73 protein-coding genes, 4 tRNA genes and 2 other annotated features (1 of these 79 only partly in view) are annotated in these 55,719 nt (G+C 39.7%); of the genes, 75 read left to right on the top strand and 2 right to left on the bottom strand.

The window, feature by feature from the left end; all coding sequences use genetic code 11:
- The 69 genes from radA to KS419_RS03320 all read left to right on the top strand — a co-directional run.
- Positions 1–127: the end of a DNA repair protein RadA gene (gene radA / locus KS419_RS03660; RefSeq protein ID WP_217064727.1), read on the top strand. 1,283 nt of this gene lie to the left of the window's left edge; only the last 127 of its 1,410 coding nucleotides appear in the window; the start codon falls outside the window, past its left edge; its stop codon occupies positions 125–127.
- Complete coding sequence (gene disA / locus KS419_RS03655; protein ID WP_217064726.1) at positions 99–1,184, top strand: DNA integrity scanning diadenylate cyclase DisA; 1,086 nt, start codon at positions 99–101, stop codon at positions 1,182–1,184. The genes radA and disA overlap by 29 nt, the downstream gene beginning before the upstream one ends.
- Before the next feature lie 196 nt (positions 1,185–1,380).
- A complete protein-coding gene (locus tag KS419_RS03650; RefSeq protein ID WP_217064725.1) occupies positions 1,381–2,487 on the top strand; it encodes a PIN/TRAM domain-containing protein in 1,107 nt (368 codons plus the stop codon).
- A gap of 94 nt (positions 2,488–2,581) precedes the next feature.
- Positions 2,582–3,298 (top strand): 2-C-methyl-D-erythritol 4-phosphate cytidylyltransferase, encoded by a 717-nt coding sequence (gene ispD, locus KS419_RS03645; protein WP_217064724.1) that lies wholly within the window; start codon positions 2,582–2,584, stop codon positions 3,296–3,298.
- Positions 3,273–3,746, top strand: a complete 474-nt coding sequence (gene ispF / locus KS419_RS03640) for a 2-C-methyl-D-erythritol 2,4-cyclodiphosphate synthase (RefSeq protein WP_217064723.1) — start codon at positions 3,273–3,275, stop codon at positions 3,744–3,746. Before ispD ends, ispF begins: the two co-directional genes overlap by 26 nt.
- A gap of 93 nt (positions 3,747–3,839) precedes the next feature.
- Positions 3,840–5,294 (top strand): glutamate--tRNA ligase, encoded by a 1,455-nt coding sequence (gene gltX / locus KS419_RS03635; RefSeq protein WP_217064722.1) that lies wholly within the window; start codon positions 3,840–3,842, stop codon positions 5,292–5,294.
- A gap of 21 nt (positions 5,295–5,315) precedes the next feature.
- Positions 5,316–5,567, top strand: a binding site (T-box leader).
- Between the two features lie 116 nt (positions 5,568–5,683).
- Positions 5,684–6,334: a serine O-acetyltransferase gene (gene cysE, locus KS419_RS03630; RefSeq protein ID WP_217064721.1), complete on the top strand. Its 651-nt coding sequence runs from the start codon at positions 5,684–5,686 to the stop codon at positions 6,332–6,334.
- A gap of 25 nt (positions 6,335–6,359) precedes the next feature.
- A complete protein-coding gene (gene cysS, locus KS419_RS03625; RefSeq protein WP_217064720.1) occupies positions 6,360–7,760 on the top strand; it encodes a cysteine--tRNA ligase in 1,401 nt (466 codons plus the stop codon).
- 62 nt (positions 7,761–7,822) lie between these two features.
- On the top strand, positions 7,823–8,182 hold the full coding sequence (locus tag KS419_RS03620) for a Mini-ribonuclease 3 (RefSeq protein WP_217064734.1): 360 nt from the start codon (positions 7,823–7,825) through the stop codon (positions 8,180–8,182).
- On the top strand, positions 8,179–8,934 hold the full coding sequence (gene rlmB, locus KS419_RS03615; protein ID WP_217064719.1) for a 23S rRNA (guanosine(2251)-2'-O)-methyltransferase RlmB: 756 nt from the start codon (positions 8,179–8,181) through the stop codon (positions 8,932–8,934). Before KS419_RS03620 ends, rlmB begins: the two co-directional genes overlap by 4 nt.
- Entirely contained in the window at positions 8,935–9,447 is a 513-nt protein-coding gene (locus tag KS419_RS03610) for an NYN domain-containing protein (RefSeq protein WP_217064718.1), read from the top strand.
- Positions 9,448–9,619: 172 nt separating this feature from the next.
- Positions 9,620–10,273, top strand: coding sequence for an RNA polymerase sporulation sigma factor SigH (sigH, locus tag KS419_RS03605; protein ID WP_217064717.1), 654 nt, complete (start codon positions 9,620–9,622; stop codon positions 10,271–10,273).
- A 457-nt stretch (positions 10,274–10,730) separates the two neighbouring features.
- Positions 10,731–10,913 carry a 50S ribosomal protein L33 gene (rpmG, locus tag KS419_RS03600; RefSeq protein WP_343215022.1) on the top strand — a complete coding sequence of 61 codons (183 nt, stop codon included), beginning with the start codon at positions 10,731–10,733 and terminating at the stop codon, positions 10,911–10,913.
- 42 nt (positions 10,914–10,955) lie between these two features.
- Positions 10,956–11,150, top strand: a complete 195-nt coding sequence (gene secE / locus KS419_RS03595; protein ID WP_217064715.1) for a preprotein translocase subunit SecE — start codon at positions 10,956–10,958, stop codon at positions 11,148–11,150.
- Between the two features lie 67 nt (positions 11,151–11,217).
- Positions 11,218–11,751 (top strand): transcription termination/antitermination protein NusG, encoded by a 534-nt coding sequence (gene nusG / locus KS419_RS03590; protein ID WP_217064714.1) that lies wholly within the window; start codon positions 11,218–11,220, stop codon positions 11,749–11,751.
- 165 nt (positions 11,752–11,916) lie between these two features.
- Positions 11,917–12,342 carry a 50S ribosomal protein L11 gene (gene rplK, locus KS419_RS03585; protein WP_013486737.1) on the top strand — a complete coding sequence of 142 codons (426 nt, stop codon included), beginning with the start codon at positions 11,917–11,919 and terminating at the stop codon, positions 12,340–12,342.
- A 122-nt stretch (positions 12,343–12,464) separates the two neighbouring features.
- A complete protein-coding gene (gene rplA, locus KS419_RS03580; RefSeq protein ID WP_217064713.1) occupies positions 12,465–13,160 on the top strand; it encodes a 50S ribosomal protein L1 in 696 nt (231 codons plus the stop codon).
- Between the two features lie 51 nt (positions 13,161–13,211).
- Positions 13,212–13,360 (top strand) — a sequence feature (ribosomal protein L10 leader region).
- A gap of 27 nt (positions 13,361–13,387) precedes the next feature.
- Complete coding sequence (rplJ, locus tag KS419_RS03575) at positions 13,388–13,888, top strand: 50S ribosomal protein L10 (protein ID WP_217064712.1); 501 nt, start codon at positions 13,388–13,390, stop codon at positions 13,886–13,888.
- 58 nt (positions 13,889–13,946) lie between these two features.
- Complete coding sequence (gene rplL, locus KS419_RS03570) at positions 13,947–14,309, top strand: 50S ribosomal protein L7/L12 (RefSeq protein WP_246593634.1); 363 nt, start codon at positions 13,947–13,949, stop codon at positions 14,307–14,309.
- A 187-nt stretch (positions 14,310–14,496) separates the two neighbouring features.
- Entirely contained in the window at positions 14,497–15,096 is a 600-nt protein-coding gene (locus KS419_RS03565; RefSeq protein ID WP_217064711.1) for a class I SAM-dependent methyltransferase, read from the top strand.
- Positions 15,097–15,419: 323 nt separating this feature from the next.
- Positions 15,420–18,959 (top strand): DNA-directed RNA polymerase subunit beta, encoded by a 3,540-nt coding sequence (gene rpoB, locus KS419_RS03560; protein WP_217064710.1) that lies wholly within the window; start codon positions 15,420–15,422, stop codon positions 18,957–18,959.
- A 36-nt stretch (positions 18,960–18,995) separates the two neighbouring features.
- Entirely contained in the window at positions 18,996–22,610 is a 3,615-nt protein-coding gene (gene rpoC / locus KS419_RS03555) for a DNA-directed RNA polymerase subunit beta' (protein WP_217064709.1), read from the top strand.
- Positions 22,611–22,702: 92 nt separating this feature from the next.
- Positions 22,703–22,951, top strand: coding sequence for a 50S ribosomal protein L7ae-like protein (locus KS419_RS03550; protein WP_217064708.1), 249 nt, complete (start codon positions 22,703–22,705; stop codon positions 22,949–22,951).
- Positions 22,952–23,064: 113 nt separating this feature from the next.
- Positions 23,065–23,484 carry a 30S ribosomal protein S12 gene (rpsL, locus tag KS419_RS03545; RefSeq protein ID WP_217064707.1) on the top strand — a complete coding sequence of 140 codons (420 nt, stop codon included), beginning with the start codon at positions 23,065–23,067 and terminating at the stop codon, positions 23,482–23,484.
- Positions 23,485–23,539: 55 nt separating this feature from the next.
- On the top strand, positions 23,540–24,010 hold the full coding sequence (gene rpsG / locus KS419_RS03540) for a 30S ribosomal protein S7 (protein WP_217064706.1): 471 nt from the start codon (positions 23,540–23,542) through the stop codon (positions 24,008–24,010).
- Positions 24,011–24,129: 119 nt separating this feature from the next.
- Positions 24,130–26,208 carry an elongation factor G gene (gene fusA, locus KS419_RS03535; protein WP_217064705.1) on the top strand — a complete coding sequence of 693 codons (2,079 nt, stop codon included), beginning with the start codon at positions 24,130–24,132 and terminating at the stop codon, positions 26,206–26,208.
- 120 nt (positions 26,209–26,328) lie between these two features.
- A complete protein-coding gene (gene tuf, locus KS419_RS03530; RefSeq protein ID WP_217064704.1) occupies positions 26,329–27,519 on the top strand; it encodes an elongation factor Tu in 1,191 nt (396 codons plus the stop codon).
- A gap of 127 nt (positions 27,520–27,646) precedes the next feature.
- Positions 27,647–27,784, top strand: coding sequence for a hypothetical protein (locus KS419_RS03525; RefSeq protein WP_217064703.1), 138 nt, complete (start codon positions 27,647–27,649; stop codon positions 27,782–27,784).
- Positions 27,785–28,147: 363 nt separating this feature from the next.
- Complete coding sequence (locus tag KS419_RS03520) at positions 28,148–29,116, top strand: NERD domain-containing protein (protein ID WP_217064702.1); 969 nt, start codon at positions 28,148–28,150, stop codon at positions 29,114–29,116.
- A gap of 670 nt (positions 29,117–29,786) precedes the next feature.
- Entirely contained in the window at positions 29,787–30,095 is a 309-nt protein-coding gene (gene rpsJ / locus KS419_RS03515) for a 30S ribosomal protein S10 (protein WP_217064701.1), read from the top strand.
- A gap of 38 nt (positions 30,096–30,133) precedes the next feature.
- Complete coding sequence (rplC, locus tag KS419_RS03510) at positions 30,134–30,766, top strand: 50S ribosomal protein L3 (RefSeq protein WP_217064700.1); 633 nt, start codon at positions 30,134–30,136, stop codon at positions 30,764–30,766.
- 26 nt (positions 30,767–30,792) lie between these two features.
- On the top strand, positions 30,793–31,416 hold the full coding sequence (rplD, locus tag KS419_RS03505; protein ID WP_217064699.1) for a 50S ribosomal protein L4: 624 nt from the start codon (positions 30,793–30,795) through the stop codon (positions 31,414–31,416).
- Positions 31,416–31,706 carry a 50S ribosomal protein L23 gene (gene rplW / locus KS419_RS03500; protein ID WP_217064698.1) on the top strand — a complete coding sequence of 97 codons (291 nt, stop codon included), beginning with the start codon at positions 31,416–31,418 and terminating at the stop codon, positions 31,704–31,706. Before rplD ends, rplW begins: the two co-directional genes overlap by 1 nt.
- Positions 31,707–31,736: 30 nt before the next feature.
- A complete protein-coding gene (gene rplB / locus KS419_RS03495; RefSeq protein ID WP_217064697.1) occupies positions 31,737–32,567 on the top strand; it encodes a 50S ribosomal protein L2 in 831 nt (276 codons plus the stop codon).
- A gap of 63 nt (positions 32,568–32,630) precedes the next feature.
- A complete protein-coding gene (gene rpsS, locus KS419_RS03490) occupies positions 32,631–32,909 on the top strand; it encodes a 30S ribosomal protein S19 (protein WP_217064696.1) in 279 nt (92 codons plus the stop codon).
- Between the two features lie 21 nt (positions 32,910–32,930).
- The gene (gene rplV, locus KS419_RS03485; protein ID WP_217064695.1) at positions 32,931–33,272 is read left to right on the top strand and encodes a 50S ribosomal protein L22; all 342 of its coding nucleotides are present in this window, start codon (positions 32,931–32,933) and stop codon (positions 33,270–33,272) included.
- 2 nt (positions 33,273–33,274) lie between these two features.
- A complete protein-coding gene (gene rpsC / locus KS419_RS03480; protein WP_217064694.1) occupies positions 33,275–33,934 on the top strand; it encodes a 30S ribosomal protein S3 in 660 nt (219 codons plus the stop codon).
- Between the two features lie 2 nt (positions 33,935–33,936).
- On the top strand, positions 33,937–34,371 hold the full coding sequence (rplP, locus tag KS419_RS03475; RefSeq protein WP_217064693.1) for a 50S ribosomal protein L16: 435 nt from the start codon (positions 33,937–33,939) through the stop codon (positions 34,369–34,371).
- Positions 34,361–34,564: a 50S ribosomal protein L29 gene (rpmC, locus tag KS419_RS03470; protein ID WP_217064692.1), complete on the top strand. Its 204-nt coding sequence runs from the start codon at positions 34,361–34,363 to the stop codon at positions 34,562–34,564. Before rplP ends, rpmC begins: the two co-directional genes overlap by 11 nt.
- 21 nt (positions 34,565–34,585) lie before the next feature.
- Positions 34,586–34,849, top strand: coding sequence for a 30S ribosomal protein S17 (gene rpsQ, locus KS419_RS03465; protein WP_217064691.1), 264 nt, complete (start codon positions 34,586–34,588; stop codon positions 34,847–34,849).
- A 42-nt stretch (positions 34,850–34,891) separates the two neighbouring features.
- Positions 34,892–35,260: a 50S ribosomal protein L14 gene (gene rplN, locus KS419_RS03460; RefSeq protein ID WP_217064690.1), complete on the top strand. Its 369-nt coding sequence runs from the start codon at positions 34,892–34,894 to the stop codon at positions 35,258–35,260.
- Between the two features lie 43 nt (positions 35,261–35,303).
- On the top strand, positions 35,304–35,630 hold the full coding sequence (gene rplX, locus KS419_RS03455; protein WP_217064689.1) for a 50S ribosomal protein L24: 327 nt from the start codon (positions 35,304–35,306) through the stop codon (positions 35,628–35,630).
- Between the two features lie 29 nt (positions 35,631–35,659).
- Positions 35,660–36,199, top strand: a complete 540-nt coding sequence (rplE, locus tag KS419_RS03450; RefSeq protein WP_217064688.1) for a 50S ribosomal protein L5 — start codon at positions 35,660–35,662, stop codon at positions 36,197–36,199.
- Between the two features lie 29 nt (positions 36,200–36,228).
- Complete coding sequence (locus tag KS419_RS03445; RefSeq protein WP_217064687.1) at positions 36,229–36,414, top strand: type Z 30S ribosomal protein S14; 186 nt, start codon at positions 36,229–36,231, stop codon at positions 36,412–36,414.
- 27 nt (positions 36,415–36,441) lie between these two features.
- Positions 36,442–36,840: a 30S ribosomal protein S8 gene (rpsH, locus tag KS419_RS03440; RefSeq protein WP_217064686.1), complete on the top strand. Its 399-nt coding sequence runs from the start codon at positions 36,442–36,444 to the stop codon at positions 36,838–36,840.
- Between the two features lie 31 nt (positions 36,841–36,871).
- Positions 36,872–37,408 (top strand): 50S ribosomal protein L6, encoded by a 537-nt coding sequence (gene rplF / locus KS419_RS03435; protein ID WP_217064685.1) that lies wholly within the window; start codon positions 36,872–36,874, stop codon positions 37,406–37,408.
- Between the two features lie 30 nt (positions 37,409–37,438).
- Entirely contained in the window at positions 37,439–37,801 is a 363-nt protein-coding gene (rplR, locus tag KS419_RS03430) for a 50S ribosomal protein L18 (protein ID WP_217064684.1), read from the top strand.
- Positions 37,802–37,825: 24 nt separating this feature from the next.
- Complete coding sequence (gene rpsE / locus KS419_RS03425; protein WP_217064683.1) at positions 37,826–38,323, top strand: 30S ribosomal protein S5; 498 nt, start codon at positions 37,826–37,828, stop codon at positions 38,321–38,323.
- A gap of 13 nt (positions 38,324–38,336) precedes the next feature.
- Entirely contained in the window at positions 38,337–38,525 is a 189-nt protein-coding gene (rpmD, locus tag KS419_RS03420) for a 50S ribosomal protein L30 (RefSeq protein ID WP_088073134.1), read from the top strand.
- A gap of 27 nt (positions 38,526–38,552) precedes the next feature.
- Complete coding sequence (gene rplO / locus KS419_RS03415) at positions 38,553–38,993, top strand: 50S ribosomal protein L15 (RefSeq protein ID WP_217064682.1); 441 nt, start codon at positions 38,553–38,555, stop codon at positions 38,991–38,993.
- Positions 38,993–40,285 (top strand): preprotein translocase subunit SecY, encoded by a 1,293-nt coding sequence (gene secY, locus KS419_RS03410; RefSeq protein ID WP_217064681.1) that lies wholly within the window; start codon positions 38,993–38,995, stop codon positions 40,283–40,285. Before rplO ends, secY begins: the two co-directional genes overlap by 1 nt.
- 62 nt (positions 40,286–40,347) lie before the next feature.
- Positions 40,348–41,001: an adenylate kinase gene (locus tag KS419_RS03405; protein ID WP_217064680.1), complete on the top strand. Its 654-nt coding sequence runs from the start codon at positions 40,348–40,350 to the stop codon at positions 40,999–41,001.
- Positions 40,998–41,747, top strand: coding sequence for a type I methionyl aminopeptidase (map, locus tag KS419_RS03400; protein ID WP_217064679.1), 750 nt, complete (start codon positions 40,998–41,000; stop codon positions 41,745–41,747). The genes KS419_RS03405 and map overlap by 4 nt, the downstream gene beginning before the upstream one ends.
- A gap of 16 nt (positions 41,748–41,763) precedes the next feature.
- Positions 41,764–42,066, top strand: a complete 303-nt coding sequence (locus tag KS419_RS03395; protein WP_217064678.1) for a KOW domain-containing RNA-binding protein — start codon at positions 41,764–41,766, stop codon at positions 42,064–42,066.
- Positions 42,067–42,070: 4 nt separating this feature from the next.
- Positions 42,071–42,289: a translation initiation factor IF-1 gene (gene infA, locus KS419_RS03390; RefSeq protein WP_010896341.1), complete on the top strand. Its 219-nt coding sequence runs from the start codon at positions 42,071–42,073 to the stop codon at positions 42,287–42,289.
- A 44-nt stretch (positions 42,290–42,333) separates the two neighbouring features.
- The gene (rpmJ, locus tag KS419_RS03385; RefSeq protein ID WP_003322638.1) at positions 42,334–42,447 is read left to right on the top strand and encodes a 50S ribosomal protein L36; all 114 of its coding nucleotides are present in this window, start codon (positions 42,334–42,336) and stop codon (positions 42,445–42,447) included.
- Positions 42,448–42,466: 19 nt separating this feature from the next.
- Positions 42,467–42,832, top strand: a complete 366-nt coding sequence (gene rpsM, locus KS419_RS03380) for a 30S ribosomal protein S13 (protein WP_217064677.1) — start codon at positions 42,467–42,469, stop codon at positions 42,830–42,832.
- 18 nt (positions 42,833–42,850) lie between these two features.
- Positions 42,851–43,243: a 30S ribosomal protein S11 gene (rpsK, locus tag KS419_RS03375; RefSeq protein WP_217064676.1), complete on the top strand. Its 393-nt coding sequence runs from the start codon at positions 42,851–42,853 to the stop codon at positions 43,241–43,243.
- A gap of 182 nt (positions 43,244–43,425) precedes the next feature.
- Entirely contained in the window at positions 43,426–44,370 is a 945-nt protein-coding gene (locus tag KS419_RS03370; RefSeq protein WP_217064675.1) for a DNA-directed RNA polymerase subunit alpha, read from the top strand.
- A 63-nt stretch (positions 44,371–44,433) separates the two neighbouring features.
- Positions 44,434–44,796, top strand: a complete 363-nt coding sequence (gene rplQ / locus KS419_RS03365) for a 50S ribosomal protein L17 (protein WP_217064674.1) — start codon at positions 44,434–44,436, stop codon at positions 44,794–44,796.
- Between the two features lie 122 nt (positions 44,797–44,918).
- Entirely contained in the window at positions 44,919–45,773 is an 855-nt protein-coding gene (locus tag KS419_RS03360) for an energy-coupling factor transporter ATPase (RefSeq protein WP_217064673.1), read from the top strand.
- On the top strand, positions 45,749–46,615 hold the full coding sequence (locus KS419_RS03355; protein WP_217064672.1) for an energy-coupling factor transporter ATPase: 867 nt from the start codon (positions 45,749–45,751) through the stop codon (positions 46,613–46,615). Before KS419_RS03360 ends, KS419_RS03355 begins: the two co-directional genes overlap by 25 nt.
- Positions 46,616–46,619: 4 nt before the next feature.
- Positions 46,620–47,423, top strand: a complete 804-nt coding sequence (locus tag KS419_RS03350) for an energy-coupling factor transporter transmembrane component T family protein (RefSeq protein WP_217064671.1) — start codon at positions 46,620–46,622, stop codon at positions 47,421–47,423.
- Positions 47,424–47,438: 15 nt separating this feature from the next.
- On the top strand, positions 47,439–48,206 hold the full coding sequence (gene truA / locus KS419_RS03345) for a tRNA pseudouridine(38-40) synthase TruA (protein ID WP_217064670.1): 768 nt from the start codon (positions 47,439–47,441) through the stop codon (positions 48,204–48,206).
- Between the two features lie 211 nt (positions 48,207–48,417).
- Positions 48,418–48,855, top strand: a complete 438-nt coding sequence (rplM, locus tag KS419_RS03340; RefSeq protein WP_217064669.1) for a 50S ribosomal protein L13 — start codon at positions 48,418–48,420, stop codon at positions 48,853–48,855.
- A 21-nt stretch (positions 48,856–48,876) separates the two neighbouring features.
- Positions 48,877–49,269 (top strand): 30S ribosomal protein S9, encoded by a 393-nt coding sequence (rpsI, locus tag KS419_RS03335; RefSeq protein WP_217064668.1) that lies wholly within the window; start codon positions 48,877–48,879, stop codon positions 49,267–49,269.
- Between the two features lie 537 nt (positions 49,270–49,806).
- Entirely contained in the window at positions 49,807–50,247 is a 441-nt protein-coding gene (locus KS419_RS03330) for a DUF2521 family protein (RefSeq protein ID WP_217064667.1), read from the top strand.
- 90 nt (positions 50,248–50,337) lie between these two features.
- The gene (gene cwlD / locus KS419_RS03325) at positions 50,338–51,048 is read left to right on the top strand and encodes an N-acetylmuramoyl-L-alanine amidase CwlD (protein ID WP_217064666.1); all 711 of its coding nucleotides are present in this window, start codon (positions 50,338–50,340) and stop codon (positions 51,046–51,048) included.
- 106 nt (positions 51,049–51,154) lie between these two features.
- Positions 51,155–52,204: an Mrp/NBP35 family ATP-binding protein gene (locus KS419_RS03320; RefSeq protein WP_217064665.1), complete on the top strand. Its 1,050-nt coding sequence runs from the start codon at positions 51,155–51,157 to the stop codon at positions 52,202–52,204.
- A 44-nt stretch (positions 52,205–52,248) separates the two neighbouring features.
- Here the strand turns inward: KS419_RS03320 and gerD are convergent, their stop codons facing one another.
- Positions 52,249–52,857: a spore germination lipoprotein GerD gene (gene gerD / locus KS419_RS03315; RefSeq protein ID WP_343215021.1), complete on the bottom strand. Its 609-nt coding sequence runs from the start codon at positions 52,855–52,857 to the stop codon at positions 52,249–52,251.
- 206 nt (positions 52,858–53,063) lie between these two features.
- Between gerD and KS419_RS03310 the strand changes: the two genes are divergently transcribed.
- Positions 53,064–53,705, top strand: a complete 642-nt coding sequence (locus KS419_RS03310) for a KinB-signaling pathway activation protein (RefSeq protein ID WP_217064663.1) — start codon at positions 53,064–53,066, stop codon at positions 53,703–53,705.
- A 36-nt stretch (positions 53,706–53,741) separates the two neighbouring features.
- On the opposite strand, the gene pdaB is transcribed toward KS419_RS03310, so the two are convergent.
- The gene (gene pdaB / locus KS419_RS03305; RefSeq protein ID WP_217064662.1) at positions 53,742–54,503 is read right to left on the bottom strand and encodes a polysaccharide deacetylase family sporulation protein PdaB; all 762 of its coding nucleotides are present in this window, start codon (positions 54,501–54,503) and stop codon (positions 53,742–53,744) included.
- 117 nt (positions 54,504–54,620) lie between these two features.
- Here pdaB and KS419_RS03300 point away from each other — a divergent pair, with 117 nt between their 5' ends.
- The 5 genes from KS419_RS03300 to KS419_RS03280 all read left to right on the top strand — a co-directional run bounded on the left by KS419_RS03300 (position 54,621) and on the right by KS419_RS03280 (position 55,415).
- Positions 54,621–54,866, top strand: coding sequence for a hypothetical protein (locus KS419_RS03300; protein ID WP_217064661.1), 246 nt, complete (start codon positions 54,621–54,623; stop codon positions 54,864–54,866).
- A gap of 179 nt (positions 54,867–55,045) precedes the next feature.
- Positions 55,046–55,121 (top strand) — tRNA-Asn (locus KS419_RS03295).
- A gap of 60 nt (positions 55,122–55,181) precedes the next feature.
- Positions 55,182–55,257, top strand: a tRNA-Asn gene (locus KS419_RS03290).
- A gap of 1 nt (position 55,258) precedes the next feature.
- Positions 55,259–55,334, top strand: a tRNA-Thr gene (locus KS419_RS03285).
- A 6-nt stretch (positions 55,335–55,340) separates the two neighbouring features.
- Positions 55,341–55,415: transfer RNA gene (locus KS419_RS03280), tRNA-Glu, on the top strand.
- Positions 55,416–55,719: the final 304 nt, after the last annotated feature.

Genomic DNA, 55,719 nt, shown 5'->3' with positions numbered 1-55,719 from the left:
AAACAGTATTGGTGGGTGGACGGCTCCAAAAGGGATAGAAGTTGTTGGTGTTAATTCTGTTAATGATGCTTTGGAAGTTACGTTAGGAGGAATGATGAGTGGATCAGCACCAAGATTCGAACTATGATACAACCTTTATTGATGGGGTTTTACAGTTAGTTTCTCCCGGCACTCCTCTACGTGAGGGAATAGATAATGTCCTTCGTGCTAAAACTGGGGGATTAATTGTCTTGGGACATTCAAACGAGATGATGGACCTTGTGGATGGGGGATTCTTTATCAATTGTGAATTCTCACCTGCCTATCTATATGAATTGGCGAAAATGGATGGTGCAATTATATTAAGTGAGAAAGCAGATAGAATTTTATATGCCAATACACAACTGGTACCGAATAATGCAATTGAATCAACAGAGACCGGTATAAGGCATCGAACGGCACAACGAGTAGCCCGACAGACAGGCAGTCTTGTTATATCCATATCTCAGAGGAGAAATGTCATTACCCTTTACCAAGGGGAGTACCGTTACGCATTAAAGGATATAGGTGTTATTTTAACAAAAGCAAATCAAGCCATTCAAACTCTTGAAAAATATAAATCTGTCTTGGATCAAGGGATTACCAACTTAGGTGCTTTAGAGTTTGAGGAATTAGTTACCTTTCAAGAAGTATCTCAAGTCATGCACCGTGTGGAAATGGTTCTTCGAATTAAAAGTGAAATTTTAAATTATGTTAATGAGTTAGGGAACGAAGGGCGATTAATTTCTATGCAATTGGAAGAATTAGTTTCCAATGTGGAAAGGGAAGCAGTATTATTGATCAAAGATTATATGAAGGATCTGGAAAGTAATCCGATGCAACTTTTGAAGAAATTAATACGTCTTTCTAATGAAGAATTGTTAGATGACCAGGTGATTGTAAAACTGCTTGGATATAACAAGAGTACAAACTTATCAGAATTTGCCGTTTGTCCTAGGGGTTATCGTATATTACACAGAATCCCAAGAATTCCTCCGCATGTGGTAGAGAATCTCATTAATAAGTTCGAAGACTTACCTCAAATTATGAGGGCATCTACAGAGGAGTTAGATGAAGTCGATGGAATTGGAGAAGCTAGGGCGAGAAAGATTAAAGAGGGGCTAACAAGAATTCAAGAACAACTATTTATCGATCGACATATTTAGTTGTCAAATTGACTCAACCCTTGACGAACGGAGTAAGGAAGTATATAATTAAGATTTTACTTTAATTGACAACATTTAGTTGGTTTGGTAAGGTGTTATTATTCGTTACCAAAAAGTGTGTAAATTTTTGTGATTTGTCTGGATTAATGTTTGATTTTTCTTAATTTGTCTATAATGATTAAAGGAGGTGAAGTAGATGGTTCGAAGAATTGTACAGATATTTATTTTAATTATTGGCGGTACAGTAGGCTTTATCTTTTTACCAGATTTAATTGAGTTGTTGAATATTGGGAATATCCCTTCTTGGCTTACGAATTCATATGCAGGAGCGTTTTTAGGTGCACTTATATTATTTTTATCTACCTTCTGGTTAGTGGACGATATTGTCGGCTTGATCCGATTAGTGGAAGAAACATTGGTGAAAGCACCAGTCACCGATTTATTGTTCGGGACTATGGGTTTAGGGATTGGGTTACTCCTAGCTTATTTATTAAGCCTTCCAATTGTTGAAATGCAGCTTCAAGTAATCAGTACAATATTACCACTGTTTATAACACTATTATTAGGTTATTTAGGTTTTCAAGTTGGATTTAAGAAAAGAGATGAATTAACAAACCTTTTCCCAATTGGAAATAAAGCGAATCTAAAAGATAAGAAAAAAAATTATGTATCAAATGACGGTCATGAAATTACAGGTTCTTTAAAAATTTTAGATACAAGTGTAATTATAGATGGACGAATTGCAGATATTTGTCAAACTGGATTTTTAGAGGGGACTTTAATGATTCCTGAATTTGTACTTGAAGAATTACAACATATTGCAGATTCTTCAGATGTATTAAAAAGAAATCGAGGACGACGGGGACTAGATATTTTAAATAAAATCCAAAAAGAATTACCTGTAAATGTTGAAATTTATGAAGGTGATTTTGAAGAAATACAAGAAGTCGATAGTAAACTCGTAAAATTGGCAAAGCTGTTAGAAGGTTATGTCGTAACAAACGATTTTAATTTAAATAAAGTGTGCGATTTGCAGGGAGTTTCTGTACTTAATATAAACGATCTAGCAAATGCAGTTAAACCAGTTGTTTTACCAGGTGAAGAGATGAATGTTCAGGTTATCAAAGATGGGAAAGAGCAAAATCAAGGAATTGCCTATCTAGATGATGGAACAATGATTGTAGTGGAAGAAGGACGTAATTATATTGGAAAACAAATAGACGTTATCGTCACTAGCGTTTTACAAACATCTGCAGGAAGAATGATTTTTGCAAAACCGAAATTATTAGAAAAAGCACTTTAAATTCTCATTACCTGATAGTAGAATATGCATTAATAAATTTCATTTTCATCAATTAGTGGTTTCTTTTCACGCTAAGATAAAAGGATCGATGAGTATGGAAAACTATAAAGTAGTCATTCCTGCTGCAGGACAAGGAAAACGAATGAAGGCAGGTCAAAATAAACAATTTTTATTGTTGGATCAAACTCCCCTTCTCATTCACACTCTCCGTGTGTTTGAGGGGGATGTTCTTTGTGAATCGATCATTCTTGTGGTAAATGAAGGGGAATTAGAAGAAATGAGAACCCTTTTACTTACTTATGGAATAAAAAAAGTGGAACAGATTGTTCTAGGCGGTCAAGAAAGACAGCACAGTGTCTATGAGGGGTTAAAAGCGCTGGATGGTAATCCCATTGTATTAATCCATGATGGTGCAAGACCATTTATACAACAATCGGAAATACATAAATTAGTAGAAACAGTAGTCAAATCCGGTTCAGCAACGATAGGAACTCCAGCAAAAGATACAATGAAACTGGTAGTGAACGGAAAAGCGGTTAAAACTGTTGAACGCTCGAGCTTGTGGGCAGTACAAACACCACAAGCTTTTCGTCTTGCTGATATTCTTTATGCTCACAAGAAAGCGGAATTAGATTCCTTTATGGGTACAGATGATGCTTCCCTTTTGGAGTTTATAGGGGAAAAAGTTACTATTGTAGAAGGGAATTATGAGAATATAAAATTGACAACACCAGAGGATATTATTTTCGGTGAGGCCATCATCAAAAGGCGAAAGGGAGAGAGAAATGGTTCGGATAGGACAAGGGTTTGATGTTCACCAATTAGTTGAGGGGCGTCCTCTTATCATTGGAGGGATTGTCATCCCACATGAAAAGGGATTATTAGGACATTCAGATGCGGATGTATTATTACATACCATTGCAGATGCATGTTTAGGTGCAATTGGGGAGGGGGATATTGGGAAACATTTCCCTGATACAGATCCTTCGTTTAAGGATGCAGATTCTGCAAAGTTACTCAGTTTTGTATGGGGAATGGTCAAAGAGAGAGGTCTAAGTCTCGGGAATTTAGATTGTACAATTATGGCGCAAAAGCCTAAGATGGCACCGTACATTACAGAGATGAGGGAAAGAATAGCTGAATTATTGGATGCTGAAGTCAGTCAAATTAATGTCAAAGCTACAACAACTGAAGAATTAGGGTTTACTGGCAGGGAAGAAGGAATAGCTTCTATGGCAGTAGTGTTATTAAACAGTTAGCTGAAAATGGTAAAGGTTTGTGAAAAAAATAAATCAATGGGATTATAAATTCTTGCAGAAGAATAAGAACAAAAGAATGGAAGGTGTCATAAAATGACTCAACAAGTACGTGTGAGATTCGCTCCAAGTCCGACAGGTCACCTGCATATTGGTGGTGCTCGCTCTGCATTATTTAACTATTTGTTTGCAAGGAATCAGAATGGGAAATTCATTCTTAGAATAGAAGATACAGATCAAGCAAGAAATGTAGACACTGCAACGGAAAAACTAATGGACAGTTTACGGTGGTTAGGGATTGAGTGGGATGAAAGTGTGGATATTGGCGGTCCCCACGCACCTTACAAAAGTATGGATCGATTGGATATCTATAAAGAGCATATTGATCAATTGCTGGCAAACGGTAAAGCATATCACTGCTACATGACAGAAGAAGAATTGGAAAAGGAGCGGGAAGAGCAACGTTCTAAAGGGGAAACGCCTAAGTATAGTGGAAGGGATAGAAACCTTACCCAAGAACAAAAGGAGTCCTATGAACGGGAAGGGAGAACACCTGTAATCCGCTTTCGAGTTCCTGAGACTCAAACTATCGTTGTAGATGATATCGTAAGGGGTTCTGTACAATTTGATTCAGAGGGTATTGGGGACTTTGTAATAGCTCGTCAAGATGGTGTTCCAACGTATAACTTTGCGGTGGTCATTGATGATCACTTAATGGAGATATCACATATTATTCGTGGAGAAGAGCATTTATCAAACGCCCCAAGGCAAGTACTCATTTATGAGGCATTTGGATGGGAAACCCCAAGGTTCGCACATGCATCTTTAATCTTAAATGAAGATCGTCAGAAAATGAGTAAGCGGGATGAAACAATTATTCAGTTTGTTGAGCAATACCGTGAATTAGGGTATATGCCCGAAGCAATAGTAAATTTCATCGCTTTATTAGGGTGGTCTCCCGGTGGAGAAGAGGAAATTTTGTCACTTGAACAATTAGTGGAACAATTTTCTTTGGAGCGTGTCATTAAAGCACCTGCCGTTTTCGACACGAAAAAATTGGCCTGGATGAATAACCAATATATGAAAGAAGCGGATGTGGATCGAGTGGTAGATTTAGCACTCCCGCACCTTATTAATGCAGGTAAACTTCCTGAAGATATGGATGGGGAAGAAAGGCAGTGGGCACATCAACTTATTGCACTTCATCAAGAAAAACTCAGTTTTGGAGCAGAAATTGTTAAGCTTACAGAGTTGTTCTTTAATGCAGATATAGACTATAATGAAGAAGCAAAAGAAGTGCTTTTAGAAGAACAGGTGCCTGAAGTCATGCGTGTCTTCAAAGAGAAAGTCGATGCACTTGAAGTATTCTCTGCAGAGGAAATTAAAAAAACAATAAAAGAAGTACAAAAGGAAACAGGACATAAGGGAAAAAAATTATTTATGCCAATCCGTGTAGCGACTACCGGTCAAACACATGGACCAGATTTGCCTCAGGCTATTTCCCTTTTAGGAAAAGAAGTTGTATCCAGTCGCTTAGAAAAGTTAATATAAGGGAAAACTTAAGTATATATTTTGAAAGCGAAGATGAGGAGAAGTAGGGAAAGAAAATCTTTTACAGAGAGAACTGCATTTAGCTGAAAGCAGTTTATTGAAAATCTTTTCTGAAATGCACCTCAGAGTCCTTTACTGAACAAGATGAATAAATGGTTTTATTTATCCAAGTAAGTAAGGGCGGTGAGAACCGTTATGAACTTATTAAAGTGGAGTAATTGGGATTTAATTACTCAAACAGAGTGGAACCACGTTTATGGAAGCGTCTCTGTGTCAAATTAGACACAAGGCGCTTTTTATTTATGTTTTCCTGTTGGTACAATAAACAGAATGATTGAGCTTTAATTGCATGTATGATTTGTTTCAATGGGGAAAGGAGGCCGGAGCATATGTTTCGAACGTTAAAAAATGATATTGATGTGGTGTTGGAGCAAGACCCAGCAGCCAGGAACCGTTTTGAAGTATTAATTAACTATTCTGGAGTTCATGCCATATGGTGCCATCGGTTCTGTCATTGGTTATGGAAAAAACGGATATATTTTATCGCACGTTTTTTTTCCCAAGTAAGTCGTTTCTTGACAGGAATAGAGATACATCCTGGCGCAAAAATTGGGCAGCGCCTCTTTATAGATCATGGCATGGGGGTTGTGATTGGAGAAACGTGTGAAATAGGGGATAACGTAACAATATATCAAGGGGTAACCCTTGGTGGTACAGGAAAAGAAAAGGGAAAGAGGCATCCGACGGTGGAGGATAACGTCCTCATTGCAACTGGTGCAAAGGTGCTTGGATCTATGAGGATCGGAAAGAATTCACGAATTGGTGCAGGTTCTGTTGTTTTAAAGGAGGTACCGCCCAATTCAACAGTAGTTGGAATTCCAGGACGTGTTGTAGTTCAAGATGGAATTAAAGTGGGCCATGATTTAGATCACATTAATCTTCCAGATCCAATATCTGATAAATTTCGTGAGCTTGAAGAAGAGATACTCCGTTTAAAGGATGAACTTAAAGAGTTCAAAAAGGAAAAGGTAAATAAGTAAAACGAATGGAAAAGGAGTAAGGGACATGGGTATTAAACTTTATAATACGTTGAATCGTAAGGTGGAGGAATTTAAACCGTTAGAAAAAGGAAAGGTTAAGATGTATGTTTGTGGCCCAACCGTTTATAACTATATTCACATTGGAAATGCGCGTCCGGCTGTAGTATTCGATATGGTTCGAAGATATTTGCAATACCGAGGGTATGAAGTTAACTATATATCAAACTTTACTGATGTGGATGACAAGATCATAAAGGCTGCAGAGGAGATGGGAGAGGATGTGCAAACAATCTCCGAGCGCTTTATTAAAGCGTATCATGAAGATACGTCCGCTTTAGGGGTTAAAGAAGCGGATGCACATCCAAGGGTAACGGAAACAATGCCAGAGATCATTTCCTTCATCAACCGTTTAGTGGAAAAAGGCTATGCTTATGAAGCCGGTGGAGATGTTTATTTCCGTACGAGAAAATTTAAAGAGTACGGAAAACTATCTCACCAATCCGTGGATGATCTACAATTGGGCACCAGGGTGGAAGTGGGAGAGAAAAAGGAAGATCCACTGGATTTTGTGCTATGGAAAACAGCAAAACCAGGGGAGATCTTTTGGGAAAGCCCTTGGGGGAATGGACGTCCAGGATGGCATATTGAATGCTCTGCAATGGTAAAGAAATACTTAGGGGATACCATTGATATTCATGCAGGAGGTCAAGATCTTTCCTTTCCCCATCACGAAAATGAGATTGCTCAATCGGAAGCGCTAAATGAAAAACCAATGGCTAACTACTGGATCCATAATGGGTATATTAATATAGATAATGAAAAAATGTCCAAATCTCTGGGGAACTTTATTTTAGTTCATGATATTATTAAAAAATTCAATCCAGAAGTTGTCCGCTTTTTCATTGTAAACGCACATTACAGAAGCCCGATTAATTTTAGTGATGACCAATTAGTCAGTGCGGCAAATGGGTTGGAAAGAATCAAAACGACCTATTCCAATTTAGTGCACCGATTTAAGAAAACAGCCGATTTGGGGGATGGGGAAGAGAAGTGGCTCAAAGAAATCAATTTTTACCATTCTAATTTCATCAAAGAGATGGATAACGATTTTAATAGTGCGAACGCAGTAGCTGCAATGTTTGACTTAGCAAAAACAGCTAATCATTATTTGAGGGAAAACCACACTAATAAAGACGTTCTCGAAAATTTCTTAAAACGGTTTGACGAGATGTCCTTTGTGTTAGGAATTGAGTTAAAGGAAACAGAAGAACTTTTAGATGAGGATATAGAAGCACTTATTCAAGAGAGAATGGATGCAAGGAAAAACCGAGATTTTGCAAGGGCAGATGAGATCCGTGATGAGTTAAAAGAAAAAAATATCATTCTTGAAGACACACCTCAAGGTACCCGTTGGAAGAGGGTGTAGTTGTGAAATTAAATCAAGTAGTAAGGGAACCGGAACAATTAAATGCCTTGGCATTAGCATATATGGGAGACGCGGTATTGGAAACGTATGTCCGATACCGCCTCATTTCAAAGGGACAAGTTCGCCCGAATAAGTTGCATCGAACGGCAACCAATTACGTCTCTGCAAAAGCACAAGCAAATGTTTTACAAGAACTTTTTCAGCGGAATTGGTTAACAGAACAAGAGCGGTCTGTTGCCTTAAGAGGTAGGAATGCAAAATCAGGTACAATCCCAAAAAATACAGATCATGCTACTTATCGATATAGTACTGCATTTGAATCTCTCATAGGATATCTATACTTAGTAGAAAATAAAGAGCGACTAGATGAATTAATGGAAGTAACGTTTTCAATTATAGAAGGAAAGGGGGGAGAAAAATGACGGAAAAACTTGATTTTATAATTGGGAAAAATCCGGTTATTGAAGCCATAAAGGGAAAACGGCCAATAAATAAAATCTGGATTGGGGAAGGATCACAAAAAGGTCAAATGGCTACTGTTATTCAATTAGCTAAAAATAGCCAGTTAAATGTTCAAATTGTCCCAAGGAAAAAGCTGGACCAACTTGTGGATACAGACCAGCATCAGGGCGTGGTAGCACAAATTGCCGCCTATGAGTATCAGGATATCTCAGTCCTTTTTCAACGGGCGGAAGCGAGAAATGAAGCACCCTTTTTTCTGCTCCTTGATGAACTGGAAGATCCCCATAACTTAGGGTCGATTATTCGGACAGCAGATGCGGTTGGTGCCCATGGTGTAATTATTCCTAAGCGACGTTCTGTGGGACTTACTTCAACGGTTGCAAAAGCGTCAGCAGGAGCAATTGAACATATTCCAGTGACTAGAGTGACGAATCTTGCAAGAACAATGGAAGATTTAAAGAAAAAAGGAATGTGGTTCGTTGGGACGGATGCTTCGGGAACGGAAGACTATCGCAATGTTGATTTGGACATGCCAGTGGTATTAGTTATTGGGAGTGAAGGAAAAGGTATAAGTCGGTTAGTCAAGGAAAAATGCGATTTCCTTGTGCGAATTCCATTATCCGGAAATGTGACATCCCTCAATGCATCAGTGGCTGCGAGTCTCCTTATGTATGAAGTATATCGGCGTCGTAACCCTCAAGGTTTGAAATAAATGAGAAGGGTTTTATTGGTGGATGGTTATAATATAATTGGTGATTGGCCTGAATTAAAACAACTACAATTAAAGGACTTAGAAGGCGCTAGAGACATTCTCATTGAAAAGATGGCAGAATACCAGGCATATACTGGTATGGAAGTTTTAGTTATTTTTGATGCCCATATGGTACCAGGTTTAGGGAAAAAGTACAGGAATCATCGGTTGAACATTATTTATACACGGGAAAAAGAAACGGCAGATGAGCGTATTGAAAAACTGGTTCGGGAAATGAAACGTGTAGATACTCAAATCTATGTGGCAACATCTGATTTTGTGGAGCAACGAGTTATTTTCGCAAGCGGTGCTTACCGGAAATCTGCTAGGGAATTACGGAACGAAGTGGAAGAGATGGAAAAGAACATTAAAAAAGATGTTATCCAAACAAAACAATCGAGAGTAAAAACAAAATTACCAATTACTGATGAAATGGCAGAAATATTTGAAAAGTGGCGTCGAGGAGAGCGGTGAGCACCTTGACGCCTTAGTTTTTTTTCCTGTATACTATTTCTATATTTAGACAATTCTATTTGTTTAAAAAGACTTAGTCAAATTATACGCTTTCATTAGGAGTCTAGTTATACAAGATTCAATCTACTCCTCTTTTTAAACAGAGAAAAAAGCTAGGGTCGGAGGGATCGCGGTGGCTTTAAACATCATCGAGAACGGACTGCAAGCCAAATATGATGGAATGGAAGATGAAAGCCTCGTTGAGTATGTACGAGAAGGGGATAGTTTTGCCCTGGAATACTTAATCAATAAATACAAGAACTTCGTTCGGGCAAAGGCTAGATCCTATTTTTTAATTGGAGCAGACCACGAAGATATTGTTCAAGAGGGAATGATAGGACTCTATAAGGCTATCCGTGATTATAAAGGAGACAAGCTATCTTCTTTTAAGGCGTTTGCGGAACTCTGTATCACTCGACAAATTATTACAGCGATTAAAACAGCCACTAGGCAAAAACATATACCACTCAACTCATATGTTTCATTGGACAAGCCAATCTATGACGAAGAGTCGGATCGTACTTTATTAGATGTTATCGTAGGTTCAAAGGTTAGTAACCCAGAAGAACTTCTAATTAATCAAGAGGAGTTTGATGATATAGAAATAAAAATGGGTGAAATACTAAGTGAATTAGAAAGAAAAGTTTTAATGCTTTATTTGGATGGGAGAAGTTATCAGGAAATATCTGCCGATTTAAAAAGGCATGTGAAATCCATTGATAATGCCCTACAGCGTGTTAAACGGAAATTGGAAAGATATGTGGAGTTAAAAGGTGTAAAATTATAAAAAACAGGGGTTTTCCCTGTTTTCTTTTTAAAGAGATAAGAAAGAATAAGATTTCTTATCGTTGTCTAGCTCCAGTGACGAAGTAGACATGGATGTGGCACTTGTACCCGTGGTGAAAGTGAGCGTCCTTCGTTCCAATCAACAACGAAATATAACAGAACCTAAAAAATAAAAGAGTATAAGATTTCTTTTTTTCTATCTGCTCCAACGGCGAGCGATGCTGCCCTTTGAATATGCTTTCAGTTGTCTCAACGGACAGGACTCTAATAACTAAGTATTGAAAAAAACGGAACAATCTTCTTTCCTTTTTATTTACCAGAGCCCCTTTTTTTAACCCAAAACTAGATTTCAACATCTTTTCCAGGCAACTACTTATGAAAAACAAGAAATTAGTCTACAATGAAGATGGCAAGGAGTCATTGACATGTAAGGAATCCGTGTGATAAGTTTTAAAAGTATGTATGAACATCGTGAGGTGAAAAAGGATACGATGTCGCAGAAAGTAGTTCTTGCATGTGAACATTGTAAGTCTCGGAACTATACAACGAATAAAACGGAGCAAATTCGGACAACCCGGATTCACATAAAAAAGTACTGTCGTACTTGCGGAAAACATACAAAACATGTTGAAACGAAATAGTTTTTCTCACACATATGTTTAGATAACTGGAGGTGTCGACTTATGGCTAATGTGGTAAAAGGATCAACCAAATTTTTAAAAGACGTGTCAACAGAAATGAAGCGTGTTTCCTGGCCGAAACGTAAAGAATTGGTAAGATACACAGGTGTTGTTATTGCAACAGTAGCATTTATTGCTGTATTCTTTGCAATTGCAGATTTAGGAATTTCCAGCTTAATTCGAGCAATACTTAATTAAGATAAATTGACAGTTCTATGAAAAAAATGGTTTTGTTAGAGGAGGGAAGGACAACCTAGTCCTAATCATGGAAAAGAATTGGTATGTCGTTCATACTTATTCCGGTTATGAGAATAAGGTGAAGACTAATTTAGAAAAACGCGTTGAATCGATGGACATGACTGATAAGATTTTTCGTGTTCTTGTCCCTGTGGAAGAAGAGACGGAAATTAAAAACGGAAAAAGTAAACAAGTAACTAAGAAAGTTTTTCCTGGTTATGTTATCGTGGAGATGGTCATGACTGACGACTCGTGGTATGTTGTTCGTAACACTCCTGGAGTTACTGGTTTTGTTGGTTCTGCAGGTGCAGGTTCTAAACCGACACCATTGTTACCGGAAGAAGCAGAAACAATCTTAAAGCAGATGGGTGTGACAGAACCTCGGGCCGAAGTGGATTTCGAATTAAAAGAGTCTGTTAAGGTAAAAGAGGGACCATTTGCCAACTTTATTGGTACAGTAGAGGATATCTATACGGATAAACAGAAATTGAAGGTACATGTGAATATGTTTGGAAGGGAAACGCCAGTTGAATTAGAATTCACCCAAGTGGAAAAAATTTAGGTGAAATTTAAATTTACTTGCTATCTCTTGTTCGAAGTGATAAAATCTTAATGTTGTTAATGAACGTGGACATTTCGTTCACGTTTTTTCCTGCAAAAATGCAGAAATTGAGTGGGAGAGCAGATGCTCGGTTTACCACATCACGGACTTAAGGAGGTGTGTCGCGTGGCTAAAAAGGTCATTAAAGTAGTTAAATTACAAATTCCTGCTGGTAAAGCAAATCCAGCACCGCCTGTAGGACCTGCATTAGGTCAAGCTGGTGTAAATATTATGGGATTCTGTAAAGAATTTAACGCTCGTACGCAAGAACAAGCGGGATTGATTATTCCAGTAGAGATTACGGTATTTGAAGACCGTTCATTTACATTTATCACAAAAACTCCACCTGCAGCAGTGTTATTAAAGAAAGCAGCTGGAATTGAAACAGCATCAGGTGAGCCTAACACGAAAAAAGTTGCTACCCTGAAGCGTGATAAAGTACGGGAAATTGCTGAAACAAAAATGCCAGATCTAAACGCTGCTGACGTAGAAGCAGCGATGCGTATGGTAGAAGGTACTGCCCGTAGCATGGGAATTGTTATTGAAGACTAATAACCCATGATGAACAACGAGGTTGCGAGAAAAGGGTCTGTGCCCTGCCTGCATAAAGCAGGTTCGCAACCTTTATTAGTGGGAGGTATAACCGCTAAAACCACATTCGAGGAGGAAATAACATGGCTAAGAAAGGTAAAAAATATACAGATGCACTTAAGCTTGTTGATCGAGAAAGAGTGTATGAAGTATCAGAAGCTGTTGAACTAATTAAAAAAACAGCAACTGCAAAGTTTGATGAAACAGTTGAATTAGCTGCCCGTTTAGGCGTAGACCCAAAGAAAGCAGATCAACAAATCCGTGGAGCAGTTGTTCTTCCAAACGGAACTGGTAAAACACAACGTGTACTAGTTTTTGCTAAGGGAGAAAAAGCGAAGGATGCAGAAGCTGCTGGAGCTGACTACGTAGGAGAAGAAGATCTTATCAATAAAGTAAACCAAGGCTGGTTTGATTTTGATGTGGTCGTTGCTACTCCTGACATGATGGCTCAAGTTGGTAAACTAGGTCGAGTTTTAGGACCAAAAGGTTTAATGCCAAACCCTAAGACAGGAACTGTAACTTTCGATGTTACGAAGGCTGTTAATGAAATTAAAGCTGGTAAAGTGGAGTATCGAGTTGATAAATCAGGTAATATTCATGTTCCAGTTGGAAAAGTTTCATTTGAAGATGGAAAGTTAATTGAAAACATCCAAACAATCATTGAAACATTGTTAAAAGCAAAACCTGCGGCATCAAAAGGGACTTACATGCGTAATGTTTCTATTGCATCAACAATGGGACCTGGTGTAAAGGTAAATGTTGCTAACTATAAACTATAATTAACTAGTTGACTTCTAGAATTGTTCTAGATATACTAATACTTGTGAAAATTAAAGAACTAAATCATACCGTAGACAGTAGGTGCTTTATGCTTAATTTCCTACCGAGGTTCGTTTAATCGAATTCCCAATGGTTTTCTCCATGGGTTAAGATACGACTGCCTTCATGTCTATAACATGAAGGCATTTTTTATACTTACGGTATGACATCAACGGGAGGTGTCAGGATGAGAGCAGTGATCGAAAAGAAGAGTCAAATTGTTGAAGAAATCGCAACGAAACTTCAAGAAAGTCAATCTACAATTGTTGTAGACTACCGTGGACTTGATGTATCTGAAGTTACGGAACTTCGTAAACAACTTCGTGAAGCGGGAGTAGACTTTAAAGTATATAAAAATACAATGGCCCGCCGAGCTACAGAAAAGGTTGGTCTTACTGAGCTTGATGCGCAGTTGACGGGACCTACAGCAATTGCTTTTAGTAACGAGGACGTTGTTGCACCAGCGAGAATTCTTAATAAATTCGCTAAGGATCATGATGCTTTAGAAATTAAAGCAGGTGTTATCGAAGGCCGAATTGTTTCCCTAGAAGAAGTTAAGGCTCTTGCAGAACTACCATCTCGCGAAGGGTTGCTTTCCATGCTACTCAGTGTGCTACAAGCACCAATTCGCAACTTTGCATTGGCAACAAAAGCTGTTGCAGATCAAAAAGAAGAACAAGGCGCGTAATAAACAGGATGATCGCATAGCGGTCTAAACTTTAAAACGATATTAGGAGGAAATAAAAATGACTAAAGAACAAATTATTGAAGCGGTTAAAGAAATGTCCGTTTTAGAATTAAATGATCTTGTAAAAGCAATTGAGGAAGAGTTTGGTGTAACTGCTGCTGCACCTGTTGCTGTAGCTGGTGGCGGTGCTGCTGATGCTGCTGAAGAGCAATCTGAATTTGATGTAGTACTAACATCTGCTGGATCTTCTAAAATTGGTGTTATTAAAGTAGTTCGTGAAATCACTGGTCTTGGCTTGAAAGATGCTAAAGCTCTTGTTGATGGTGCACCAGCTCCAGTTAAAGAAGGCGTAGCTAAAGAAGAAGCTGAAGAAATTAAAGCGAAGCTTGAAGAAGCAGGCGCTTCTATAGAAGTTAAGTAATTAACACCATAGGGAACTCGCTTTGGCTATATTCAAAGCGAGTTTTTTCTATCAACTTTACTAGTGTTAGTATGGATCTTACAGATACTGGCAAAGCTGATGAGGTGCATTTTTATAGGTTCCGTAAAAGAAGGTTCAATAGCTGAAACCTAAGGTAAATCCTTCTGAAGGGGGGGATCTCAATTAGATGGGAGATCACTATTATACAGAAAAACCAAATGTGGAAAGTAAAAGGGAGAGGATAACAGAAACGATCGCAGGTGAAACTCTTCAATTTTATGTGGACAGGGGCGTTTTTTCTAAAGCTGGGTTAGATTTTGGGACGCGCCTTTTATTAGAATCTTTTGAACCTCCCACTCTTACTGGTTCCTACTTGGATGTTGGCTGTGGTTGGGGACCGATTGGAATTACGTTAGCAAAACTTAATCCAGGTTTAGAAATATATATGGTTGATATTAACAAGCGCGCTGTAGAACTTTCCATAGAAAACGGAAAGATGAACGGTGTGAAAAATATAAATGTATTTCAAAACAATTTGCTGAGTGGTTTCACCGAAAAATTCGCAGTAGTTTTAACAAACCCTCCAATAAGGGCAGGGAAGGAGATTGTTTTCCGTCTTTACGAACAAGCAGCGGCCTCTTTACTAACTAACGGAGAACTATGGGTTGTTATCCAAAAAAAGCAGGGTGCTCCATCCACGATAACAAAATTAGTGGAATTAAACTTAGAGGTTGACGTGGTAAAAAAATCTAAAGGTTATTTTATCATAAGGGGTAAAAATCGTTGACCTGATTTTTGTTTTGTGTTAATGTTATATAATGCGTATGAATGTATAGTTAAAAATTGGGTAATTATGCTTAAAATATAGGTGATGTGTATAAAAAGGGTGATTTTGGACAAACTAGTAACGTCTTTTATGCCTCTGTTCAGTTAGAAGGCTATCACACCTTTTTTTTGTTTTTTTTTCACGCTATATTATTTGAAAAAAAAGAACTTAGAAACAATTTCAACATTATGATTTAGGATTTTTATTTTTGTCTGTCAAAGGATTGCTGTGTGTCTTATGTAGTCCTTTTGATATAAAAACGCTAGTTTTGAGGGGTGAATCAGTTGACAGGTCAACTAGTTCAGTATGGACGCCACCGCCAGAGGAGAAGTTATGCTCGAATCAGTGAAGTTCTGGATCTTCCGAACTTGATTGAGATTCAATCAGCTTCTTATCAATGGTTTCTTGATGAGGGTATACGTGAAATGTTTCAAGACATTTCTCCAATTGAAGATTTTACTGGTAATTTGGTTCTTGAGTTTATTGATTACAGTTTAGGAGAGCCGAAATATTCAGTAGAAGAATCAAAAGAGCGAGATGTAACATATTCTGCACCACTTCGTGTAAAAGTTCGTCTCATTAATAAAGAGACAGGAGAAGTGAAAGAGCAGGAAGTATTTATGGGGGATTTCCCATTAATGACTGATACAGGTACTTTTGTAATCAATGGTGCTGAACGAGTCATTGTATCCCAGCTCGTTCGATCACCGAGCGTGTATTACAGTAAAAAGATCGACAAAAATGGTAAGCCAGGATACACAGCAACAGTGATCCCAAACCGTGGAGCATGGTTGGAATTAGAAACGGATGCAAAGGATATCGTATATGTGCGAATTGATCGTACTAGGAAAATCCCAGTAACCGTTCTTTTACGTGCACTTGGATTTGGAACTGATCAAGAGATCATTGATCTTTTAGGAGAAGATGAGTACTTAAGAAACACTCTTGAAAAAGATAATACAGATACTAGTGAAAAAGCGCTACTGGAAATTTATGAGCGTTTACGTCCAGGGGAACCACCAACAGTAGATAATGCCAAAAGTTTATTAGAATCCCGTTTCTTCGATCCGAAGAGATATGATTTGGCAAATGTTGGACGCTATAAGATGAATAAAAAACTTCATATTAAAGACCGTCTTTTTAACCAACGATTGGCAGAAACGTTAGTTGATCCTGAAACGGGAGAAGTCCTCGCAGAAGAGGGTGCGCTAATCGATCGTAGGTTGTTAGATAGGTTGATCCCATACTTAGAAAGTAATGTTGGTTTCCGTCACTACACCCTTCATGGTGGAGTTGTGGAAGACGAGGAAGTGGAAATGCAATCGATTTTAATCCACAACCCTGATGGTTCAAGTGAACAACCAATTAGAGTAATCGGTAATGGTGTGGTCGAAAAAGGAATTAAGAATATAACACCCGCAGATATCCTTGCATCCATTAACTACTTCTTCAATTTGTTACATGGAGTAGGAAATACAGACGACATTGACCACTTAGGAAATCGTCGACTCCGTTCGGTCGGTGAGTTATTGCAAAATCAATTCCGTATTGGTTTATCTAGAATGGAACATGTAGTACGTGAACGTATGTCTATCCAAGATGCCAATGTAATTACACCACAGGCATTGATTAATATTAGACCTGTTATTGCATCTATAAAAGAGTTTTTTGGGAGTTCACAACTATCTCAGTTTATGGATCAAACGAATCCTTTAGCGGAGTTAACACATAAACGTCGACTTTCTGCGCTTGGGCCTGGTGGATTGACGCGTGAACGTGCTGGTTTTGAAGTTCGAGACGTTCATTATTCCCACTATGGTCGCATGTGTCCGATTGAAACACCAGAGGGGCCGAACATTGGTCTTATTAACTCTTTATCCAGTTATGCAAAAGTCAACGAGTTTGGATTTATGGAGACTCCATATCGTAAAGTTGACCACGAAACAGGTCGGGTTAGTGCCCAAATTGATTACTTAACTGCTGATGAAGAAGATAATTATGTCGTTGCCCAGGCAAATGCAAAACTTGATGAAAATGGTGCTTTCTCTAATGACAATATAATCTGTAGATTCCGTGGGGAAAACATCATTGTCCCCCGTGATCGAGTGGACTACATGGATGTATCACCTAAGCAAGTTGTTTCTGCTGCGACTGCGTGTATCCCTTTCTTAGAAAACGATGACTCAAACCGTGCTCTAATGGGTGCGAACATGCAACGTCAAGCAGTTCCATTGTTGAAGCCAGAAGCACCTTTAGTGGGGACTGGGATGGAATATGTTTCTGCGAAGGACTCTGGTGCAGCGGTAGTTTCGAAAGTGAAAGGCCGTGTGGAAAGGGTAACAGCAAAGTATGTCCAAATTAGACAAATTGAAGAAATTGATGGCCGAGATGTGGAAGGGGATGTTGTGAGATATAACCTTCAGAAGTTCGAACGGTCCAATCAAGGAACTTGTTATAATCAGCGTCCGATCGTGAGTGAAGGTGACATTGTGACAAAGGGAGAAATTCTTGCCGATGGTCCTTCGATGGAATTGGGAGAAATGGCCCTTGGTCAAAATGTTATGGTTGGCTTTATGACTTGGGAAGGTTATAACTACGAGGATGCGATTATCCTTAGTGAACGCTTAGTAAAAGATGATGTTTATACATCTGTTCATATTGAAGAATACGAATCTGAAGCTCGAGATACAAAGCTTGGACCGGAAGAGATTACCCGCGACATTCCAAACGTTGGGGAAGATGCATTAAAAAACCTAGATGAACGTGGAATTATTCGTGTTGGTGCAGAAGTAAAAGACGGGGATATTCTCGTTGGTAAAGTAACTCCTAAAGGGGTAACTGAACTAACAGCAGAGGAACGTCTACTTCACGCTATCTTTGGTGAAAAAGCCCGCGAAGTCCGTGATACATCATTACGAGCACCACATGGTGGAGATGGGATTGTCCTTGATGTAAAAGTGTTTAATCGGGAAGACGGAGATGAGCTTCCTCCTGGAGTTAACCAACTAGTCCGTGTCTATCTCGTGCAAAAGAGAAAGATTCACGAAGGAGATAAAATGGCTGGTCGTCACGGAAACAAGGGTGTAATTTCCAGGATTCTTCCAGAAGAGGATATGCCATATTTACCTGACGGAACGCCAATCGATATCATGTTAAACCCTCTTGGTGTACCATCTCGTATGAACATTGGGCAAGTATTAGAGCTTCACCTTGGGATGGCTGCAAGAAGGTTAGGGATTCACGTAGCAAGTCCTGTATTTGATGGAGCCCGAGAAGAGGATGTTTGGGGTACCATTTCCGAAGCAGGGATGGCCCGTGACGGAAAAACCGTACTATATGATGGTCGAACAGGAGAACCGTTTGATAATCGTGTTTCTGTGGGTATTATGTATATGATTAAGCTCGCACACATGGTTGATGATAAATTACATGCCCGTTCAACAGGACCTTACTCCCTAGTTACGCAACAGCCGCTAGGTGGTAAAGCTCAATTTGGTGGTCAACGTTTCGGTGAGATGGAGGTATGGGCATTAGAAGCATATGGTGCAGCCTATACATTACAGGAAATATTAACTGTCAAATCTGATGATGTTGTTGGACGTGTGAAAACATATGAAGCGATTGTTAAAGGTGAGAATGTACCAGAACCTGGTGTTCCTGAATCATTCAAGGTTCTTATCAAGGAACTTCAAAGCTTAGGTATGGATGTTAAAATGCTCTCAAGCAATGAAGAAGAAATCGAGTTACTAGAGTTGGATGATGAGGAAGAACAAGGGAATGACAAGTTAAACTTGAACCTTGAAACAAATGAATCGAACGGTTAATGGGAGAACTTGAATGCTGAAAGGGAGGTTAGCCCCTTGATAGATGTTAATAACTTTGAGTATATGAAAATCGGCCTTGCATCACCGGATAAGATTCGTTCTTGGTCCAGAGGTGAGGTTAAGAAACCTGAAACAATTAACTATAGAACATTGAAGCCGGAAAAAGATGGTTTATTCTGCGAAAGAATTTTTGGTCCCACAAAGGATTGGGAGTGCCATTGCGGAAAGTATAAACGAGTTCGATACAAAGGTGTTGTTTGTGATCGCTGTGGAGTGGAAGTTACTCGGGCGAAAGTTCGTCGTGAGCGGATGGGGCACATTGAATTAGCTGCCCCAGTATCCCACATTTGGTATTTTAAAGGGATTCCTAGCCGAATGGGTCTTGTATTAGATATGTCACCAAGATCCTTGGAGGAAGTTATTTACTTTGCTTCTTATGTGGTTACAGAAGCAGGAGATACTCCTTTAGAATTAAAACAACTTCTTTCCGAAAAAGAATATCGTGCCTACCGTGAAAAATATGGGCGTTCTTTTACGGCACAAATGGGTGCGGAAGCGATCCGTAAACTATTACAGGATATTGACTTGGATAAAGAAGTTAATATGTTAAAAGAAGAGCTTGTCACTGCACAAGGGCAACGACGAACAAGAGCAATTAAACGTTTAGAGGTGCTAGAAGCATTTCGTAATTCTGGTAATAATCCTGCATGGATGATTCTTGATGTACTACCGGTAATCCCTCCTGAATTACGACCGATGGTCCAGTTAGACGGCGGGCGATTTGCCACTTCAGACTTAAACGATCTTTATCGTCGTGTAATTAACAGAAACAACCGTTTAAAGCGTTTATTAGATTTAGGAGCACCGAACATCATTGTTCAAAATGAGAAAAGGATGCTTCAAGAAGCTGTTGATGCCTTAATTGATAACGGAAGACGTGGTCGTCCTGTTACAGGTCCGGGGAATCGCCCACTTAAATCTCTTTCACACATGTTGAAAGGAAAGCAAGGACGTTTCCGTCAGAATCTTTTAGGTAAACGTGTGGACTACTCTGGCCGTTCAGTTATCGTAGTAGGTCCCCATTTAAAAATGTATCAGTGCGGTCTTCCAAAGGAAATGGCATTAGAACTCTTTAAGCCATTTGTAATGAAAGAACTTGTGAGTAAAGGCTTGGCTCATAATATTAAGAGTGCAAAACGAAAAGTAGAGCGCGTTCAACCGGAAGTATGGGATGTCTTAGAGGAAGTAATTCGTGAGCACCCAGTATTGTTAAACCGTGCACCAACGTTACACAGACTAGGAATCCAAGCATTTGAACCAACACTTGTGGAAGGCCGTGCCATCAAATTACATCCTCTTGTTTGTACTGCGTACAACGCAGACTTCGATGGAGACCAAATGGCCGTTCACGTTCCTCTGTCAGCAGAGGCACAAGCTGAATCCCGTCTACTAATGCTTGCTGCACAGAATATCTTGAATCCTAAAGATGGAAAACCAGTTGTTACACCATCTCAGGATATGGTTTTAGGAAACTATTATTTAACCCTAGAGAGAAAAGGTTCTGTAGGGGAAGGGAATATCTACAAAGACCCGAATGAAGTTTTAACTTCTTATCGTAATGGGTATGTACATCTTCATACACGAATTGCAGTGCCGGTTTCCTCTGTTGGTAAAACAAACTTTAAAGAGGAACATGAAGGGAAACTTCTCTTAACTTCAGTAGGTAAGATCATTTTTAATGAAATTTTACCGGAGACGTTCCCTTATGTAAATGAACCTACATCCTTTAACCTCGAAGTGGAAACGCCTGATAAGTATATCGTTCCAATGACAGCTAACGTGAAGCAGACGTTTGAGGAACGTGATGTTGTTTTGCCATTTAAGAAAGGTTTCTTAGGGGATATTATTGCCCAAGTATTCAAGAAATTTAAAGTCTCTGAAACATCTGTCATGCTAGATAAGATGAAAGATCTCGGTTTCCATTATTCCACAAAAGCCGGTATCACCATTGGTGTAGCTGATATTGTGGTACTAAAGGAAAAGAAAGAGATTTTAGATGAGGCAGAAATTAAAGTAGAACGTATATTAAAGCAGTTCCGACGTGGTTTGATTACAGAAGAAGAACGATATGATAAAGTTATTGAGGTTTGGAGCTCGGCAAAAGATCGAATTCAAGAAAAACTTATGGGTACCCTTGACCGAACGAACCCAATCTTCATGATGAGTGACTCTGGTGCACGTGGTAACGCATCTAACTTTACTCAACTTGCCGGGATGCGTGGATTAATGGCAAACCCATCTGGACGTATTATCGAACTTCCGATCAAATCAAGTTTCCGTGAAGGGTTAACCGTATTAGAGTACTTTATCTCAACACATGGAGCCCGTAAAGGACTTGCTGATACAGCATTAAAAACAGCTGACTCAGGTTATTTAACAAGACGTCTTGTTGACGTCGCACAAGATGTCATTGTCCGTGAGGATGACTGTGGAACAGACCGCGGGCTGAAGGTTGCTGCAATTACGGAAGGTAATGAAGTAATTGAACCGTTATATGACCGTTTAGTGGGTCGTGTAGTACATGAAACAGTTTATCACCCAGAAACTAAAGAAGTGATAATAAAGCGAAATGATCAGATTAATGAGGATACAGCTAAAGTCATTGAAGATTCTGGAGTTACAACTGTTGTTATCCGATCTGCATTTACATGTGATACAAAACATGGTGTCTGTAAAAATTGCTATGGACGTAACCTTGCCACGGGAGCAGAGGTCGAGGTTGGGGAAGCAGTTGGTATCATTGCAGCCCAATCTATTGGTGAACCGGGTACTCAGTTAACTATGCGTACGTTCCATACAGGTGGGGTAGCAGGGGATGATATTACTCAAGGTTTACCTCGTATTCAAGAGCTATTTGAAGCCAGAAATCCGAAAGGTCAAGCTGTTATTTCAGAGATTGAAGGAACAATTTCCGAAATCAAAGAAGTCAGTGAACGGAAGGAAATCGTGGTTCAGGGAGCAATTGAAACAAGAAGTTATACAGCTCCTTATGGTTCAAGGTTGAAAGCAGAAGTGGGTCAAAACGTTCTTCCAGGGCAAGTATTAACGGAAGGGTCTATCGATCCAAAAGAACTCTTACTTGTATCAGGAGTACAAGGTGTTCAAGAATACCTACTTCGAGAAGTACAAAAAGTATATCGTATGCAAGGGGTAGAAATTGGTGATAAACACGTGGAAGTAATGGTCCGCCAGATGCTCCGGAAAATTCGTGTGGTTGATGCTGGGGATACAAAAGTACTACCAGGTTCCCTTGTGGAAGTTCATCAATTCAATGATGCCAATCGCGATATCCTCCTTAGGGGAGGTCTACCAGCAACAGGAAGACCAGTTCTACTTGGGATTACAAAAGCATCCCTTGAAACTGACTCGTTCTTATCTGCAGCATCGTTCCAAGAAACAACACGAGTATTAACAGATGCTGCCATAAAAGGAAAGAAAGATGAGTTGGTAGGTCTTAAAGAGAATGTTATCATCGGAAAGCTTGTTCCAGCTGGCACAGGAATGCAGCGGTACCGAAAAATATCTGCCACGAAAGTTGACGAGACGATGGTAGAGCATGAGCAGTTTGAAAATGCTGTCATTCAAGAATAACAAAATTTGTTGAAATTCATTGTTGACACAAAAACATCACGGTGGTAATATATCTAAGTGTGCCAAATACCTGATGCTTTGGAGGATGAAAGATGTCTTATGAAAAAGTAGTGCAGGCAACGAACAAAGTCGTTGGCACGAAACAGACGCTTAAAGCACTGGAAGATAAGCAGGTTAAAGAAATCATCGTCGCAGAAGATGCAGATCCTAGAGTTTTGCAAAAGGTTATAACCTTAGCAGAAAAAATAGAAGTTCCATGGTCTAAAGTGGATTCTATGAAAAAGCTTGGAAAAGCTTGTGGGATCGAAGTTAGTGCAGCGACTGTAGCGATTAAAAAGTAAAAAATAAAGTTTTTGTCACGGCCTGAACCATGGCAAAAACTTTCCTTTTACACATTTATGAACCACCTGGACCAGTGGACTACAAATCATTGGATAGGAAGGAGGAAACAAGGATGCCTACTATTAATCAATTAGTACGTAAAGGTCGTCAAACAAAGACTCAAAAGTCTGACTCGCCAGCTTTGAATAAAGGCTATAACAGTTTCAAAAAAGTTCAAACGGACTTAAGCTCTCCACAAAAACGTGGTGTTTGTACTCGTGTAGGTACTATGACTCCTAAAAAACCGAACTCAGCACTTCGTAAATATGCCCGTGTTCGTTTAACAAATGGAATCGAGGTAACTGCATATATTCCTGGTATCGGACACAACCTTCAAGAGCACAGTGTTGTCTTGATTCGTGGTGGACGGGTAAAAGACTTACCGGGGGTACGTTACCATATTGTACGTGGAGCGTTAGATACTGCCGGGGTTGAAAACCGTATGCAAGGCCGTTCTAAATACGGTACGAAGAGACCTAAAAAAGCTAAGTAATTAGTGAATTACAATGATAAATTTTGGTTTTTAATTTGTGAAAGGAGGGAAACTCATGCCTCGTAAAGGACCTGTACCTCGCAGAGATGTTCTGCCTGATCCAGTTTATAACTCGAAGCTAGTAACTCGTTTGATCAACCGCATCATGATTGATGGAAAAAGAGGTGTTGCTCAAACAATTCTATATAAAGCTTTTGAATTAGTACAAGAACGTACTGGTAATGATCCACAAGAAGTATTCGAACAAGCATTAAAGAATATTATGCCAGTTCTTGAAGTTAAAGCTCGTCGTGTTGGTGGTGCTAACTATCAAGTACCGATCGAAGTTAAACCTGAACGTCGTACGACTTTAGGACTTCGTTGGTTAGTAAGTTATGCGCGCCTTCGTGGTGAAAAAACGATGGAAGAGCGTTTAGCTAATGAAATCGTAGATGCAGCAAATAACACTGGTGCAGCTGTGAAAAAGCGTGAAGATACACATCGTATGGCTGAAGCGAACAAAGCATTTGCTCATTATCGTTGGTAAAACCAGAGTGACGGCATAAGTCTGTGCTCTGAAAGCATTCGGGACACAGTCTTAGGGTATCCCTTTGACTGTTTTCTCCCATAAATATAACTCTTCACATAGGAAGGAGAAAATTACCAATGGCTAGAGAATTCTCCTTAGAAAAAACTCGTAATATTGGTATCATGGCGCACATTGATGCTGGTAAAACAACAACGACAGAACGAGTTCTTTTCTACACAGGGCGTATTCATAAGATTGGTGAGACTCACGAAGGTGCTTCCCAGATGGACTGGATGGAGCAAGAGCAAGAACGTGGGATCACAATTACATCTGCGGCAACAACTGCACAATGGAAAGGGTATCGAGTAAATATCATTGATACACCAGGGCACGTAGACTTTACAGTTGAAGTAGAACGTTCTCTTCGTGTACTTGATGGTGCGGTAGCTGTTCTAGACGCTCAATCTGGTGTTGAACCTCAGACTGAAACAGTTTGGCGCCAAGCAACAACTTATGGAGTACCACGAGTTGTATTTGTTAATAAAATGGATAAAATTGGTGCTGACTTCATCTACTCTTTAGGTACTTTGCATGATCGCCTAGGTGCTAATGCACATGCAATTCAATTACCAATTGGTGCAGAAGATGATTTCGAGGGAATTATTGACCTCGTTGAAATGAAAGCATATTTCTATGAAGACGATTTAGGAACACGTACAGATGCACGTGAAATTCCTGAAGAGTATAAAGCACAAGCGGAAGAATATCATGATAAATTAGTTGAAGCTGTTTCGGAATTAGATGAAGATCTAATGATGAAATACCTTGAAGGTGAAGAAGTGACAGTTGAAGAACTGAAAGCTGCCATCCGAAAAGGAACAATTAATGTTGATTTCTACCCAGTAATTTGTGGTTCCGCATTTAAAAATAAAGGTGTTCAATTAATGTTGGATGCAGTTATTGATTACTTACCAGCTCCAACTGACGTACCTTCAATTAAAGGTGTGCTACCTGATAGCGAAGAAGAAGTTATCCGTCATTCAAACGATGAAGAGCCATTCTCTGCGTTGGCATTCAAAGTAATGACAGACCCATTTGTAGGAAAACTAACTTTCTTCCGTGTATATTCAGGTACAGTAAACTCAGGTTCATATGTTGTTAACTCAACGAAAGGTAAGCGTGAACGTATGGGACGTATCCTACAAATGCACGCGAACCATCGTGAAGAGATTTCAACTGTTTACTCTGGGGATATTGCAGCAGGAGTTGGGTTAAAAGAAACTTCCACTGGAGATACCTTATGTGATGAAAAGAATCTTGTTATTCTTGAATCTATGGAATTCCCAGAGCCGGTTATCTCATTATCTGTAGAGCCTAAATCTAAGGCAGACCAAGATAAAATGGGTATGGCTTTAGCGAAGCTTGCGGAAGAAGATCCAACGTTCCGTACACATACTGATGAAGAAACAGGACAAACGATTATTGCTGGTATGGGTGAGCTTCACTTAGATATCATCGTTGACCGTATGAAACGTGAATTCAAAGTGGAAGCAAATGTTGGTGCACCTCAAGTATCCTATCGTGAAACAATCCGAGAAGCGGCAAAATGTGAAGGTAAATTTGTACGTCAATCGGGTGGTCGTGGTCAATACGGTCATGTTTGGATAGAGTTTACTCCAAATGAAGAAGGTGCAGGTTTTGAATTTGAAGATGCTGTTGTCGGTGGGGTTGTACCTCGTGAATATATCGGTTCAGTAAAAGCTGGATTAGAAGATTCATTAGATAACGGTCTTTTAGCTGGATTCCCAATTATCGACATTAAGGCTAAATTGTATGACGGTTCTTATCACGATGTTGACTCCAATGAAATGGCGTTTAAGATCGCAGCCTCTATGGCATTGAAAGAAGCGAAAAACAAATGTAAGCCTGTATTACTTGAGCCAATCATGAGAGTAGAAGTTGTTATCCCTGAAGAATATATGGGTGACATCATGGGTGACATTACTTCCCGTCGTGGACGTGTGGAAGGAATGGATGCCCGAGGAAATGCACAAATCGTTAAAGCGATGGTGCCGCTTGCTGAAATGTTTGGTTACGCAACTTCATTACGTTCGAATACTCAAGGTCGTGGTCAGTACACGATGCATTTCGATCACTATGAAGAAGTTCCTAAGAGTGTCGGTGAAGAAATTATTAAGAAAAATCAAGGTAGATAATAGAGAAATATTGTCTGCTGCTTAATTTTGTTGTAAGCTAAGAAAGGTAAAAAGGACATTGGCCTAACGCCTTTCTTCCTAAAAATAAAAAACTTTTCTCAATATAAGGAGGAATTAAACATGGGTAAGGAAAAATTTGATCGTTCCAAGACACATGCCAACATTGGTACAATTGGACACGTTGACCATGGTAAAACTACATTAACTGCTGCAATCTCTACTGTATTACACAAGAAATCTGGTAAAGGTACTGCAATGGCTTATGACCAAATTGACGGTGCTCCAGAAGAGCGTGAGCGTGGAATCACAATCTCAACTGCTCACGTTGAGTACGAAACTGACGCACGTCACTATGCACATGTGGACTGCCCAGGACACGCAGACTATGTTAAAAACATGATCACTGGTGCTGCACAAATGGACGGAGCTATCCTAGTAGTATCTGCTGCTGATGGTCCAATGCCACAAACTCGTGAGCACATCCTTTTATCTCGTCAAGTAGGTGTACCTTACATCGTTGTTTTCTTAAACAAAGTTGACATGGTAGACGACGAAGAACTTCTTGAGTTAGTAGAAATGGAAGTACGTGACCTTCTTTCTGAGTACGACTTCCCTGGTGATGATATTCCTGTAATCGCTGGTTCTGCTCTTAAAGCTCTTGAAGGAGACGAAGAGTATGCTGCAAAAATCTTTGAATTAATGGACGCTGTTGATAGCTACATCCCAACTCCAGAACGTGACAAAGATAAGCCATTCATGATGCCTGTTGAGGATGTTTTCTCAATCACTGGTCGTGGAACAGTTGCTACTGGTCGTGTGGAGCGTGGACAATTAAACGTTGGTGACGAGATTGAAATCATTGGTCTTACTGAAGAGCCAAAGAAAACAACTTGTACTGGTGTAGAGATGTTCCGTAAACTTCTTGACTATGCTGAAGCTGGAGACAACATTGGTGCTTTACTTCGTGGTGTATCTCGTGATGAAGTAAACCGTGGACAAGTACTTGCTAAGCCAGGAACAATCACTCCACATACTAAGTTCAAAGCTGAAGTTTATGTTCTTTCAAAAGAAGAAGGTGGACGTCACACTCCATTCTTCACTAACTACCGTCCGCAGTTCTACTTCCGTACCACTGACGTAACAGGTATTTGTAACCTACCAGACGGTGTAGAAATGGTTATGCCTGGTGACAACGTAGAAATGACTGTTGAGTTAATCTCTCCAATCGCTATCGAAGAAGGTACTAAGTTCTCTATCCGTGAGGGTGGACGTACTGTTGGTGCCGGCGTTGTTGCATCTATTCAAGAGTAATTAATTGATCAAAAACACCTTGGGATATGATTATCCCAAGGTGTTTTTTTGTTCTAAAGTTGTGAGAAAAGTGGTTTTATTGGGGGGGATTTGGTGTTTGTTTTGGAATTATTGTAGGAGTGGATTTTTGCAGGTGGTAATATGGCGGGAATATGGCAGGAATATGGCAGGAAAATGGCGGGAATATGGACGTGGCGCATACGCCCCTGAATCCGGCGCATACGCCCCTGAATCTGGCGCATACGCCCCTGTATCCGGCGCATAACCCCTCATAATTGGCGCATAGAACCCTTCGACTGGCACCATAAAGAGCTCTTTTAAACAAATCAGCCCCTAAATTACAAATTTAGACAAAATTTATGATGACATCTCATATGATATCTGGTATAAATAGGTTAGATAAAGCCACTTAGTTTCCCCGGGAACCTAAATATCACATAAATTGAATCATATCACCCCAATTTCTGCCTGCCGATTGATTAAAAGATTTTCACACAAGCAATTCACCCCTTTCCCCTTTCAATTAAATTCATCAACAATAAATCAACTTCTCCCATCTGAACCAAGATTATCTCAAATTGATTCTCAACTCAAAACAACTAAAAACTAAATAGAGGAAGTGACAAAGATGATCAAAAAGAAAGCGAAAAAATCCAGGAAGATTCAAAAATTGGAAGTTTTGCTTTCACGCACGCCACATAATCTCCCACAACGTGATTTACTTAACGACATCTTAAACAAAGAACTAGCTGGATATGAAGGAGAACTAAAATTAGAGTATTATTTAAGATTTCTAACCCAAGATGATTTTCTCGTTTTGAACAATATTAGACTAAAAGACGATAATGGCTATTTTCAAATGGATGCTATACTATTAACCAAATACTTCATACTAATAATGGATTCGAAATATTGGACAGGATATATAACAATCGACAGTTGCTTCAAGCAGTTTATACAATTGAATAAAGGAAGGCGTAATGTATACTCAGACCCAGTTTTACAAATATCACTTCAGGAAAAAAGGTTTAAGGCATGGCTGAAAAAAATGAAGTATCCTGCTATTTCCATTAAGTCCCTCGTAGTTTTTACTAATCGAAATGTCGTTCTGGAAACCCCTCCCGCAAACTATCCCTTCCTCAATAGATTACTTAAGGCCCCAGAAATTTTATCTAAAATTGACTCACTACTATTTACTTATGAAATGGAAATTTACACAAGCAAAGATTTAAATAAATTATCAAAGTTATTATGTAAATACAACGTACCGGAAGACCCAGATTATTTAAACCAATTTCAAATACCCAATAAATCCATTATAAAAGGAGTAAAGTGCAATAACTGTGAAAGTTTTTCCATGAAGAGATTTAATGGAATTTGGGTATGCCCGAAATGTAATCACAAATCCTCAGATGCTCATCTCGAAGCAATAAGAGATTTTTCCTTATTATATGGTAGGGAAATTACAAATGGTCAATTACGTGAATTTCTACATTTACCATCAAGATCAGTTGCCCAAAAGATTCTTGCCTCTATGAGGCTGCCATCAACAGGGCAGAGGAAATATACCATTTACTACCTTCCTATTGAAAAATAAGGTATCCTTTTAATTTTATCTAGGAAAAAGCTCGTCCTGCTATAATATCCTTTGCAAAGTACCGATTAAAAAACAGAATTTCTACTCCTATGCACATTTGGGGAACTCCCTACATACCTTATACGGTTTGGGTTGTGCTTGAGATGAGAGATGAGATGTGTGAGACCAAAATAAAACCATAGTCCATCACATCAAATCAATGCGTGAAACCAACCGCACTATCACCTATTGCATTTGCAGAATTATCCCCATTCCTTAAGACATAAAAAGTTTAAATTATGAAATAACTGTCTATATATAGAAGGAATCGACAACTTAACAGGGTATTTACAAAAGACAAAATCCATAAAAACTAGCGTTCGCCGTTCCAAAATGGACACAATTCAAAAACTGGATATAATTCTCTGTTAGAATCCTGTTAAATACCAAAAATACAGGTTGAAAACACTAACTGGCACATGTATAATAGAAAAAGTGTGAAAAAGAAAATATTATGCATAAAACTCTTGCATTAGGCTATTGTTTTTTGTATAATGTTGAATGTTGGTCACTGACAGGCTACGATCCGGAAGGTTGCTGACACACCCGGCCCCTTTGCCATGGGTGGTGTGGAGGATATTTTCGGGGAGCAAGTCTATTTCCAAAAATGGGCGAAAAAGGAGGTAATAAAATGGCAAAACAGAAAATTCGCATTCGATTAAAAGCGTATGATCACAGAATCTTGGATCAATCTGCGGAGAAAATTGTAGAAACGGCAAAACGTTCAGGTGCAACAGTAGCTGGACCGATTCCACTACCTACAGAAAAATCCATCTACACGATCCTTCGTGCGGTTCATAAGTACAAAGATTCTCGTGAACAGTTCGAAATGAGAACTCATAAGCGTTTGATCGACATCGTTAACCCAACTCCACAAACTGTGGATGCTTTAATGCGATTAGATCTGCCATCCGGTGTAGATATCGAAATCAAGTTATAATACATGAAAATTTATTGAATTAATAGGAGGTGTGACTCATGGCCAAAGGAATCTTAGGTAGAAAATTAGGTATGACTCAAGTTTTTGCTGAAAACGGTGAGGTTATTCCGGTAACTGTAATCGAAGCGGAGCCTAACGTAGTTCTTCAAAGGAAAACAGTTGAAGGAGAAGGTTACGATGCAATTCAATTAGGATTTGCCGACAAAAAACCGGTTCAGTTCACAAAACCTGCAAAAGGTCATGCAGAAAAAGCGAAGACAAACCCTAAGCGCTTCGTTAAGGAATTCCGTGGTGTTACAGCAGCGGATTATGAAATTGGTCAAGAAGTCAAAGTAGATACATTTGCAACAGGTGACATCGTTGATGTGACAGGAACTTCAAAAGGTAAAGGATTCGCTGGTTCAATCAAGCGTCATAACCAATCTCGTGGACCAATGTCCCACGGTTCCCGTTATCACCGTCGTCCTGGTTCAATGGGTCCAGTTGACCCTAACCACGTTCTAAAAGGTAAAGCATTACCTGGCCGAATGGGTGGAGAGCAAGTGACTATTCAAAATCTAGAAATCGTACGTGTTGATACAGAGCGCAACTTACTGTTAGTGAAAGGGAACGTACCAGGAGCTAGAAAAAGCTACGTTACCGTAAAATCTGCAGTAAAAGCAGCTGAATAAGATCGAGAAGGAAAGGAGGAGCCCAGATGCCTAAAGTTACTTTGTACAATCAAACTGGCTCACAAGTAGGCGATATTGAACTATCAGACAGCGTGTTCGGTATCGAACCTAATGAAAGTGTTCTATTTGACGCTGTTGTGATGCAACAAGCATCTCAACGACAAGGTACTCATGCTACTAAAGGTCGTTCAGATGTTCGCGGAGGCGGACGTAAGCCTTGGCGACAAAAAGGAACAGGTCGTGCGCGGCAAGGATCAATCCGTTCACCTCAATGGGTTGGCGGTGGAGTAGTATTTGGACCACAACCACGTAGTTATAACTATAATTTACCGAAAAAACAACGTCGTTTGGCGTTAAGGTCTGCTCTTTCTTCCAAAGTGAATGCAGATGAAATTCGCGTTTTGGAAGGATTGACTTTAGAAGCTCCTAAAACGAAAGAAATGTTAAGTGTTCTTAACGGACTTTCTGTGGAGAAAAAAGCACTAGTTGTTACTGCAGATTACAATGATACTGTTGCTTTATCCGCGAGAAACATCCCTGGTGTAAAATTTATCACTGCAGACGGTGTTAATGTTCTTGACGTATTAAACTATGATCATTTAATCATTACACAAGATGCTGTGAAAAAGGTAGAGGAGGTGCTTGCATAATGGCAAATGCTCGCGATATCATTAAGCGCCCCGTAATCACTGAACGTTCCACGGACCTTATGGCTGAAAAGAAGTACACTTTCGAAGTGGACCCAAGAGCTAATAAGACTCAAATTAAAAATGCAGTGGAAGAGATTTTTGGAGTTTCTGTGACGAAAGTAAACACAATGAACTACAAAGGTAAATTCCGTCGTTTCGGACGTCATACAGGCTATACTGCCAAGCGCAAAAAAGCCATTGTACAACTAACACCGGAGAGCAAAGACTTAGAATTCTTTGAGGGTGTGTAAAAAGTTTTTTAGAGAAGGAGGGAAAAGCTGATGCCTATTAAAAAGTATAAACCAACCACAAACGGTCGACGTGGTATGACGACGTTAGACTTTCAAGACCTAACGACTGACAAACCAGAAAAGTCACTTCTTGAGCCGTTGAAAAGTAAAGGCGGCCGTAACAACCAAGGTCGTTTGACTGTACGTCACCAAGGTGGTGGGCATAAGCGTCAATATCGTGTTATTGATTTCAAGCGTGACAAAGATGGAATTCCAGGGCGCGTTGCTACGATCGAATATGATCCTAACCGTTCTGCTAATATTGCATTAATTAACTATGCTGATGGTGAGAAACGTTACATCATTGCACCGAAAGGTCTTAAAGTGGGCATGGAAATCATGTCTGGAAAAGATGCGGATATTAAAGTTGGTAATGCATTACAATTAAAAGACATTCCAGTTGGTACAATTCTTCACAATATTGAGTTAAGACCAGGTAAAGGTGGGCAACTTGTCCGATCTGCTGGAGCAGAAGCTCAATTGTTAGGTAAAGAAGGGGAATATGTTCTTGTAAGATTAGGTTCTGGTGAAACACGCTTAATCTTATCAACTTGCCGCGCTTCTATCGGTCAAGTAGGTAACGTAGAACATGAACTTGTTAACATTGGTAAAGCTGGTCGATCCCGTTGGATGGGTAAGCGCCCTACAGTTCGTGGTTCTGTTATGAACCCAGTTGATCACCCACACGGTGGTGGTGAAGGTCGTGCGCCAATCGGACGTAAATCACCTATGTCTCCATGGGGTAAACCAACTCTTGGATACAAAACTCGTAAGAAAAACAAAGACACGGATAAATATATTGTGCGTCGTCGCAAAAAATAACGTGATTTTACTACGGTTCTCTTGTAGTAGGGCCGTAGCACAATCGCGAAGGGAGGTACAATCATGGGTCGTAGCTTAAAAAAAGGACCTTTTGTCGATGAACATTTAATGAAGAAAGTTGAAGTAATGAGCGCTAATGATGATAGAAGAGTAATTAAAACTTGGTCACGCCGCTCTACTATTTTCCCTGAATTCATCGGTCACACAATCGCCGTATACGACGGTCGCAAACACGTACCGGTTTATATTTCTGAGGATATGGTTGGACATAAACTTGGTGAGTTTGCACCAACAAGAACGTATAAAGGGCATGCAGCAGACGACAAGAAAACTCGACGTTAATAAAGAGGGGAGGTACTTTCCATGGAAGCAAAAGCAATTGCAAAACAAGTGCGCATTGCTCCTCGTAAAGTTCGCCTAGTGGTAGACTTAATTCGTGGAAAAGGTGTAGGAGAAGCAATTTCAATACTACGCCTCACACCGAAAAAAGCTTCACCAGTGGTTGAAAAGCTATTAAATTCAGCCATCGCGAACGCTGAGCATAACTATGAAATGGAACCTGACAATTTAGTGGTCAGTAAAGTATATGTTGACGAAGGTGTTACTTTAAAAAGATTCCGTCCACGTGCTATGGGACGTGCGAGCCGAATCAACAAACGTACTAGCCATATTACGGTTGTTCTTACAGAAAAGAAGGAGGGATAAATGTGGGTCAAAAAGTAAATCCAATAGGGCTTCGTGTCGGTATCATTAAAGACTGGGAGTCAAAATGGTACTCCGACAAAGACTATGCTAATCTACTGCACGAAGATATTAAAATTCGTGAGTACTTAGAAAAGCGTCTTAAAGAAGCATCTTTATCCAGAGTTGAAATCGAGCGTGCAGCGAACCGCGTAAACGTAACGATTTTCACAGCAAAACCAGGAATGGTTATTGGTAAAGGTGGATCTGAAGTAGAAGCACTACGTAAAGCATTAAATCAATTAACTGGCAAGCGTGTACACATCAACATTAACGAAGTAAAGTCTCCGGACATGGATGCTCGTTTAGTTGCTGACAACATTGCTCGTCAATTAGAAAATCGTATCTCATTCCGCCGTGCGATGAAGCAAGCTATTCAACGTACAATGCGTTCAGGTGCTCAAGGTATTAAAACTCAAGTATCTGGTCGTCTAGGTGGAGCAGACATTGCTCGTTCTGAATCTTATAGCGAAGGGACAGTTCCACTACACACTTTAAGAGCTGATATCGATTATGGTACTGCAGAAGCAGATACTACTTACGGTAAGCTTGGTGTGAAAGTGTGGATCTACCGTGGTGAAGTCCTTCCAACGAAAGGAACGAAACAAGAGGAAGGAGGAAAATAATCATGCTAATGCCTAAACGTGTAAAATTCCGACGCGAACACCGTGGAAAAATGCGAGGCCGTGCTAAAGGTGGAACAGAAGTTGCCTTTGGAGAATTCGGTCTACAAGCACTAGAAGCATCATGGATCACTAACCGTCAAATCGAAGCAGCACGTATTGCTATGACACGTTATATGAAACGTGGAGGTAAAGTATGGATTAAAATTTTCCCAGATAAACCGTATACTGCAAAGCCGTTAGAAGTCCGAATGGGTTCCGGTAAAGGTGCTCCAGAAGGATGGGTAGCAGTTGTTAAACCAGGGAAAATTATGTTTGAAGTAGCTGGAGTATCAGAAGAAGTTGCTCGTGAAGCTTTGCGTCTTGCTTCTCATAAGCTTCCGATTAAAACTAAATTTGTAAAACGCGAAGAAGTGGGTGGTGACGCAAATGAGAGCTAATGAGATTCGCAACCTTACCACTGCCGAGATCGAACAAAAATCGAAATCTTTAAAAGAAGAGCTATTCAATCTTCGCTTTCAACTTGCGACTGGACAGTTAGATAATCCAGCCCGTATCCGCGAAGTTAGAAAAGCAATTGCTCGTGCAAAAACGGTATTGCGTGAAAGAGAATTAGGAATCACTAACGATTAACTCTGAGAGGAGGTCTGCACAGTGACAGAACGTAACAATCGCAAGAGCTATACTGGTCGTGTTGTATCTGACAAAATGGACAAAACGATCACAGTTGTTGTAGAAACGTATAAAACACACTCACTCTACGGAAAGCGTGTTAAGTACTCTAAAAAGCTAAAGGCTCATGACGAGGAAAACACAGCAAAAACTGGCGACATCGTAAGAATTATGGAAACTCGTCCATTATCTAAAGATAAACGATTCCGTCTGGTCGAAGTAGTAGAAGAGGCTGTTATTATCTAATAGTAGTAGAAGTTTTGGTTACCTGAAGGGAGGTAAAGAACTATGATTCAACAAGAAAGTCGATTAAAAGTAGCTGATAACTCAGGAGCACGTGAAGTATTGTGCATTAAAGTTCTTGGCGGCACAGGGAGAAAGACTGCTAACATTGGAGACGTCATCGTCTGTACTGTAAAGCAAGCAACACCTGGTGGCGTTGTCAAGAAAGGTGATGTTGTTCGTGCGGTAATCGTACGTTCTAAGAGCGGTGTTCGTCGTCCAGACGGATCATACATTAAATTTGATGAAAATGCTGCGGTTATTGTACGTGACGATAAGAGCCCGCGTGGGACACGTATCTTCGGTCCGGTTGCACGTGAATTACGTGATAATCAGTTTATGAAGATCGTATCTTTAGCTCCTGAAGTACTTTAATAATAAAAATGATCGGAAATTTAGGTGTTAAGGAGGTGCCCTCATGTCTCAAACGAAATTACACGTTAAAAAGGGAGATACAGTAAAAGTAATCTCCGGGAAAGACAAAGGCAAGGAAGGTAAAATCCTTGAAGCATACCCAAGTCAATCTCGTGTATTAGTGGAAGGCGTAAATTTGGTTAAGAAACACGCAAAACCATCCCAAGCCAATCCACAAGGTGGTATTCTAAATCAAGAAGCGCCAATTCACGCTTCCAACGTGATGCCAATCGACCCGAAGACGGGTGATCCAACTCGTGTTGGGTATAAAGTGGAGAACGGGAAAAAAGTAAGAATTGCAAAAAAATCTGGCGCAGTTTTAGATAAGTAATCGTCAGTGGCTGAAAGGAGGTCTACTCAATGAATCGTCTGCAAGAGAGATATAGAAAAGATATCGTTCCTGCATTAACTGAGAAATTCAATTATTCTTCTGTAATGGAAGTACCTAAAGTTGAAAAGATTGTAGTTAACATGGGTGTTGGTGATGCTGTACAAAACTCAAAAGTTTTAGATAAAGCTGTTGAGGAGCTTTCAGCAATCTCTGGTCAAAAACCTTTAATTACAAAAGCAAAGAAATCGATAGCAGGATTCAAACTCCGCGAAGGAATGCCAATTGGTGCAAAAGTAACACTACGCGGCGAGAGAATGTATGCATTTTTAGATAAACTAGTGAGTGTTTCTTTACCACGTGTACGTGACTTCCGTGGGGTTTCTAAAAAAGCCTTTGATGGTCGAGGTAACTATACACTTGGAGTAAAAGAACAATTAATTTTTCCGGAAATTGAATACGATAAAGTTGATAAAGTTCGCGGGATGGACATCGTTATTGTAACGACAGCTAATTCTGATGAAGAAGCACGTGAACTACTCACTCAAATGGGCATGCCGTTTCAAAAATAAGCTCGTGCTAAAAGGGAGGAGTGACTAACTTGGCAAAGAAATCTATGATCGCTAAACAAAAGCGACCTAAGAAGTTTCAAGTGCAAGAATATACTCGTTGTGAACGCTGCGGAAGACCGCACAGTGTAATTCGGAAGTTTAAGCTATGCCGTATCTGTTTCCGAGAACTTGCGTACAAAGGTCATATTCCGGGTGTTAAAAAAGCAAGCTGGTAATTCCGTATAGGGAAGGAGGTAAATACGATGGTCATGACAGATCCTATTGCTGATATGCTTACACGTATTCGTAACGCGAATACTGTTCGACACAATAGTTTGGAGCTTCCAGCTTCAAAAATTAAGCGTGAAGTAGCTGACATTTTAAAGCGCGAAGGTTTTATTCGTGATTTTGAATATATTGAGGATAACAAACAAGGTATCCTTCGTATTTTCCTTAAGTACGGTGCTAACAATGAACGTGTAATCACTGGACTTAAGAGAATAAGCAAACCAGGACTTCGAGTTTACGCAAAAGCTGATCAGCTTCCACGCGTACTAGGAGGATTAGGAATTGCAATCATTTCATCATCTAATGGAATGGTGACTGATAAAGAAGCTCGCCAACAACAAGTTGGAGGAGAAGTATTAGCTTACATTTGGTAATAAGTTGATTGGAAGAATGGAGGTGTAAGGCATGTCTCGTATTGGTTTAAAACCAGTGGAACTTCCTTCAGGGGTTGATGTGAAAATTGAAGGAAACCAAATCACAGTTAAAGGACCAAAGGGCGAATTGAATCGAACTCTTCACGCAGATATGATTGTGAAGAAAGAAGATAACCAAATCGTTGGTGAACGTCCAACAGACAATAAAGAACATCGTGCTCTTCATGGTACTACTAGAAGCGTAATCAACAATATGGTTGAAGGCGTAACGAAAGGTTATGAAAAGAACCTTGAATTAGTAGGTGTAGGTTACAGAGCAACCAAAACTGGTAATAAATTAGTATTAAGCGTTGGTTTATCCCACCAGGTAGAATTCACACCTGAAGATGGTCTTGAAATCGATGTTCCTGCTAACACGAAAATTACGGTTAAAGGAATCGATAAAGAGAAAGTGGGAGCCTTGGCTTCAAATATTCGCGCTGTAAGAAAACCTGAACCTTACAAAGGAAAAGGAATTCGTTACGAAGGTGAAAGAGTTCGTCGTAAGGAAGGTAAAACAGGTAAATAGTAAATAACGGAAAGAAAGGACTGACGTTCAATGATCACTAAGACAAATAAGAACGCGGTACGTAAGAAAAGACACGCACACGTTCGTCGTTCGATCACTGGTACTGCTGAACGTCCTCGTTTGAATGTTTTCCGTTCTAATAAGCAAATTTATGCACAGTTAATCGATGACGTATCTGGCGTTACGATTGCGAGTGCTTCAAGCTTAGATAAAGAACTAAAACTTGAAAACGGCGGAAATAAAGAAGCAGCTCGCCAAGTCGGTGAACTTGTAGCAAAGCGTGCCCTTGAAAAAGGTCATGAAAAAATCGTGTTTGATCGTGGCGGTTACTTATATCACGGTCGTGTGCAAGAACTAGCGGATGCAGCCCGAGAAGCTGGTCTGAAGTTCTAATCAAGGCTAGAAGGAGGGAAATTCATGCGTATCGATCCAAATAAATTGGAACTTGAAGAGAGAGTCGTTACGGTAAACCGTGTTGCTAAAGTAGTAAAAGGTGGACGTCGTTTCCGCTTTGCAGCATTGGTTGTCGTTGGAGATAAAAACGGACATGTAGGTTTTGGTATGGGGAAAGCCCTAGAAGTACCAGAAGCGATCCGTAAAGCTATTGAGGACGCAAAGAAAAACTTAATTAGCGTACCTATTCAAGGCACAACTATTCCACATCAGATTACTGGGGAATTTGGTGCAGGAAGCGTATTTTTAAAGCCTGCATCTGAAGGTACTGGAGTAATCGCCGGTGGTCCTGTTCGTGCGGTATTAGAATTAGCTGGTGTTGGTGATATCCTATCAAAATCATTAGGTTCCAATAACCCGATTAATATGGTGCGTGCAACGATTGAAGGACTAAAAGCAGTAAAAAGTCCAGAAGACGTAGCTAAACTACGCGGCAAATCTGTAGAAGAGTTGCTAGGTTAAGGAGGGAATTGGCATGGCAAAGAAATTAGAGATCACCCTCACACGTAGCTTGATCGGACGCCCAGAAGATCAACGTGTCACAGTGAAGACTTTAGGTCTTCGTAAAGTGAATCACACTGTCGTTCAAGAGGACAATGCAGCAATTCGCGGTATGGTAAACAAAGTTTCTCATCTCGTCAGTGTTAAAGAAGTAGAAGCTTAATTCATAAACAGTTGAGGAGGTGCCAACATGAAACTTCACGAATTAAAACCTGCTGAAGGCTCACGCAAAGTACGAAATCGCGTAGGACGCGGAATCGGTTCTGGAAATGGTAAAACTGCTGGTCGTGGACACAAAGGACAAAATTCCCGTTCCGGGGGCGGTGTTCGTCCAGGATTTGAAGGTGGGCAAATGCCAATCTTCCGTCGTCTACCAAAAAGAGGATTCACAAACCCTACACGAGTTGAGTATGCAGTAGTGAATTTAGAGACACTAAATCGTTTTGAAGACGGTACAGAAGTTACACCAGAACGTCTCATCGAAACTGGTGTTGTGAAAAACGAAAAAGACGGAATCAAGATTCTTGGAAATGGAACACTTGAGCGCAAGTTGACAGTCAAGGCTCACAAGTTTTCAACAACAGCAAAAGAAGCTATTGAGGCTGCCGGCGGAACGACTGAGGTGGTTTAATGTTTCGAACTATTTCCAATATCATGCGTGTAGGTGATCTAAGAACAAAGATTCTTTTCACTTTAGCGATGCTCATCGTCTTTCGCATTGGGGCCCATATCCCAGCTCCGGGTGTGGATGCCGACATTTTGGATTTTGCAGGAGAAATGAACGCCTTTGGTTTCCTTAATACCTTTGGTGGTGGAGCGTTAGAAAATTTCTCGATATTCGCAACAGGAATCATGCCGTATATCACAGCGTCCATTATTGTGCAGCTTTTACGAATGGATGTTGTGCCTAAATTTGCTGAATGGTCTAAACAAGGGGAAGCAGGTAGAAGAAAGCTTGCCCAAGTGACAAGGTACGGTACGATTGTCATTGCATTTTTTCAAGCATTGGCAATGTCCATTGGGTTTAATAATATATTCCAAGGGCTCGTACCAAATCCAACCATACCAACCTATTTACTAATTGCACTAACATTAACTGCAGGTACTGCTTTTCTTATGTGGTTAGGGGAACAAATAACTGCAAAGGGAGTAGGAAACGGTATATCAATCTTGATCTTTGGTGGTATCGCTGCTGGAATTCCAACAGCTGTAAATCAAATTTACGCTACGAAAATCCAAGAAGCAGGGGATCAACTTTTTATTAATATCGTGATTATCGTTTTACTTTTACTTGCTGTTTTAGCAATTACAGTTGGAGTAATTTTTGTACAACAAGCATTACGTAAAATTCCAGTGCAGTACGCTAAGAAATTAGTTGCTGGGAAACCGCAGGGGGGGCAATCAACCCACTTGCCATTAAAAGTAAACTCAGCCGGGGTAATTCCAGTAATCTTTGCAATGGCACTCTTCATTTTCCCACCTACAGTGGCAGGGTTAATTGGAGATGACAGTACTATTGCAACATGGGTAACGCAAAACTTTGATTATACTCGTCCATTTGGGCTTGTCGTCTATGCGGCGTTAATCATTGGTTTTACGTACTTCTATACATTTATCCAAGTGAATCCGGAACAAATGGCCGAGAACTTGAAAAAACAAGGCGGTTATATTCCAGGTATTCGTCCCGGACATACGACGCAGGTTTATATCACTCGAATCCTATATCGTTTGACATTCGTCGGAGCGCTATTCCTAGCATCAGTTTCTGTAATCCCTGTCTTCTTTACGGAGTTAGCAGGACTTCCGCCAGCGGTTCAAATTGGCGGTACGGGTTTACTGATTATTGTTGGAGTGGCTTTAGATACGATGAAACAGATTGAAAGCCAATTAATCCAAAGATCCTATAAAGGATTTATTAAATAATTTGAAAGGGAGACTATCTCCCTTTGCTTTCGATCTTGACTAAAACGGTGGAGGGGTAGAGAATGAATTTAATCCTAATGGGTCTTCCGGGTGCTGGTAAAGGAACTCAGGCAGAGAAAATTGTTAATAAATACGGAATTCCACATATTTCCACAGGAGATATGTTCCGTACTGCCATTAAAAATGGAACAGAGCTTGGGCTTAAGGCTAAAGCTTTTATGGATAAAGGAAATCTTGTCCCAGACGAGGTTACTGTTGGTATCGTTCGGGAGCGCCTTAGTAATGATGACTGTAAAAAAGGATTCTTATTAGACGGCTTTCCGAGGACTGTCGCACAAGCGTCCGCATTAGATGAAATGCTTGAAGACCTTGATCGGCAGTTGGATCATGTTTTATACATTGAAGTACCGAAAGAGGATTTATTTAAGCGTCTGACTGGTCGTTGGATATGCCCAACATGCGGAGCAACGTATCATGAGATCTATAACCCTCCGAAAGTATCTGGTAAATGTGATAAAGATGGCAGCGAACTGATACAACGAGACGATGATAAGCCTGAGACTGTTGAAAAGCGGTTAGAAGTGAACTTAGAGCAAACAAAGCCATTGGTAAACTTCTATCATGAAAAGGGCTATCTTCGAAACTTAAATGGGAATAAAGACATTCAAGAAGTTTTTGAAGATCTTGATGCTATCTTGAAAGGAAGCAATAAATGATTATTTGTAAGACGCCGAGAGAATTAGAAATTATGCGTGTTGCAGGTCAAATAGTTGCTTTAACCCATCAGGAGCTTAAAAAACACATCAAGCCTGGTATAACAACTTTGGAATTAGACAGCATTGCGGATAAAATTATACGCCAGCATGATGCGATTCCATCTTTTAAAGGCTATAATGGATTTACTGGAAGTATCTGCGCTTCAGTAAACGAGGAATTGGTACACGGAATTCCAGGGAAAAGGGTACTCAAGGAAGGCGATATTATCAGTATTGATATTGGCGCTAACTATAATGGGTATCATGGGGACTCTGCATGGACCTATCCAGTCGGGGAAATATCCGAAGCAAGTAAAAAGCTTCTTGAAGTCACAGAGAATTCGTTATATAAAGGACTTACAGAAGCTAAACCAGGAGAAAGGCTATCAAACATATCTCATGCCATCCAAACATATGTGGAGGCATACGGGTTTTCTGTAGTAAGGGAATATGTCGGTCATGGGGTAGGGCAAGAACTTCATGAAGACCCTCAGATTCCACACTTCGGACCACCAGGGAAAGGCCCACGCCTTAAACCAGGTATGGTTTTAGCTGTTGAACCAATGGTTAACGCTGGATCACGACATGTTCGAACCTTAAAGGATAATTGGACGGTAGTGACCACTGATGGAAAAATGTGTGCCCATTTTGAACACACCATTGCTATTCTAGATGAAGGATATGAAATACTGACAAAAACCGAATGATGAAGGTGGTCACTAAATGAAAGATCCGGATTCGATTCCGCAAGTGGGAGAGCTTGTGCGAATATTGAGTGGACGGGACAAAGGACAGTACGCTTTTGTTATTGAAATACTGGATTCTCGATTTGTACGAATCGCTGATGGGGATAAACGGAAAGTGGATCGTGCAAAGAAGAAGAATATACAGCATATTGAGCGGCTGGACATCTATGCCTCGGAAGTGAAAAATAGCATTGTTGAAACTGGTCGTGTTACCAATGCCAAATTGCGATTTGCAATTTCAACTTATATAGATGATAATTTCCTGAAGGAAGGGGAGTAAATTCATGGCCAAAGAAGATGTAATCGAAGTTGAAGGTACGGTTATTGAGCCGTTACCAAATGCAATGTTCCGCGTCGAATTAGAAAACGGACATAAAATCTTGGCACATGTCTCTGGTAAAATCCGTATGCACTTCATTCGCATTTTACCAGGTGATAAAGTTACTGTAGAATTGTCTCCGTATGATTTAACGCGTGGTCGAATCACGTATCGTTATAAATAACAAAAAAAATTGTCACTCCGCAGCAACATAAGGAGGTATAAATCATGAAGGTAAGACCGTCAGTCAAGCCAATATGTGAAAAATGTAAGGTTATTCGCCGAAAAGGAACCGTCATGGTAATTTGCGAAAACCCTAAACACAAACAAAAACAAGGTTAATCACAGGAGGTGTAAACCAATGGCACGTATTTCAGGTGTCGACATTCCTCGTGACAAGCGAGTTGTCGTTTCTTTAACGTACGTTTATGGAATTGGACGTTCAAGAGCTAGTGAAATTCTAAAAAATGCAGGTGTATCTGAAGATACTCGAGTTCGTGACTTAACAGAAGATGAGCTTGGTAAGATCCGTGAAGCGATTGATGCATTTAAGGTGGAAGGTGATCTTCGTCGTGAAATCTCCTTAAACATTAAACGTCTAATCGAAATCGGTTCATACCGTGGTATCCGTCATCGTCGTGGATTGCCTGTTCGAGGGCAAAAAACGAAGAACAATGCACGTACTCGTAAAGGTCCACGTCGTACAGTAGCAAACAAGAAGAAGTAAAGGAGGTATTTGTCGATTATGGCTAAACCGAAAACGACTCGTTCAAAGCGTCGTCAACGTAAAAATATTGAATCCGGCATTGCGCACATTCGTTCTACTTTTAATAATACGATTGTTACGATTACGGATACTAGTGGAAATGCGATATCTTGGGCAAGTGCTGGTGCACTAGGCTTTAAAGGTTCACGTAAATCCACACCATTCGCAGCACAAACTGCAGCTGAAACTGCAGCTAAAGCAGCAATGGAGCATGGGATGAAGACAGTTGAAGTTTCCGTTAAAGGCCCTGGTGCTGGACGAGAAGCTGCAATTCGTTCTCTTCAAGCAACTGGTTTAGAAGTAAACATGATTAAAGATGTTACTCCAGTACCACATAACGGATGCCGTCCGCCAAAACGTCGTAGAGTATAGTCGCATCAGAGGTATGGAAGGCCATACCCTTGTCAATAATGGATTAAGAGTCTATGGCCGAAAATGGCTCTTTGTAAGGTATTGACGGTTTCGTGACAGGTCGGGATGTGCCCAATGAGGGATTCCGGTTGAACCTATCGATTCAACCGGGGTTTCGACGTTTTGAAGGAGGGTTTGTTTAAATGATCGAAATAGAAAAGCCAAAGATTGAAGCGGTTGAAATTAGAGAAGATGCATCGTATGGAAAATTTGTTGTTGAACCATTAGAGCGAGGGTATGGAACAACGTTGGGGAACTCTCTCCGTCGAATCCTATTATCCTCACTTCCTGGCGCAGCAGTAACAAGTGTTCAATTTGATGGAGTATTACATGAGTTCTCTACCATTGAAGGGGTAGTTGAAGATGTTACGTCTATCATTTTAAACTTGAAAAAACTCGCTCTGAAAATTTACTCGGAAGAGGAAAAAACTTTAGAAATTGAAGCGCAAGGAGAAGGTGTTGTCACTGCGGCAGATTTTATGCATGACAGTGATGTGGAGGTTTTAAACCCTGACCTTCATATTGCAACTCTCTCAAAGGGAGCTCAATTTCATATGAAAGTAACAGCGAGTCGTGGCAGAGGATATGTTCCTGCGGAAGGAAATAAATCAGATGAACTTCCAATTGGTGTTATTCCAGTTGACTCCATTTACACGCCAGTAGCCCGTGTAAACTATCAAGTGGAAAATACGCGAGTTGGACAGATAACAAACTATGACAAATTAACGTTAGATGTTTGGACTGATGGAAGTACTCGTCCAGAAGAAGCAGTATCCCTTGGCGCAAAAATCTTAACTGAGCATTTAAATATTTTTGTTGGCTTAACAGACCAAGCCCAACACGCAGAGATCATGGTCGAGAAAGAAGAAGACCAAAAAGAGAAAGTGCTTGAAATGACGATCGAGGAATTAGACTTGTCCGTACGTTCTTACAACTGTTTGAAACGTGCAGGCATAAATACCGTTCAAGAGTTAACTCAGAAAACGGAAGAAGATATGATGAAAGTGCGTAACCTGGGAAGAAAGTCTCTTGAGGAAGTTCAGGAGAAGCTTGGTGAATTAGGTTTAGGTCTTCGCAAGGAAGAATAGTTTTCCCTTTCATCAGTTAGGCTAGTTGATACGTAGAATTTGACTTGAGAAGGAGGGACTCTCATGGGATACAGAAAATTAGGTCGTGATAGCAGTGCCCGTAAAGCATTGTTCCGTGATTTAGCGACAGACTTAATCATCAACGAACGCATTGAAACAACAGTACCTAAAGCAAAAGAACTTCGTTCGATAGTGGATCAAATGATTACACTTGGTAAACGTGGTGATTTGCATGCCCGTCGACAAGCTGCTGCATTCATTCGTAATGAATTAGCAGACCAAGAGACTGGCGTTAATGCGGTACAAAAGTTATTTGATGACATTGCACCACGCTATGAAGAGCGCCAAGGTGGATATACACGTGTTCTTAAGCTAGGACCTCGCCGTGGAGACGGTGCAGAAATGGCGATCATTGAGCTCGTGTAATGGATGCATAAAGAATTGATTCTTCAAAGGGCGAGAAACCAGATCTGATATCAGATACTGGTTCTGTGCCCTTTTTTTGTAGTTAGGGCTTACTAAAGCATTACCCAAATGGAGGTGCTACTGTGAACAAAGATATTGTCCGAATACATAATCTATCCTTTCAATACCGGCCTAATGAACCATATGTTTTAACGGACATAAATCTTACTATTAAAGAAAGGGAATGGATTACTATTGTTGGCCATAATGGATCAGGAAAATCCTCATTAGCAAAATTTTTAAATGCCCTTTTTATTCCAGATGAGGATGGAGAGGTTTATATTTATGGTCTTAATACTAAGGAAAGACAAAATCAAGGGAAAGTTCGTAAGCTCGTTGCGATGGTTTTTCAAAATCCAGATAATCAATTGGTAGCACCGACGGTAGAGGATGATGTTGCTTTTGGACTGGAAAACACAGGTGTTCCACGGGAAGAAATGATCGAAAGAGTCAAAGAAAGTATAAAGATTATGGGTTTGGAAGGTTTTGAAAAACAAGAACCTCATCGCTTATCAGGTGGTCAAAAGCAGAGGGTAGCCATAGCTGGTGTTATTGCAATGAAACCAAAGGTTGTTGTTCTTGATGAAGCGACGTCCATGTTGGATCCGGTGGGCCGAAAAGAAGTGATGGAATATATTCGGAGAGTACATAACGATGTAAACATGACAGTCATTATGATTACACATGATTTAAATGAGGCATTATTTTCTGATAGAATAATCGTAATGAAGGAAGGGAAAATCCTTAAGGATGCTCCACCAATAGAAGTGCTAAGGGATGAAGAATTATTAAAAAAATCTCTCCTAAAACCTACTTTTGAATTTGAAGTACAATCGAAATTGAAAGAAAAAGGGATTAATTTATTTGAAATATCTCCCCAGATAACAAATCAGAAAGAGTTGGTGGACGCACTATGTACATGGAAGCAAAAAATGTGAAGTTTACATATATGGTGGGAAGCCCTTTTGAAAAAACAGCTCTTCAAAACATTAATCTAACCTTAGAGCCCAATTCTTACACAGTATTAATCGGCCATACAGGATCAGGGAAATCAACGCTTATTCAGTTATTTAATGGGCTGCTGAAGCCAACAGATGGTTCCATACAGATCGGGAATAGAGAAATCAAACGTGATACGAAACAAAAACATTTGTATGATGTACGTAAAGATGTTGGAATGGTATTCCAATATCCAGAACACCAGTTGTTCCATGAAACGATTTTGAAGGATGTTGCGTTCGGTCCCATGAACTTTGGTATGTCTCAGGAAGAAGCCGAAAAAAGGGCTAAGGAAAGTCTAAAACTTGTTGGCATAGAAGAAGGTCTTTATGAACGGTCTCCGTTTGATTTAAGTGGAGGACAGATGAGAAGGGTAGCCATTGCAGGAGTATTGGCTAGCAATCCAAAAACTCTGATTTTAGATGAACCAACTGCAGGGTTAGATCCACAAGGTAAAGAGGATATAATGGAACTCTTTTATAAATGGTACGAAGTCAGTGAAGAACGCTCCATTATTTTAGTAACACACCATATGGAAGACGCAGCAAAATATGGTGATCAGCTAATAGTGTTAGAACAGGGGGGGATCCATCTTACAGGTACCCCAAAGGAAGTGTTTCTTCAAGGGGATAGGTTAAGAAAAACGGGTTTATCCCAACCAGAAACGGTTCGATTGCTAGAAAGCTTAAAGGACAAATCAAAAGGACACATAGATACTCTAAAGTTTCATTTAAATGAGACAGTAGATGAAATTGTCTCCTTTTTGAGAAAGGATCAATGAAAAGATGCTAGATCATATTATCATTGGACAATATGTCCCAGGTCATTCGAAGGTCCACCGTTTAGATCCTAGAGCAAAATTAATTTGTTTGATGCTCTTTATGGTATTTCTTTTTGTCAGTAGGCATCCACTTTCCATTGGAGTAGCATTATTAATAGCGGTCTTAGCTTTTGGATTGGCCAATGTTCCATTGACCTTTTATTTGAGAGGGATGCGGTTTATTGCAATTATTATTATATTTACATTCTTATTGCATCTCTTTATGACAAAAGAAGGACCAGTGCTATTTACTACACCAATAGTTACCATCTACTTAGGCGGAGTTCTTGAAGGTGTATTGGTAGGTGTTCGCCTTTTACTTCTCGTGATAATGGCTTCCTTATTAACCTTAACAACAACACCGGTTGATTTAACAGACGGGATGGAATCGCTAATGCTTCCTCTTAAAAAGGTTGGAATGCCTACCCATGAATTAGCGTTTATGATCTCAATTGCACTCCGATTTATTCCTACCTTATTAGAAGAGGCTATGAAGATTATTAAGGCACAAATGGCTCGTGGGGCAAACTTTACCCAAGGGTCCATTTGGAAGAGGGTGAAAGCTTTTGTTCCAGTTCTTGTTCCTTTATTTGTACAGTCCTTAAATCGGGCAGAAGATTTAGCAATTGCCATGGAATCTAGGGGATATGAAGGGGGAGAAGGTAGAACAAAATTTAGAATCCTTTATTGGAAAAGGATGGATACAATTGCTTTAGTGATATTAACTTTGTACTCTATGACTGCAATATTCACTAGATTCTTGATGTAAATAGGGGTTGTTAAGATGCGAAGGGTAAAAATCGTTGTTTCGTATGATGGAACAAATTTTTTCGGATACCAGGTACAACCTAATGCTCGAACAGTTCAGGGAGAATTACAGCGGGCATTAGGGAAAATACATAAATCCTCATCCTGGCCCATCACAGCGTCCGGAAGAACGGATACAGGGGTTCATAGCCTAGGGCAAACCATTCATTTCGATACTCCGTTAAATATACCGGAAGATCGCTGGAAACGTGCGATAAATGCGGTCGTTCCTGACGATATTGTCGTGGTAGAAGGGAGTTACGTACGAGAAGATTTCCATGCGAGATACCATACAGTGGGAAAAGAATACATCTACCGGGTGAACACGGGAAAAGAGAAAAACGTCTTTACCAGGAACTACAGTTATCATCTACGAGAAGAACTATGTCGGGACGCCATGCTGGAGGGGGCAAACCACCTCCTAGGTACTCATAATTTCACGAGTTTTTCATCTCCACGCACAGCAGTAGTAGATAAAGTGAGGACAATATATAACCTCTCGATCACTAACGAAGGAGCAGAGTGGACGTTTCGGTATGTTGGTAGTGGTTTTTTATATCAAATGGTCCGAATTTTAACGGGGACACTGCTTGAAATCGGGAAAGGAAACATGGATCCGTTAGAGATACCTCATATCATTAAGGGGGAAGATAGGGCTCTTGCAGGACCGACAATTCCTGGATGTGGTCTCTATCTTTCGAAAGTAGTTTATTCCGAAGGGGATTTGGCAAATCTTTTAAAGTAGAGGAAAAAATCTGCTGTTTTATCGTGATAAAAGCACCACTTTTTAAAAAAAATTCAAAGACAACGAAACCTGGTGTAACATCTTATTGACATGGGGATTTATATGTTATATGATGATATACGGTATTCTTATGCCCACTAGCCCCGGGTACGGAATCTAATGTAGAAATTGACGCGATAGTTTTTGTGAAAGTTTATTAGGAGGGAAACAAATGCGTACGACATATATGGCAAAGCCAACAGAAGTTGAACGTAAATGGTATGTTGTTGATGCGGAAGGCCAAACTCTTGGTCGTCTTGCTAGTGAAGTAGCTAGCATCCTTCGTGGGAAGCATAAACCGACATTTACACCACACATTGATACAGGAGATCACGTGATCTTAATCAATGCAGAAAAAATTCATTTAACAGGTAACAAATTAGATGGGAAGAAATACTACCGTCACAGTCAACATCCAGGTGGTCTTAAGACTACTACTGCAAGGGAAATGCTTAGCAAAAAACCTGAAAGAATGCTTGAGTTAGCAATCAAAGGAATGCTGCCTAAGAATTCTCTTGGACGTAAGCAAGGAATGAAGCTTCATGTTTACACTGGAAGCGAACATCCTCACCAAGCACAAAAGCCGGAAGCATACGAGTTACGCGGTTAATTATAGAAGGAGGTAATTTTTTTGGCACAGGTTCAATATTATGGAACAGGTCGTCGTAAGAACTCTGTTGCACGTGTACGTTTAGTCCCTGGTGACGGAACAATCGTGATTAACAACCGAGATATTAACGAATACTTTGACCTTGAAACTTTAAAATTAATTGTTAAACAACCACTTGTGGAAACACAAACAGAAGGTACTTATGACGTTTTAGTAAACGTTCATGGTGGTGGATATACAGGACAAGCGGGAGCAATCCGTCACGGAGTTGCCCGTGCTCTTCTAGAAGCAGATCCTGAATATCGTGCAGCACTTAAAAAAGCAGGATTTTTGACTCGTGATGCTCGTATGAAAGAGCGTAAGAAATACGGTCTTAAAGCTGCTCGTCGTGCACCTCAGTTCTCAAAGCGTTAATTATCAACACTTCAAAGGCTCTCAACCGATTATGGTTGGGGGCTTTTATTTATTGTTTAGGAAACTATAATGGAATTAATGTGGATACGTTCATTGTTCACAAAAGACATCTAGCTCCAGCGACGAGGAGGCTCCCGAACCGTCCGCGGCTAAGAAGACACCATGTATACAATCGAAGAGAGTAGACATGGATGTCGCACTTGTGCCTGTGGTGAAAGCGAGAGTCCTGAAGTGAAAATCAACAACAAAATATAACAGAGCCTTGTGAACCTTGTGCGAATATTTTCTCTTTAGAACTTATTATGGCTTCTAATGTTATTTACTTTACAAAGAAATATTTCCTCTCTGATCAAGGAAGTGGATGCGTTTTTTTATGTGTTATTAAAAAAATAGAGGGATAATCAGCTTTTGTATTGGAGTTTCTGTATGCTATGGAATGATTACCATGGTGAGAATTCACTTCTGATACCAAGTATTTGCCCTAATGAAATCTCCCTGTAGTTTAACACTAACAAATAAAAACAGAGGAGATATCATATGAATGTCATAACCAATTTAGGAGAAAAGAGAAGAAAGAAGCAATGGAAATTTGAACGTAATATGCTTCGCTCCTTATCTATAGAAGAGATGAGAAAAGATGTTAATGAGCAGTTTTTTGATCAACTTATAGGTGCGGAAACGGTAAGTAAACTTTATTTAGTGGATTTTTGTTTAGACATAGGAATCGATGCTTATCTCCTGGGGTCAGAATATGGGAGGTTCGGTTACTATGGGGAGACTGCTGAACAAGTTCAAACAAGGTGTAAGGATGAATTAGATACCTTTATCACTCAAACCGCAAGTCAATTTACTGCCTGGTTTACATTGACAGAAAAAGAAAAAGATATCCAATATGAACGGAGTAAAGCATTTATTAATAGGTGGTGGAATAAAGGTTTTACAGAGGGTGAGCGTCGTTACCGTCTAAGGTTGCATTAATAAATTTTAAGTCAGTATACAATTTAACATAAAGTCATAATTCATACCTCGTCCCATATATATAGGAATGGAAGGGGTGGGGTATGGTTTATGAAAAGGATATGGATGCTTGTTATTAGTGGTATTCTTGTTGGTTTACTGATCATATTTCTAGAGATTAGGCAAATTAGTCAAGAAACAGCAGGGTGGAACATACCGTTATCAGGAAAAGTCATTGTCTTGGATCCAGGACATGGAGGAATAGATGGGGGAGCATCGTCAAAGCAAGGAGATCTAGAAAAGGACATCTCCCTTGAAATTAGTTTAATGTTACGGGATTATCTTCAAGAAGCAGGTGCACTCGTTTTAATGACACGGGAAGGGGATCATGATCTTGCATCTGAAGATACAAAACGTATTCGATCCCGAAAGATAGAAGATTTAAAAAATAGGGTAGCGATGATCAACGACACAAATTCTGATTTGTTTATCAGTTTACATTTAAATGCCATAGGATCTTCCAAATGGAGTGGAGCACAGACCTTCTATAATCGAACAATAGAGGGTAATGAAGAGCTAGCCAAACATATTCAAGGAGAGTTAACAAGAAACCTGGAGAATACAACGCGGCAAGCTAAGCCAATTAATAATGTTTATTTAATAAAGGAAGCAAAAATACAAGGGGCTTTAGTGGAGGTTGGGTTTTTATCCAATCCTACGGAAGCACAACTCTTGGCAACAAAAGAATATCAGCAAAAAGTAGCTGCTTCTATATATGAAGGAATTCTTCGTTATTTAGGGGGAGACCCACTTCCGGAATAGGTAGTGGGTCTTATTGCTGTGATCTAAATCATCATGGGAATGTTGGAAGTATGTTATACTAAGTGGGAATGATAACGAATACACAGGGAAAAAAGGCGGTGTTTACGTGTTAACAGAAGAACAAGTACTTAATGCTTTAAAAACTGTTCAAGAGCCAATTCTCAATAAAAGTCTTGTGGACTTAAATGCCATTAAAGAACTTAAGATTAAAAATAATATGGTTAGTTTAAAATTAGCGATTGCTCAACCGGGAACTGCGGAACAAATGCAATTACAACAGGAGATAGTGACTGCTGTTAAGAATGTAGGTGCAGAGTCCGTTGGTTTACGATTTGAAAAAATGGCGGATGAAGAAGTGGCTAAACATGGTGGAGCTACCCAAGGAGAAGGAAAATCACTATTAGACCGACAAGATAAAACAACGTTTATTGCTGTAACTTCCGGAAAAGGTGGTGTAGGGAAGTCGACGGTTTCTGTAAATTTAGCGGTTTCCTTAGCAAGGGAAGGAAAAAAAGTTGGGATAATTGATGCTGATATTTATGGTTTTAGTGTTCCGGATATGATGGGTATTGAAGAACGTCCGAAGGTTGTTGGGCAAAAGATTTACCCAGTAACAAGATTTGATGTACAAGTTATTTCGATGGGATTTTTTGTGGAAGATAACTCTCCGATTATTTGGCGAGGCCCAATGCTTGGTAAAATGCTTAATAACTTTTTTTCAGAGGTGGAATGGGATGATTTAGATTACTTAATCCTTGACCTTCCTCCAGGAACAGGCGATGTGGCTTTAGATGTCCACTCTATGCTGCCTTCTTCGAAAGAGATTATTGTTACTACCCCACATGCAACAGCGGCCTTTGTGGCGGCGAGAGCGGGAGCAATGGCTATTAAAACCGAACATGAAATTCTTGGTGTTGTGGAAAATATGGCTTATTTTGAAAGCAAGGTAACTGGTGAAAAGGAATATGTTTTTGGAAAAGGTGGAGGACAAAAACTAGCTGAAGAATTAAATACAGAAGTTTTGTCTCAAATTCCATTAGGACAACCAGTGATTGATGAGGAAAACTTCGCTCCATCTATTTATGATACAGATCATCCCATTGGGAAGTTATATATGGAAATGGCAACGAAGGTTATTGGAAAAACAAAAAAATAATGTAAAACAGGGCACTGCCAAAATGTGGAAGTGCCCTTATTTTATTACTCTCCTCCTGATTCCTCTTTCGTTTCATTTTCTTTATCTTGTTTTTCCATCTGCTTTTGGGCAACATTACCCATAATCTCATTAAGTTTTGCAACAAAGTAAGGACTCTCAAATGCATCAGACATGACGTTTAGTACTTGTTGACGATATTCTTTACTTTGCATTATTTCTAGATATTCCTCTTCCATCTCAGGGTCTTTCATAACAGAAATCATCATTCCTTGATATTCTGGATCTTTCATTAGACTTTTTAGAATTTGTTCATTCTGATTTTGCATGCTTTCAGCAAATGATTTTGCAAATTCAGGGTCCTGCATCAGACTTGTCCAATATTCTTTTCCAGCATCGGATGTTAATGTCGTTTGAACGGTTTCCCTAACGAAGGATTCTTCCATCACTAATTCTTTCTTCACTTCTTCATCCTGTAAAACTTCTTTAATGGCTTCTTTACCCTCATCGGTTTTTAACATGTCCACCATCATTTTTTTTGTGCTTTCATAATCTGGTTGTGAACTTTGTTGATCTTCCATGGCCGCACAACCTGTAATGAGGATAAGAAGGAAACTGATTAGTATAAAAGATTTTTTATGTTGATTATGCCACACAGGAGCAGGCTCCTTTCTGTATAGGCTAATTATGGCAAAAGGAATTTGACTTGGTTTTAATATTAATATGGGTATAATTTTTTTATATTATGCAGTTTAGAACGGGTGAATATTTGAAAAAAATAAGGAAATAAAGAAAAAACTAGCGAAATAAAAAGAAATTTTGATAAAATGGGAAATGGACTGACATACAGGAGGATATTAAAGTGAATACAAAAAAAGTTGTGTTTTTATTTTATACAACGTTTCTAATTGGTACATTCTCAGGTTTTCTAATTGGATTTATTTTAGATTGGCATACGCACATTTTAGATTTAAGTAAAGGGCAGTTCGGTGGATTTGTAATGATTATCATTACCGCATCGATTTGGACTGTTATTGCACAAATGGGTTTTTTTGCTTATTTAACTATTCACCGGTTTGGACTTGGAATATTTAAGTCGGTTAAGTTATGGAATAAAGTCCAGATCGTTCTAATTGCATTTGCCCTGTTTGATTTAATGTTCTTTCGTCATATGCTCTTTGCGGAAGATGGAGAAGGTATGTTAGGTTATGCTATACTCCCGACCCTTTTACTTGGATATGGTGTTATTGTTGCATATATAAAAAGCAAGGAGACCAACATATCAGCTTTTATACCAGCACTCTTTTTTATGGTGGTTGTTACAACGATAGAGTGGATACCAGCTTTAAGAGAAAATGATTTTACCTTTTTGTTAACTGCAATTGTACCACTATTGATTGCTAATACTTGGCAGCTTTTAGTGCTTCATCGGCTCCATGAATCAGATGAACCATCTAATACTTTGAAGAAAAGAAGAAACATAAAAGCTCAGCCTTCTAAATAGGGCTGAGCTTTTTGTATGATCTCTGATTGGAAGAGATTATTGTATTTCTTCTGTCGAAACTTCAGCTCCTGAAATTAAATCAGAAACATTAGTGAACTTAAACCCTTGTTCATTTAACTCTGCTATAATTTGCGGGAGTGCCTCTTTCGTCTGTTTAGCAGAGTCAGAAGCGTGGAGTAAGACAATATCGCCATTTGTCACTTGAGAAGTTACGTTTTCCACAATTGCATCTACACCTGGGTTTTCCCAATCCTTTGAATCAATACTCCAATGTATAACATCATAATTTAAATTTTCAGCAATTTTTAATACGCGTTCATCAAAACTTCCGTTAGGCGGCCGTAAATAAGTAGGTCCCTCTTTAGTTACTTCCTGTATAATTCGATGGGACGTTTGTATATCACTTTTTATCTTCTCATCATCCCAATTCGTATAGTGCTCATGACGGAAGCCATGGTTTCCGATTTCATGTCCATCCTCTACCATTCTCTCTACCACTTCTGGGTGTCTTTCCGCCCATGCTGCAGATATAAAGAATGTGGCATTGTCAATCTCATGTTCTTTTAAAGTATCTAATATAGGTATTGCCCTCTCCTCCCCCCAACTAATATTGAATGTAAGGGCGATTCGCTTGTCTTCAGCATTTACTTTATAGATTGCTACTGGCTGATCATCTGTTGTAAAAACCGGTACTTGTGACTGGCCTGTCCAGAGAATTCCAGCAGTAAATAATGCCGCAACTGCAACGACCATATATCTTTTTAATGATTTGGCATTCCACACCCAAATAAAATTCATTTTTGCTCCTCCTTGTCCCATTCTTTACTTTATATCTATTCAATGGACAGGCATATATGAATAAAATTTACAAAAACCGAAAATAATGCCTTATGTAGATTATTTGGAGGTGGTTGTGTGTTAGGCGTAATGTTAAATGGTAAAGAGGCACAAGAGATGGAGTATTTATTAAAGCGGGAGTTAGAGGAGCTACTCCTTGACTTATCAGATTCACGAATTGACGGTATTGTTAAACGGGCCATGGAAGAAAGATACCAAATGATCTTTAAATTATATAAACGATTTACTCCTCAGAAGGAGTACATGCAATATGTAAGACAAAGACAATACGGTGGAAAATACGAAAAATCACAATCTGATTGACAAGAAGAAATTCACTTGTTATATTAATTTCATTGTGTAAATTATGTTTAAATTGACGCTAATATGAGGAAAATAATAACTATGTTTTCTTTGAGATAATCCCTTGCGTTTTCACGGGAAAAATAGTATTATATCATATGTCTCGTCAAGCATTTCCAAGCTAATGGAAGTAATGATGTTCCACAGTAGCTCAGTTGGTAGAGCAATCGGCTGTTAACCGATCGGTCGCAGGTTCGAGTCCTGCCTGTGGAGCCAATTATTTTTTATGTTACTTCTGAGCAAAGAAACATTTCTTATTGTATTTTGCTTCAATATTCCACAGTAGCTCAGTTGGTAGAGCAATCGGCTGTTAACCGATCGGTCGTAGGTTCGAGTCCTACCTGTGGAGCCATGCTTCCTTAGCTCAGTAGGTAGAGCGCATCCATGGTAAGGATGAGGTCAGCGGTTCAAGCCCGCTAGGAAGCTCCAAATAGTGGCCCGTTGGTCAAGCGGTTAAGACACCGCCCTTTCACGGCGGTAACACGGGTTCGAATCCCGTACGGGTCACCAAATCCTTTTTAGAAGCAAGCGAGAGAGGAACCGGAGCGACGAGCAAAACATCATGAGATAGCTACGAGTTGTTTCGACGGATTTTCATCAAAGAAACATACTGTATGTGAGGATCTGAAAGAGAGAAGCTGACGAAGAGATTCGCCGCCCTATTCCAAAACCGATTGTTTAAAAGAGACAAGAAGGTCGAGGAAGCAAGCGAGAGAGGAACCGGAACGTACTTTTAGGTACGTGAGGATCTGAAAGAGAGAAGCTGACGAAGAGATTCGCCGCCCTATTCCAAAACCGATTGTTTAAAAGAAAC

This window comes from Evansella tamaricis, from assembly GCF_019042215.1.
In the GTDB taxonomy this organism is placed as follows: Bacteria; Bacillota; Bacilli; order Bacillales; family Salisediminibacteriaceae; genus Evansella; species Evansella tamaricis.
Note: the sequence above shows the minus strand (reverse complement) of the source record. Positions and strands in the feature narration are given on the sequence as shown.

Excerpts from the sequence above, each read along its gene's own strand:
- cwlD (WP_217064666.1), top strand. The coding sequence starts at position 50,338 with ATGAAAAGGATATGGATGCTTGTTATTAGTGGTATTCTTGTTGGTTTA.
- rplA (WP_217064713.1), top strand. The coding sequence starts at position 12,465 with ATGGCTAAGAAAGGTAAAAAATATACAGATGCACTTAAGCTTGTTGAT.
- rpmD (WP_088073134.1), top strand. The coding sequence starts at position 38,337 with ATGGCAAAGAAATTAGAGATCACCCTCACACGTAGCTTGATCGGACGC.
- rplW (WP_217064698.1), top strand. The coding sequence starts at position 31,416 with ATGGCAAATGCTCGCGATATCATTAAGCGCCCCGTAATCACTGAACGT.
- rplE (WP_217064688.1), top strand. The coding sequence starts at position 35,660 with ATGAATCGTCTGCAAGAGAGATATAGAAAAGATATCGTTCCTGCATTA.
- nusG (WP_217064714.1), top strand. The coding sequence starts at position 11,218 with ATGGAAAAGAATTGGTATGTCGTTCATACTTATTCCGGTTATGAGAAT.
- rplO (WP_217064682.1), top strand. The coding sequence starts at position 38,553 with ATGAAACTTCACGAATTAAAACCTGCTGAAGGCTCACGCAAAGTACGA.
- rplQ (WP_217064674.1), top strand. The coding sequence starts at position 44,434 with ATGGGATACAGAAAATTAGGTCGTGATAGCAGTGCCCGTAAAGCATTG.
- rpsM (WP_217064677.1), top strand. The coding sequence starts at position 42,467 with ATGGCACGTATTTCAGGTGTCGACATTCCTCGTGACAAGCGAGTTGTC.
- secE (WP_217064715.1), top strand. The coding sequence starts at position 10,956 with ATGGCTAATGTGGTAAAAGGATCAACCAAATTTTTAAAAGACGTGTCA.
- tuf (WP_217064704.1), top strand. The coding sequence starts at position 26,329 with ATGGGTAAGGAAAAATTTGATCGTTCCAAGACACATGCCAACATTGGT.
- rplR (WP_217064684.1), top strand. The coding sequence starts at position 37,439 with ATGATCACTAAGACAAATAAGAACGCGGTACGTAAGAAAAGACACGCA.
- fusA (WP_217064705.1), top strand. The coding sequence starts at position 24,130 with ATGGCTAGAGAATTCTCCTTAGAAAAAACTCGTAATATTGGTATCATG.
- secY (WP_217064681.1), top strand. The coding sequence starts at position 38,993 with ATGTTTCGAACTATTTCCAATATCATGCGTGTAGGTGATCTAAGAACA.
- rpmJ (WP_003322638.1), top strand. The coding sequence starts at position 42,334 with ATGAAGGTAAGACCGTCAGTCAAGCCAATATGTGAAAAATGTAAGGTT.
- rplL (WP_246593634.1), top strand. The coding sequence starts at position 13,947 with ATGACTAAAGAACAAATTATTGAAGCGGTTAAAGAAATGTCCGTTTTA.
- ispF (WP_217064723.1), top strand. The coding sequence starts at position 3,273 with ATGGTTCGGATAGGACAAGGGTTTGATGTTCACCAATTAGTTGAGGGG.
- KS419_RS03520 (WP_217064702.1), top strand. The coding sequence starts at position 28,148 with ATGATCAAAAAGAAAGCGAAAAAATCCAGGAAGATTCAAAAATTGGAA.
- KS419_RS03610 (WP_217064718.1), top strand. The coding sequence starts at position 8,935 with ATGAGAAGGGTTTTATTGGTGGATGGTTATAATATAATTGGTGATTGG.
- rpsH (WP_217064686.1), top strand. The coding sequence starts at position 36,442 with ATGGTCATGACAGATCCTATTGCTGATATGCTTACACGTATTCGTAAC.
- KS419_RS03565 (WP_217064711.1), top strand. The coding sequence starts at position 14,497 with ATGGGAGATCACTATTATACAGAAAAACCAAATGTGGAAAGTAAAAGG.
- truA (WP_217064670.1), top strand. The coding sequence starts at position 47,439 with ATGCGAAGGGTAAAAATCGTTGTTTCGTATGATGGAACAAATTTTTTC.
- rplB (WP_217064697.1), top strand. The coding sequence starts at position 31,737 with ATGCCTATTAAAAAGTATAAACCAACCACAAACGGTCGACGTGGTATG.
- KS419_RS03405 (WP_217064680.1), top strand. The coding sequence starts at position 40,348 with ATGAATTTAATCCTAATGGGTCTTCCGGGTGCTGGTAAAGGAACTCAG.
- rpsS (WP_217064696.1), top strand. The coding sequence starts at position 32,631 with ATGGGTCGTAGCTTAAAAAAAGGACCTTTTGTCGATGAACATTTAATG.
- rplF (WP_217064685.1), top strand. The coding sequence starts at position 36,872 with ATGTCTCGTATTGGTTTAAAACCAGTGGAACTTCCTTCAGGGGTTGAT.
- rplP (WP_217064693.1), top strand. The coding sequence starts at position 33,937 with ATGCTAATGCCTAAACGTGTAAAATTCCGACGCGAACACCGTGGAAAA.
- rplN (WP_217064690.1), top strand. The coding sequence starts at position 34,892 with ATGATTCAACAAGAAAGTCGATTAAAAGTAGCTGATAACTCAGGAGCA.
- KS419_RS03330 (WP_217064667.1), top strand. The coding sequence starts at position 49,807 with ATGAATGTCATAACCAATTTAGGAGAAAAGAGAAGAAAGAAGCAATGG.
- rplV (WP_217064695.1), top strand. The coding sequence starts at position 32,931 with ATGGAAGCAAAAGCAATTGCAAAACAAGTGCGCATTGCTCCTCGTAAA.
- rpsL (WP_217064707.1), top strand. The coding sequence starts at position 23,065 with ATGCCTACTATTAATCAATTAGTACGTAAAGGTCGTCAAACAAAGACT.
- cysE (WP_217064721.1), top strand. The coding sequence starts at position 5,684 with ATGTTTCGAACGTTAAAAAATGATATTGATGTGGTGTTGGAGCAAGAC.
- KS419_RS03550 (WP_217064708.1), top strand. The coding sequence starts at position 22,703 with ATGTCTTATGAAAAAGTAGTGCAGGCAACGAACAAAGTCGTTGGCACG.
- rpsE (WP_217064683.1), top strand. The coding sequence starts at position 37,826 with ATGCGTATCGATCCAAATAAATTGGAACTTGAAGAGAGAGTCGTTACG.
- rpmC (WP_217064692.1), top strand. The coding sequence starts at position 34,361 with ATGAGAGCTAATGAGATTCGCAACCTTACCACTGCCGAGATCGAACAA.
- rplM (WP_217064669.1), top strand. The coding sequence starts at position 48,418 with ATGCGTACGACATATATGGCAAAGCCAACAGAAGTTGAACGTAAATGG.
- rplJ (WP_217064712.1), top strand. The coding sequence starts at position 13,388 with ATGAGAGCAGTGATCGAAAAGAAGAGTCAAATTGTTGAAGAAATCGCA.
- pdaB (WP_217064662.1), bottom strand. The coding sequence starts at position 54,503 with ATGAATTTTATTTGGGTGTGGAATGCCAAATCATTAAAAAGATATATG.
- map (WP_217064679.1), top strand. The coding sequence starts at position 40,998 with ATGATTATTTGTAAGACGCCGAGAGAATTAGAAATTATGCGTGTTGCA.
- rplD (WP_217064699.1), top strand. The coding sequence starts at position 30,793 with ATGCCTAAAGTTACTTTGTACAATCAAACTGGCTCACAAGTAGGCGAT.
- rpsJ (WP_217064701.1), top strand. The coding sequence starts at position 29,787 with ATGGCAAAACAGAAAATTCGCATTCGATTAAAAGCGTATGATCACAGA.
- KS419_RS03350 (WP_217064671.1), top strand. The coding sequence starts at position 46,620 with ATGCTAGATCATATTATCATTGGACAATATGTCCCAGGTCATTCGAAG.
- KS419_RS03355 (WP_217064672.1), top strand. The coding sequence starts at position 45,749 with ATGTACATGGAAGCAAAAAATGTGAAGTTTACATATATGGTGGGAAGC.
- KS419_RS03395 (WP_217064678.1), top strand. The coding sequence starts at position 41,764 with ATGAAAGATCCGGATTCGATTCCGCAAGTGGGAGAGCTTGTGCGAATA.
- rlmB (WP_217064719.1), top strand. The coding sequence starts at position 8,179 with ATGACGGAAAAACTTGATTTTATAATTGGGAAAAATCCGGTTATTGAA.
- cysS (WP_217064720.1), top strand. The coding sequence starts at position 6,360 with ATGGGTATTAAACTTTATAATACGTTGAATCGTAAGGTGGAGGAATTT.
- rpsG (WP_217064706.1), top strand. The coding sequence starts at position 23,540 with ATGCCTCGTAAAGGACCTGTACCTCGCAGAGATGTTCTGCCTGATCCA.
- rpmG (WP_343215022.1), top strand. The coding sequence starts at position 10,731 with ATGTATGAACATCGTGAGGTGAAAAAGGATACGATGTCGCAGAAAGTA.
- rpsK (WP_217064676.1), top strand. The coding sequence starts at position 42,851 with ATGGCTAAACCGAAAACGACTCGTTCAAAGCGTCGTCAACGTAAAAAT.
- ispD (WP_217064724.1), top strand. The coding sequence starts at position 2,582 with ATGGAAAACTATAAAGTAGTCATTCCTGCTGCAGGACAAGGAAAACGA.
- infA (WP_010896341.1), top strand. The coding sequence starts at position 42,071 with ATGGCCAAAGAAGATGTAATCGAAGTTGAAGGTACGGTTATTGAGCCG.
- KS419_RS03620 (WP_217064734.1), top strand. The coding sequence starts at position 7,823 with ATGGGAGACGCGGTATTGGAAACGTATGTCCGATACCGCCTCATTTCA.
- rplC (WP_217064700.1), top strand. The coding sequence starts at position 30,134 with ATGGCCAAAGGAATCTTAGGTAGAAAATTAGGTATGACTCAAGTTTTT.
- KS419_RS03650 (WP_217064725.1), top strand. The coding sequence starts at position 1,381 with ATGGTTCGAAGAATTGTACAGATATTTATTTTAATTATTGGCGGTACA.
- gltX (WP_217064722.1), top strand. The coding sequence starts at position 3,840 with ATGACTCAACAAGTACGTGTGAGATTCGCTCCAAGTCCGACAGGTCAC.
- KS419_RS03370 (WP_217064675.1), top strand. The coding sequence starts at position 43,426 with ATGATCGAAATAGAAAAGCCAAAGATTGAAGCGGTTGAAATTAGAGAA.
- rplX (WP_217064689.1), top strand. The coding sequence starts at position 35,304 with ATGTCTCAAACGAAATTACACGTTAAAAAGGGAGATACAGTAAAAGTA.